A 57,671-nucleotide genomic window follows, 5' to 3' on the forward strand; every position below is an offset into this window, starting at 1 on the left:
TATTATTATACTTAGTGCTTGTTGGGAATCCATATTTTGGGTTAGGAGCTTAGAGATATACCTAACAGAATTGTTGTTTCTTTTTCAAATATAGAAAGAATTCTTTAAAAATCACTTATTTTTTCCCTTTCATTAATGCCTTTCTTTGGGCTTGTTTATCATCCTTGGGCTTTTCAGCAGGCTTATTTTTTGCTTCTTCCTCCTCTTTCTTCAAACGGATTTGCTTGGTATATTGGAAATAAAACAAACAAACCATCGCAAACATTAAAAATGAATAATGATAAAATATTTTATTCCAAAAGGTAGGCTCTAGCCCCGCAGGTAAACCAGCACGTAAATCTAATATCCACATGATGATGAAACCAATGGCTGCGAAAAGGAGAAGTATTTCTTTCTTACTCATGTTAATCTTAAATGTTAATATATCAAAGGCTAACGCTTTTCAATGTTAAATCACCAAGCGTTAACCTTTGTCACTTAAAAACCTTTATCTCTCATTAATTTAAACTCTCGGTATCTTCTGATAATAGCCATTACAAAGCCTATAATCAATACAAAAGTACCTAACCAAAGTAGGTTGATTAATGGTTTTTTGATAGCCTTCAAGATAATGAAATCTCGCTGAGTAGTATTGATGGCAAACCCAAACTGACCAGTTTTAGGGTCGATATTCGTAAATTTAGCTCTTACACCAATCTCGTCGTTTTCTACTGAAGGCATTGCTACTAAACCTTCTTTAATCACAAAAACAGGATTTACTTCATAAGGTCTAAAGTCTTTGCCCATTACTTTAATCGTCGCTTGTACGGCTGCGTCGTTAGCACCTAAAGGTTTGCCTTCATACGTATCAACACGTTTTACTTGGTCTAACACAGCTACATAGTCGTTCAAGAAAAATGTATCCTTTAACGCCACCGTAAAGTTTTCGGTTTTACTCCACTCCTTTTCTTCCAAATTTGGGGCTAATGCCACATAGGTGTAAAGGTCACCGCCAATCGTATGTTTCAAGGCTGGGGAAGGTGCATTACCCATTTTTTTATTAATCTGAAATCTCGGATACAGCGTAGTGATTTTCCCTTCTTTGTCTCTGAAATCAATTTCATAGAATTTATTTTCAGGGAAAACTGGTAAAGTATCGCCCACTGAATAGTATTTCTTTCCTTGCTGAACGATGTCTTCTAAAGCTACCGCATGGAAATCATTCTCGATTAATTCTACTTGTTTAGGATGCAGGTATTCAGGTAATTCCCTTCCTTCTACCCTCACGCCTTTGTAAGTAAGGGTATAATCACTCATTTCAGAAGGTGTATTCAACCAAAGAATTACGTTTTCTTTATTCTCTTTGTCATTATCCTTTGTAAAGGCTTCGTCTTTTTCAGAAATAGCAAAACCGCTATTATTAATAGACACTACTTTTGAATAGCCCGAAGAAAACAAGATTCCTAAAAGCATCATGGCTACTCCAATATGTGTAACTGCTCCGCCTGATAATTTATAATTCCCTTTGAAAATATCTAATAAAATACTTCCATTGGTGATGATAGAGAAAATTCCTCCGAACAATAAGGTAATGTAAGTTGGTGTACTAAAAAAATCTCCGACTTGCGTTTTGGCCGTAAAAAATATTACTACAAATGTTAACACTAAGCTCAACAAAAGGGGTGTAAGTAAATGTTTACTAAGCGTTTCTTTCTTGATTTTTCTCCACCAAAATGCTTGTCCAATCCCTGAGAAAATTGCAATACCTACGCCAAACCATAATTGAAATTTAGAATAGTAGGTTGGTGCATCAGCTGGTGGTGCTAGTTTTGAAACAAACCCTAACCCTTCTACAATTTTATTATATACTGGCAACGACGTAGCGGCAATAATCTGAAAAGCTGACAAGCAAAGCGTAGTAGCACCCATAAAAATCCAAAACTCACGGCTGTAAGTAGTTACTTCTTTATCGTCTGAAGGAATTTCTTTCCAACGGATGATTAGTAACACTACTGCCACGAACAGGAAGAATAACATATAAATCAATAACTGACCAGAAAGTCCTAAATCAGTAAATGAGTGAACGGATGCTTCTCCTAAAATCCCACTTCTGTTCAAGAAGGTTGAATACAAAACCAAGATAAATGTTGCTACGACCAAGATAAAAGAGGTACGAAGGGCAGCTTCATTATTCTTGTAGATAATCATACAGTGAATGGCCGCTATCAATACTAACCAAGGTACAAACGAAGCATTTTCAACAGGATCCCAGTTCCAATATCCACCAAAATTCAAGGTTTCGTAAGCCCAATAGCCCCCCATAATAATACCAACGCCTAATACCAACGCCGATACTAAAGCCCAAGGCAAAGCAGGACGAATCCATTCACTAAACTCTTTTCTCCAAAGCCCCGCAATAGCATAAGCAAAAGGAATTAAGGTAGTAGCAAAACCCAAGAAAAGTGTTGGTGGGTGAATAACCATCCAATAGTTTTGAAGTAATGGATTCAACCCGTTTCCGTCTTCGGGTACAAAATCTGGTTTCATCGTCCAAACTGGTAAGTCTGGCATGGCTTCACGCATTAATAAAAATGGAGACGAGCCAATTTTTAAATCAATTAATGGCAATACTACTCCTAAAATCATTGAAGATAAAAATACCTGAACAGCCCCAAATATGGCCATTACGGGTGCTTCCCAATGTTTATTGGTGTTGATTAGTACAATACCTAATACTGCATGCCAAAATATCCAAAGTAAGAAGCTACCTTCTTGACCTTCCCAAAAACAAGAAACAATATAATAAACGGGTAATGCTTTTGATGAGTGTGACCACGCATAGTGGTATTCAAAATAATGCTTGTAAATAATGGTGTACAAGACTGCGATAATTCCTACAACTGCGGCTCCGTGGATATAAAAAGCGAAACGCGAAAAGCGTTTCCAAGAAGCTTGCTGTAATAAATCAGTCGTTTGTACTGATTTGAAGTAGCCAATTGTTGAAATTAATGATGTCACAAAAGACAAAATAATAAACAAATGACCAATATTTCCGATGGTTGTATGTAACATAAAGGGAATTGGGATTTTGGAGTAGGATTGAATCGACCTAAATACCAACTCCAAAATCGTTGATAAAGTTGCTATCGCAATGTTCTGATAACCTAAAGCTGATGGCTGAAAGCTATTTAATATTCAAGAGAATTATGACTGTTTTTCGGGTTTTGCTTCTTTGAATTCTACTTTACCATCTTGGTATTTTGAAGGACATTTTAGTAGAATCTTCTCGCATTTAAACACATTGCCATCCATATTGCCGATAATCACCATTTGCTCTGCTCTGCCCATATCTTGTGGTTTAGGCGCATTATAGATTACTTTTTGTTCACGACCATTGTTATCAATAAGCATGAACTCTAAATGGTTGGCATCTAATACAGGGTTATAAACCAAATCTTGAATATTACCAGAAGCATCTTTTTTTAATTTCCCAACTACGTGTACTTGGTCATTATCTCCTGCTTTAGCCATATTTTCAGCTACAGAGAAATCAACATAAGTACTTGCCTCCGTACCTGTTGAAACAAGGATGGCAACTGCAATAGCAATTACGATAAGTCCGATGATATGAGTCTTTTTCATATTTGTGATTGAGTGAATTGTGAATGAGTGAGCGGTCCGCCGCCGCGGTTGTGAGTTAGTGAGTGATTAGGCTGACAATTACATTGGCAAGCCAACATCTAACTTTCCAATCGCTCATTCCTAAAAGCTTAAAGCTGAAGGCTCAAAGCTCACAGCTATTTTTTAAGTTGTTTTTCTAACTTAGTAATCTTGCTATCAAGATTTATTAAGTAAACAATAATTCCTGCAAAAATGGTTGCAACAACTGCTACTACCACATAAATTCTACCGTCAGCAAATAATTTATCCGCCATTTCAGGTTCTCCTGCGGCGTTATCCTGAGCAAAAAGGCTTACAGACATCAGTAAGCAAATAATTAACGAAAGTGATTTTTTCATATTTCTAATCTTGATTCAATGCTATCAATTTTCTAATTCTTAATCGTAGGCTAGTAATCCAAAAAGCCAGACAAATCCAACCAATACAGGCAGGATAAAAAACGATTCTCATCGTATGTTCAGTATCCATCGGTTTAAAACCTGGGTTTCCACCATTTCCTGGATGAAGAGAATCTGTCATTCTTGGTAAAATAATCAATAACGGAATCAACAGAGCTACCGCAAAGATGTTATAAATCGCTGAAATCCTTGCCCTTTGCTGTTCATCTGTAAAAGAACCTCTCAGGATAATGTAAGCGAAATAGATTAACAGCCCAATAGCCGCTCCGTTCAGTTTCACATCATTTGTCCACCAAGTACCCCAAGTATATCTTGCCCAAATACTGCCTGTAGCAATGCCAACAATCCCAAACACAATCCCTGTATTGGCATATTCTGATGCCTTATCATCAAAACTCATTAAAGGATTGCGGAGATATTGGATAGAATTCCATACTGAAACACCTAGCATGGCAAACATCGCAAACCACATAGGCACATGAAAATAAAGGTTACGAGCAGTTTCATGAAGAATAGGCTGACTAGGGATACGTCCTAGAAAACCCCAAATTACTACATAGGCCAATAGCACTACGGTCAAAATTTTATACCAGTTTTGTTTCATTATATTATTTGTGATTGAGTGAGTTGTGAGTTAGTGATTTACTATTTCACTCTACATTTTATCACTCTCTCGTTATTTTTTTTGTAATCTAGTGATTGATAATTTCCATAATCTATTTTATCAACCTCAACTTATATCTTTTCCCTTTTACAAATATTTAAGCCAACAAACTCAAATCTAAAGTCTTACCTCTTGTCTCTAAAGGCTCAAAGTCCTAAAGTCTAGAATCTTGCGTCTTGTCTCTTGCCTCTCCTCTAACTCCTCCACAAAAAAGGAAAAAGAATTACACTCAACACTAATACAATAGCATCTATGGCCAACAGCATAAATACTTCGTCTAAGCTGCTTGCTCTATCCAAGCCATCCAAAGCATTTTTAGATATTTTCAATAACATCAATAGCATTGGTAATATTACTGGAAAGCTAAGGATAGCCATCAACGTAGCACTGTTCTCTGCTTTAGATGCAATACCTGCAATCATTGTTAGTGTACTCGAAAACCCTACTGCACCCAATACTATACTTGCTAGGTACAATGGCATATCTCCTACAGGATTACCCATTACTATTGCATAAACCCCAAAGCCCGCCAAAGCTAGCACTAACATCAAAAGCGTATTATAAACAATTTTTGAAAGAATAATGCCTACAGGGCTAGCCAAAGTATAATAATATAAAAGTCTTCCGTATCGCTCTTGGGTAAAACTTTTGGCAATGGCATTCATTGCTGTGAATAATAAAATAATCCAAAACAGTGTATTCCACGTAATTTTATCGATTTGATTAGCTTTCATCCGAAAAGACAAATAACAAACATACACTGTACTAACAATATATAACAGCATGCCATTAAGGGCATATTTTTGTCTTAGTTCAAGCGTAATTTCCTTTTCTATTAAAGCTTTAATCTCTTTGTACATGCTGCGGAATAAGCAATTGTCTATTTTGCGTATTTTTTTGCAAAGTTACGACACAAACAAAACGCTTGGTCATGAAACAAAATAATATTTTGACATTCCAAAATGATTTTAGTCATTAATTGTTTCTAATGAAGGAACTCTTTGTTAATTTGCATTTGTTTTAGAATAAGTCTAAATAAATCATTTCAAGATTACATGAAATTGACTGTTTGATTCTGTTTTTAGAATTGAATTTCTATTCAGTTGAGTACTGATAAATAAAGCCCATGAAAACCATTGCAGATTTACAAATAGGAGAAAGAGGAATTATCGTTAATTTTACAGACGAAGGTTTATCGTTAAAATTACTTGAAATGGGTTGTTTACCCGGTACACAAGTAACTATGACACATATTGCTCCTTTTGGTGACCCTATCGCTGTTAAGGTTTCTGGGTACGTACTTTCGATGAGAGTAGATGAAGCCTCAACGATTGTAGTTGCTTAACAGTAATTGAAATATGATATTTGTGTGTTTTCTTGACGAAAAGGCAATTATCAAAAACTGCAAAATTCAGTTTTATCGTTTCAGTTGCTCAGCTTAAAGCCTCTTTGTATGAAGTACGCTCAAAAAATTGCCGTTAATTTAATTTAAAAAATTGAAAAAATCTCCAAAAATAGCTCTCATCGGTAATCCAAACGCTGGGAAATCATCATTATTTAATTCACTAACTGGTCTTCGTCAGAAAACAGGTAATTTTCCTGGGGTGACGATGGACAAACTAATTGGTAAATGGAAATTAGAAAGTGGGGATGATGCTGAAATTCTAGATTTACCAGGTATCTATAGTATTTATCCCAAATCTGTGGATGAACAAGTAGTTATCAACATTTTGGCTAATCCACAACATCCCGACTATCCAGATTTAGCCATTGTTGTAGCTGATGCATCCAACCTTAAACGCAATTTATTGCTTTTCAGCCAAGTACGTGATTTAGGCATTCCTACTGTACTAGCTTTAAATATGATTGATGTTGCTGAAAATCAGGGAATTGTAATCAATTCAGTAAAATTAGCGCGTGAATTAAACGTTGAGATTGCCGAAGTTAATGCCAAAAAAGGTATCGGATTAAATGGTTTACGTTTGGCAGTGAATAAAACATTGGCATCTGGTTATAATTCTAATGATACGCTACCAATGGCTTATTCAAGCGAATTGGTGGATGAAATCAAACAGAAATATGGAGATACCGACGATTATCATGCCTTACTCTGGCTTTCGGAACATGATAATTTAAGGCAATTCAATACGCAACAAAGAGTAGGCTTTGACGAACTGCAAACAAAGTATGGTTGGAAAACCCAAGAAGCACAATCAAAAGAAACCATGGCAAGGTATGCACAATTGAATGAAATTGTGGATAACTGTTTACATGAAATGCCTATTGAAGAAGACCCTATCAATACTTGGACAGACCGCCTTGATAAAATATTCTTGCATCGTTTCTGGGGTTATTTCATTTTCTTAGCCATTTTGTTTATCGTTTTCCAAGCCATTTTTACTTGGGCAACCTATCCAATGGATTTGATTGATGGTGGCATAGCATCCCTCAACGAGTTCCTTAAAACAGAACTTCCTGATTCTAAACTAACCGATTTGCTCACCGATGGATTGATTTCTGGTATCGGTGGCGTATTGATTTTTATTCCTCAAATTGCCTTTTTGTTCTTCTTTATTTCAATGTTGGAAGAAACAGGCTATATGTCGAGAGTGATGTTTATCATGGATAAACTGATGCGAAGATTCGGTTTGAGTGGAAAATCAGTTGTGCCTTTAATTTCAGGGGTTGCTTGTGCCGTACCAGCTATCATGAGTACGCGTAGTATTAGCTCTTGGAAAGACCGATTGATTACCATCATGGTAACGCCATTGATGTCTTGTTCGGCACGTCTACCTATTTATACAGTATTGATTGCCCTTGTGGTGCCAGAAACGAGTTCTTTGTTCGGTATTTTCAATTTACAAGGAGTAGCCTTGTTTGCTTTATATTTATTAGGCTTCTTTGTAGCATTGGTTTCAGCTTGGATTATGAAGTTACTTTTGAAAGTAAAAGAAAGAAGTTACTTCATTATGGAATTGCCTTCTTATAAAGGCCCTAGGTTTTCACATGTTGCCATAACGATTTGGAATTCTACAAAAGCTTTCGTTTTTCAAGCTGGTAAGATTATCGTGGCAATCTCAATCGTCCTTTGGGTATTAGCCAGTTACGGCCCAGGAGATGCGATTGAACGAGCTGAAATTAAAATAAAAGCAGAAAACCCAACATTGACGGGTATCGAGTTGGAGAATAAAATAGCTTCACAGAAATTAGAAAATTCTTATGCTGGTGTTTTTGGTAAAGTAATTGAACCTGTGATTAAGCCATTGGGATATGATTGGAAAATCGGAATTGCCTTAATCACCTCTTTTGCAGCACGTGAAGTATTTGTCGGTACGATGTCGACTATTTATAGTTTAGGGGGTGAAGTAGACGATGAAAACTCTACAGTAATGAACAGAATGCGTGCGGAAATCAACCCAGAAACGGGTAAACCTATGTATGATACTGCTTTGGGCTTTTCGCTATTAATTTTTTATGCCTTTGCCATGCAGTGTATGAGTACATTAGCAATTACTTACCGCGAAACTAAATCATGGAAATATCCAGCTATCCAATTATTTTATATGACTGGCCTAGCTTATGTTTCAGCATTTATTGTTTATCAGGTTTTGAAATAATAATGTTAATCGTTAAAAATATTGATAGAAGGCAAGCTTAGGTTTGCCTTTTTTTGTTTTCAATGAAGTAAGTTTTACTGAAAACTTTAATTTATTCTTTGAATGAAACACAACAATATATTAGATAGATTAAATAAGGTAAAAAATGCATAATAATAAATCACTCAATCACAATTTGCCCTCTCTTCACCACCTCAAATTATCAATAATATCACTCGCAATCATAGCCATTTGTCCAAGACTATTCGCTGCTAAATCTCCTGCTTCACCATGTTTAAAAACGCCTAGCATAGCCGCTTCTTTGGCTGAATATCCTTGTGCCAATAAAGCCACAATAATACCCGTCAACACATCCCCGCTTCCTGCAGTTGCCATACCTGCATTACCTGTTGAATTAAAATAAACATCTCCTTCGGGAGTAGCAATAGCTGTTTGATAACCCTTTAACACTACAAATATTTGATGCTTTTTAGCGAATTGTTGTAGTAAACTCAGTTTGTCATAATCATCTTTCCATGTCAATCCCAATAATTTTTGAAACTCTTTAGGATGAGGTGTCAAGATAGTATTGGGAGGCAATTGTTTTAGTAAACTTCTACCTTCTTCAGTTCCTAGTAAATTCAAGGCATCAGCATCAATAACCATTGGTTTATTAGTAGCCGTTATTACACTTTCCAACATTTTACAAACATCTGGGTGGGTACTGATACCAGGACCAACAGCAATAGCTTGATAATGTTCGAAATCTTTTTCGGTAAACTGTGTAGAAATAAAATCTAAATTATCTGTGGTAGTTAGCGTCATGGCTTCTGGCACGGAAACTTGCATCATTTCATAAGCCATATTCGGCACATGGCAAGTAAGTTTACCAACACCTGACCTCAAACAAGCCTTAGCAGATAAAATGGCAGCCCCCATCATTCCTTTTGAGCCCGAAATTATCAGGCTATGCCCATAAGTACCTTTGTGAGAGAATTTTTGACGGAGCTTAGGGAAGATTTGTGCTGTATAAAAATAATAAGAAGGGAGTTCATTAATCATTTCCTCCTGCAAGCCAATATCTAGTACCTCCCATTCACCTACAAAATCATAATTCTGAGGCAACATCAATGCCAATTTAGGTAACTGAAAAGTAACGGTAAAATCGGGCTTAAAAATAACATCTCCTTTATCATTTGCGTTATCCATAAACAACCCCGAAGCAATATCTACGGCAATTTTTATCGCTGCTGTTTCATTCAAGGTATTGATTAGTTCTTTCAAGATTCCTTCTACACACCGATTGATTCCCGCCCCTAATAAGGCATCAATGATAATATTATTTTCTTGAATATCCGAAAATAGCGTAAAGTCGTTAACAGTCTTGATAAAATTAACTTTAGCAAAACTTTGAAGGCGTTTCAGGTTTATATCAAAATCGCCACTTGTTTTGTCGGTATATTGCACGACAAAAACCTTTACACAAAAGCCCTGTTGTTTTAACAAGCGAGCAATAGCTAACCCATCTCCCCCATTATTGCCTAAGCCGCAGAATATGTTGATACACAATTTTGTATTAGAATAGTATTTTTGACCGAACCAATTGACAAAAGTAGCGCACGCCCTCTCCATTAAATCAATAGAAGAAATTCCTTCTTTTTGTATCGTAAAAGCATCCAAAGCTCTTATCTGACTAGCATTAAGGATTTTAAGCGTTTCCATTGATTTATTATCTATCATTTACTTTTTATTAATCATTGTTTCTGTTACTTCATTTAACACCCTGATTTTTTCTTGAAAATCCCCTTTGATTGATTTTCTGATTTCTCGCAAATTATCCAGCAATTGTTGAATATCGTCTGGAATAATATCATCTAAAAACTCTCGCATCCTTTTTGCCATCGTGGGCGATTTTCCATTGGTCGAAATACCTATTTTTAAATCTCCTTTCTGTACAATTGACCCCAAATAAAAATCACAAAGGGCTGGTGTATCTGCTACATTGCATAAGATGTGTCTTTCAGCAGTACTGCGTTTGATGTTTGCATGCAATTCGGGATTATCCGTTGCCAAAATCACCAAATCTCTATTATCTAAATCATTATACTCAAAATTCCGTTCCTCTATAATTACTTGTGGAAAACTCTGCGCATATTCTCTCAATTCGGGTCTTATTATCGTTCCCACCACAGTTACTTTAGCTTCAGGACTATTATTGAGCATCGCCGAAAGTTTTTCTAAACCCACATTTCCTCCGCCCACAAGCAAAACATTCAATTCTTCTAACTTAAGGAAAACGGGAAACAATCGGTTTTTTATGGAAGTATTTTGCATCATCTTTTTGTTCGAATAATTGAATGAGAATGTGTATAATATAAAGGTTAATATCCAACAATGGCTATTAATAGCAATTTGAAAGGCGAAGATACAAACAAAAAACCTTGCTCGGAATCCGAGCAAGGTTTCAGTAATCAAGCATTTATATAAAAATCGTTATGAAAGATTTTTCTTCTTTAGATTGGCAACAAAGTTCTAATCACTTTTTTGTCAATTTTCCCGACTGATGTTTTCGGGATAGCCTTGGCGAAATCAACCGATGTTGGGATTGTCCAAGCAGTGATTGTTTTATCATCCACATACTTTTGCAAAAAATTCTTCAAATCTTCTTTGCTCAGACTTTGGTCTTGTTTCAATACAATCATCGCATGTGGGCGTTCGCCCCATTTTGTATCTGGAATCCCCACTACTGCCACTTCTTGAACAGCTTCATGTTTGCCAATCAGGCTTTCCAAGGCAATAGAGCTTACCCATTCCCCTCCAGACTTTATCACATCTTTTATTCTATCTGTTATTTTTAAGGAATGATGCTGGTTCATTGTAGCCACGTCGCCAGTATGCAACCATCCTCCTTCCCACAAATCCTCAGACTTTTCGGGTTCATTAAAATAACCTTGTGTCAACCACGGTGTTCTTGCTGTCACTTCACCTATTGTCTCTCCATCTTTATTAGCAATACTTCCATCTTCTGTTAACAACTGTAAATCAACTAAAATAGCAGGCGTTCCAGAACGCGTACGGGCTTTTACTTGAAAATCTATATCTGGATTCTTTGCATCTTCAGGATTCAAGTACACTGTTGATAAAATCGGGCAGGTCTCAGACATCCCATATCCTGTAATCACATCTATTCCTCTTTGTAAAGCTGCTTTAGCCAAAGCCTCTGGTAAAGCAGAACCACCAATGACTACTTTCCATTGAGATAAATCAATTTGTTGCGTAGCTGCATGTGAAACAAACATCTGTAAAATAGTAGGCACGCAATGTGAAAAGGTAACTTTTTCTTTTACAAAACATTTCAATACCATTTCAGGCTCAAACTTGCCAACATACACTTGCTTAGTATTACACATCGTAGCCACATAAGGAAAGCCCCATGCGTGTACATGAAACATGGGCGTAAGTGGCATATATACATCGGTATTATTAAAACGACAAGCACCAGCAATCGCACTGAATGTTACGCTGATGGATAAAGTATGCAAGACTAACTGACGATGAGTAAAATATACCCCTTTAGGATTGCCTGTTGTGCCAGTAGTATAAAAAGTAGTGGCTACGGCATCTTCGTCAAAGTCCTCGAAGTCATATTCATCAGCAGCATTTTCTAATAGAGCCTCATATTCGCCTATTATTGGTAACGAAGTGTTGTTAATATATTCCCCATTATCAGTACAAACAATAATACTTTTAACAGTAGTTATTTCATCAAATAAAGATGCCAGAAGTGGCAAAAAATCAACATGACAAATAATTACTTCATCTTGGGCATGATTAATAGTATATAATATCTGAGCAGGTGAAAGTCGCCAATTGATGGTATGTAATACATTTCCCGTCATGGGAATGCCAAAGAAACACTCCAAGTATCTATGAGAATCATAATCCATCACGGCAACAGTTTTGCCACCATCCAGCCCCATGTTTTTGAAAACATTTGCTTGTTTTCGAACTCTGCGATTCAGTTCGAAATAATTATATCGTAAAGAGTCCTTATAAACAATTTCGTTATGAGGTTCCAAAATTGTAGAATAAGCAAGAATACTTTTAATCAATAAAGGATATTTAAAAGCGTGACTGGCTGAGGGTAACTTGCGAATATTCATTTAAAATCGTCGAGTTATCACAAATTTTTTATAAAAAATATAAAATTATTAATAATTATACAAAGGTATATGTTTTGTGAAATTAATGTAATTAAATACAAATTTTTATTTATAAAATCAACTTAATACTATATTACTACACGATTTATGAGGGTTTTAAATTGTATCAATACCCTGAAATTTTGAAACAAATAGATTTAATAATGACTAAATCCAATACAGTAAAGCGCTTAAATTATCTAAATCAAAAAGTTTAATGTTTTTTTTATGGTTTTAAGCGAGTCCTGTCTTATTTTTACTCCATACTTTACAAGGCATAGCATTTATTTAGAATAAAATAAGTAAATTGCTACGAGCATTAAAGCGGAATTTCTAGTGCTTTCTAAAATCTCAACCTAAAAATTTTACCAAAAAAAATATTTTAATTATGAACAACTTTACTCAAAGAACACTCTTAGTCATTTCCTTTCTGATAGCGTCTTTTGGTGTTGTCTTAGCGAATGGTTCTACTTCAATTTCAGAAGAGAATAAGAACACCACAAACACATCCATTCCAGACGCTCCAACTGTTCAATATGTAGGAATAGATAGATGTGGCTATCAATCCATTGGTGATCCTCGAAGCGTTGTAGTATTAAGATCTTCTGGTTGTAATACTGGAACAATCACTTGGTACGATTCTAATGGACGTGATTTAGGGTTGAATACTCCTACTACTGAGTTAAAATTCTTAGAAATCACTGCAAATACTACCGTTTATGCTACTTGTACTATCGTAGGAAATGGTGTTAGCTTACATTCAAATCATTTGGATGTAAAATATTTATCAGCACCACAACTTCCACATATTACTCAGGATAAAATTATTGCCTGTGATGGCGATGCAGTTACTTTAAAGTCTAATATAACTAATCCTAATTATGAATATAGATGGCAGCGAATGATTAGTGCTTTCCCATCTCCAAATCATATTGACCCTTCTACTGAAGGCTTCGGTACTCCTGTATTGAAAACTAAAGTTTCTGGTTATTATTATCTTTCAGTTGTTTCACCTGAATGTCCTCAAGCTCCGGCTTATGCAGATGGTCAGGTTTTTGTAGAATTTTATTCATTGCCTAAGCCTAAAATTACTGCTTCAGCTCCTGTTTTTTGTGAAGACTTCGGTACTAGCCTCAAAGTAGATAGTATTCAGTTTATAAAAAGCTATCAATGGTATGTAAATGGTGTAAAACAAGATAATTTAGGTACTGTAAGCCATATAGATAAATTCACACAAACTGGCAATATTCAAGTAGTTTCTGTAGAATCTAGAATAGGGTGTCTTTCACCTATTTCTGACCCTGTTGCTGTAAAAGCGATACCTATTCCTAGCAAGCCTGTTATTACAGCTAGTGCATTGGAGTTTTGCGAAGATAAAAGCGTATCATTAAAAGCAGACAGTAGTGCTTTAACATCAAAATATCTATGGTATATTAATGGTGTAAAACAAGACAGTTTAGGTACAACAAGTTTGGTGAAGTCTTTCAACAAAACAGCTACCATTCAGGTAATAGCTACAGAAAAGCAAATAGGATGTTATTCGCCTATATCTGAACCCGTAAAACTAACATCGCTGGTATTACCAACTAAGCCAGTTATTACGTCATCAAAATTAAATGCTACCATTTGTGCTGGCGATACAATATCCCTTACTTCAACAGCGGGCTTTAGCTATAATTGGAACACAGGTGCAACTACCAGAACTATCGCTAATATTAAATTAGCAGGAAAATATGCTTTGCAAATAATTGATGCCAAAGGTTGTGTGTCTAAATCATCAGATACTACAACGATTAAAGTAAATGCGCTTCCCGCGAAACCTGTCGTTACAGCAAGTGGGCCAATCGCATTTTGTGATGGTGGCTCAGTTACTTTAACATCAACGCCAAATGTTAAATATATTTGGAGTAACAACGAAACTACTCGCTCAATTACGTTAAGTACTTCTAGAGACTTGACAGTAGCCGTTATCGATGCAAATAATTGTACTTCGCCTTCGTCTGACTTAGTAAAAGTGACTGTTTATGCATTACCTGCTAAACCAACGATTACTTCAAGTGGAAATTTATCTTTCTGTGCTGACCAAAGCGTAATTATTACTTCTTCGGATTTAATCAATGGCGAAAAAACAAAGTATATATGGAGTAGTAAAGATTCAACAAAGTCTATTACAGTAAAAACTACGGGTACTTTCTCTGTAAAAGTAATTGACCCACGTGGCTGTATTTCTCCTTCGTCTGACTTAGTATCAACAGTTGCTTTACCTGTACCAGATGCACCAACGATTGCTGCTGATGGCGCAACAATATTCTGTTCAAGAAGTAATGATGATTATAGCAAAATCAATAGTGTAAACTTAGTAGCAACAAGTACTTTTGAAGTAACATGGAGCACAGGCTTTGTAGGAAAAACCCTTAATTTAACGTCTATTAATAGCCAAGGTACTTTTGTAGATATTTCCAGGGAATATACTGCATTTGCGAAGAATACTACCACGGGTTGTATTTCACCAAAATCAGCACCAATTAACATCATTGTTAGAAACAACCCTGATGCATCAGCAGCATCTATTGAAAAAGATGGTACTTATACTTTAAAAGCGGTTAATTTCCCTGCTGGAAACGAATATGAATGGAAGTATGGTTCGGAAGTATTAGCATTCAAAGAAGGAATCATTAAAGCCAATAGATTTGGAGACTATACAGCGAGAATTAAAACATTGTTTGCTATTCCTTCAGCACCAGGTGGTCAGTTAGCATGTTTTTCAAATTTCACTAAAGCATTTTCTTTCAAAGAAGACCCAAGTTTCGCAGGATTATCTATCTATCCTAACCCAAGCAACGGTTTGTTAACCATTGAAACGTTAGCTGATTATGACAATCCAGAGATTTTGATTTACGACCTTTTAGGAAGACAGATTTATGCTGGCACTTTACCAACTATCAAAGGAAAAGTAATCATTGATTTAAGAAATAACAATGAAGGCGAATATATGCTTCGTTTCAAAGCAGCAAATTTTGATTTAACAAAACGTATTATTGTTAATAGATAATTTTAAAAATCATTTTAAAGCCTTCTCAACAAAATTGAGAAGGCTTTTTTATTGGGCTTTTTTGTACATTCGTAATTCAAATCATTTAACATTAAATATTTTCATCAATGACGACCCTTAAATATTTTACCTCCTTATTCCTAATGCTAGTTTCCATTCATGCCCATGCTCAATGGCTTAAACAAAACATAGCGACCGATGCAAGCTTTAGGGCTGTGCATGCTGTATCCGATAAAATCGTTTGGATGGGTGGCTCAAAAGGGACTTTTATTAAAACGATTGATGGAGGAAAAACTTGGGAAGTAAAACAAGTACCTGAAGCCGAAAAATTGGATTTTAGAGACATCCATGCTTTCGATGCAAACAAGGCTATCTTGATGAGTGCAGGCGAAGCCGAAAAAGGAAATGCTAAAATATACCGCACTGAAGATGGTGGTAAAAACTGGAATATCGTTTACCAAACTAATGAAAAAGGCGTTTTCTTTGACGGTATCGATTTTTGGGATAAACAAAATGGTATCGCTTTTAGTGACCCTATTAAGGGACATTTCTTTATTATTAAAACGAAAGATGGTGGCAAGACTTGGACGCCGATTAATCCAGAGAATATTCCTACTAACCAAGAAGGCGAAGCAGCTTTTGCTGCAAGTGGAACAAGTTTGATTGTTTCAGGAAAAAGTAATGTATATATATGTACTGGTGGAGCCAAAAACTCAAGAATTTTCAGAAGTACAAATCAAGGTAATAATTGGGAAGTAATCAACACGACGATGTCAGCAAGCCAAGCCAGCGGATTGTTTGGCATGAGGTTCTGGGATACTAATCATGGCATTGCTGTGGGCGGTGATTATTTAGAAGCTAACAAAGCCATTCCGAATGTTTTACTGACAAGCGATGGTGGTAAAACTTGGGTTGATGCTCCACAAACAAACCCTGCGGGTTTGAAAGAAGGAGTAGCCGTTTATAAGAAAAAAATCCTGATAGCCGTTGGGCCATCAGGAACTAGTTATTCTAAAGATTTTGGAAAGTCGTGGAAAGCGATTGATACCTCTGCTTTTCATGCCATTAGTATTATGGGAAATGGCATTTGGGCAGTTGGAGGAAGAGGCAACATTGCCAAATTGGATACATCTCTTTTTGAAAAAGAATAAAGCAATTATTTCCCTTTCCAAGAAATCATTAATACGCCAGATAGCACCACGAAAGTTCCTGCTAATTGCCAAACAGTGATATTTTCATCTAAAAAGATATTCGCCATAATAATGGTGGCTACTGGCCCGATACTTCCAATAATAGACGCATTGCCTGAGCCAATGCGTCTTATTCCTTCCGAAATCATAAACGAAGGAATAACCGTAGAAAATACAGCCATCGCAAGGCTCAACCAATAAGCTCCTGCTTCATAAGAGAGTAATCCCTTTTCTCCCGCAATAAAGTAATGCACGATGACCATCCCTGTAGAAATAAGCATGGCATAGCAAGTAAATCGTAGAGCACCAACCTTTTGAATCATTTCGCCACTGCCTATTAAATATAACGCATAAGTAAAGGCACTTAAGAAAATCAGGATTGAGCCAATTACTAAGTCTTTTTGCAAACCTAATTGCAAGTCAGGGACAAAAGCAATCGCTACACCCAGATAGGTAATTATTAAAGCTAAGTACTGAATTTTATAAATAGGCTTCTTTAAAAAAATGGCCGATATGATTACTACAATAGTAGGATATATAAAGAGGATGAGGCGTTCTACACTGGCAGTGATATAATTTAAGCCCCAGAAATCAAACAATGAAGCCAAATAATACCCGACTAACCCGATAGCAAACATCCAAAACCATTGTCGCGTAGTAAGCTTTACTTGGTCTTGTTGTTTTTGTTGTTGAAAGAATAGAATTATCAGATAAAATGGTGCTGAGAACAACATTCGTAGGGCTAACAGAGAAACCGTATCTACGTGATAATGTAGATAATTATATTTTACTAGAACAGCTTTTCCTGCAAATAAAATTGCGCCTGTCAATACTAACATTACTCCAACAAAATACTGAAACTTACTTTTTTTCGTCATGGTTATTCTAAGTTAAGGTAAAAACAAAAAGACCCTTCACATTGCTGAGAAAGGTCTTTTTAATAAATTCATATCAAATAGTTACTTATCTCATGCCTTGGGGGCTGATAGCGAGAAGTAACCAAGATGCTGAAATCATTTTCATGATGTATATTATTATTTTTTTCTAAAAAATATCTGAATCGGTACACCTGTAAAATCAAAGTGCTCACGCATTTGATTTTCTAAATAACGTTCGTAAGACTCACGAATATACTGAGGTAAATTACAGAACATCACAAACGATGGTGCTTTAGTTGGTAATTGAGTCATGTATTTGATTTTGATATACTTTCCTTTCCAAGCTGGAGGAGGATAGTTTTCAATCACTTTCAACATCACATCATTTAATTTAGAAGTAGGAATTTTTCTGGTTTTATTTTCATATACCTCCAATACTTTTTCTACTGCTTGGAAAATACGCTGCTTATCTTTTACAGAAGTAAAGATAATTGGCATATAATTGATTGGTGCCATTCTTTGACGAACCGCATCTTCAATGCGTTTTGCAGTCATTGAATCTTTCTCAACCAAATCCCACTTATTAATCATCAACACGATACCTTTTTTAGCTTTATCAGCCATTGATACGATGTTCATATCTTGTGCTTGCAAACCCGTCTGAACGTCAATCGTTGTAGCATCAACAATAATCACTGCTACATCACATTCTTCCATCGCTTTGATTGAACGTAATATCGAATAATATTCAATGTTATCATCAATCCTAGCTTTTCTACGAATACCAGCGGTATCAGTAATGATAAAATCTTTCCCAAATAAGGTATAGTGATTATCAATAGCATCACGCGTTGTACCCGCTATATCTGTTACGATACTTCTTTCTTTTCCTAATAGCGCATTCAAGAAAGATGATTTACCTACGTTTGGCTTACCTAAAATAGCAATTTTCGGAATACCAGCATTTGGGTTTTCAATTCCTTCCTCAGGGAAATGGCTCACTACAGCATCTAATAAATCTCCTGTTCCTGAACCGCTTTCTGCTGCAATAGGATAAGGCTCTCCCATTCCTAATTCATAAAACTCAACAGCTTCCATACCTTTTTCATAAGTATCAGCTTTATTGGCTACAATATAAACAGGTTTTTTTGAACGACGAAGCACTTTAGCAAAGTCTTTATCTAAATCGGTTACTCCTGTAGAACAATCTACTACAAACAAGCAAATGTCTGCTTCTTCGATTGCCATTTCTACTTGTTCACGGATGGCACCTTCAAAGGTATCATCTGAACCATGTACATATCCACCAGTATCAATAATGGTGAAAAATTTACCAATCCACTCACCATATCCATAGTGACGGTCACGTGTAACGCCTGAAACGTTATCCATAATGGCCTTTTTCTGTTCAATAAGGCGATTAAAAAGGGTAGATTTACCCACGTTTGGGCGACCTACAATTGCAACAATGTTTGACATTTTTTAATTTTTTGAGCTGTTCCCTGCGTACCTTTTATGATTAATTTCCTGAATATCAGTCGCTCAATCTTGGCTTAACAAGCACCTCAACGTTAAAGATTACAATATACTGTTAAAAATTAGGGTAGAATGGCTGTCGGCTATCAGCAGTGAGCTTTCAGCTTTGAGCTAATTATATTTTAAAAATCATTTAAGTATTAATTTTCAAATTAGCACACTTTCAAATTTTCAAATTCATTAGTCTTGACTATAACCAAATGATTTTACTTTTTGTGCTTTTGAACGCCAATCTGGTTCTACTTTGATAAATTGCTCTAAGAACACTTTTTTACCAAAGAATTTCTCCATCGCTTCACGCGCCTGAGTACCTACTTTTTTGATAGATTCTCCTTTGTGTCCAATCAAAATGGCTCTTTGCGTTACTCTTTCCACATAAATTTCTGCTGAGATTCTGATAAGATTGTCTTCTTCTTTGAAAGAGACTATTACTACTTCACAAGAATAAGGAATCTCTTTTTTATAATTCAAGAAGATTTTCTCTCTTAAAATCTCTGAGGCAAAAAAACGTTCGGGCTTATCAGTTAATTCCTCTTTATCAAAATATGGAGGGTGTAATGGCAATTGTTCAACGATAGAATCAAAAATCTGACCAATATTTTCTTCTTTCAAGGCAGAAATCGGAATAATAGCTTGTGTGGGGAAACGTTCGCGCCAATGGGCTATCTTTTCTTCCACCTGTTCTGGAGTTGCTAAATCAATTTTATTAATTAGCAACAAAACTGGCACATGGTCAATCCTAGCTAATTTATTAATAACATCGTCTTCATCATACTTCTCAAAAATATCTGTAACAAACAAAATAACATCGGCATCTTCTAAAGAACTATGCACGAAAGTCATCATTGATTTATGTAACTCGTATTTTGGAAGAATAATTCCAGGCGTATCAGAGTAAACCAATTGAAAATCAGTTCCTTTATGCGTACCATTCAAGATACCCATGATACGATGGCGAGTAGTTTGTGCCTTTGAAGTAATAATTGAAAGGCGTTCACCCACCAAGACGTTCATCAAAGTAGATTTTCCGACGTTTGGTTTTCCGACAATACTGACAAAGCCTGCTTTATGATTGAGTTGTTCCATGCGATTAGAAGTTGATGTCTGCTATTCGTTGTTGATTTACTAAATTATTATTCAATAAATACCATGCTTCACGATAATCTGCAGATTTAGGTTTTCTTTGCCTTCTTTCTGATTCAACTAAATGAATTTCAGAGCTATAACTAATAAAAATTCCAACAGGAATAATGTAAAAAATATGTATTTCTTCAAGATAAACAATGGCAAAGTCAAAGTCGGTTTCACAATACCTCTCCCTTAACATTATTCTTCTATTTGTTTTTGTTCTGCGATTATCAACAACATAATTTTGTCGTTTTTCATCAAACCAAGCACTTTTCACTTGTATTTTAATAAACCTGTCTCCAATATCAAAAACCAAATCGTACGGCATTCTATCACCAATGGGTCTCAAAACATTCCAGCCCTTCTTTAAAGCTTCTAGAACAACCGCTTGTTCTGCTATATCTCCTTTGTGTTTGGTGTTTATCATTTCTCTAATCTAAAATAAAAACAAAAAAGCCAATTACTTGAATATCAAATAATTGGCTTTATTCTGTGTAGCAGGAACAGGACTCGAACCTGTGACCTTTGGGTTATGCTTACCACTATAGCTTTCGCTACCCTACTGGTTTGTGGTCTGGACTGTCTCTTTACCTTCGACCTAATCGTTAAGGTATCTGCCATTCAGTCTCTACACCTTCCTTATTTCTAAGGCTTGGCTCGGGATTGCCATACTTAAAGGGTTCCCCGAATTTGACAAACTTTCACGTAAAAATTTCTTTCTACGCAGCCCTCTTGCAAATTGATTGTAAAACTTTGATAAAGTAATTTTCAAAATTCTCAATTAACAATAACTTGAGCCCAACGAGCTACCTACTGCTCCATCCTGCGGTGTTGTTTCCATTTGATTGGACTGCAAAGGTACGAAACTTATTTTATTCTGCAAGCATTCACTAAAATAAAAATCTAAAATATTTTTCATTTAATTTTAAAAATATTCCAATGCAATGATAATCAACAACTTATAACGTTAAAATATTTTCAAATAAATTCATTTTCAATGCCCTTCAAGACCTGCCATCAAGTCTTTTGCCTTTTTGACATTGTTATTTATCTTATCAGATTCGACTAAACCATCACGCAATCTTACAATTCTGTGTGCATATTGAGCAATATCGTCTTCGTGCGTTACCATTACAATGGTATTTCCTTTAGAATAAAGCTGATCGAACAAATCCATGATTTCGTAAGAAGTCTTAGAATCTAAGTTTCCTGTTGGTTCATCGGCTAATAGAATCGAAGGGTCATTCACTAATGCTCTGGCAATGGCTACACGTTGGCGTTGTCCACCCGAAAGTTCATTAGGTTTGTGTCCAGCACGGTTTTCTAGTCCCACACCCTTTAGGGCTAACATTGCTTTCTCAATACGGTCGGCTTTATTATAACCAGCATAAATCAATGGTAGCGCTACGTTCTCTAAAGAAGATTGGCGAGGCAATAAGTTGAACGTTTGAAAAACAAACCCAATTTCCTTGTTACGAACAGTGGCCAATTCATTTTCAGTCATTTCACTTACATCTTGATTATTTAGTATGTACCTGCCAGTAGAAGGGGTATCCAAACAACCAATTATGTTCATCAATGTAGATTTTCCTGAACCCGAAGGGCCCATAAAGGCTACATATTCGCCTTTACTCACTGAAATACTTACATCTTTCAAGGCTTGAATTACTTCTGCACCCATTACATAACGTCTGGAGATATGGCTAGTTTCAATAATTTTCATTTTTCCTGAGTGGTAAAGATTTGTATTTAATAGGCTGATGAAAGAAAACGCAATTTATTTTTCTTTTTTTGACCCACTAATAGTTTACATTAAACAAACTTAAAAAATTACTGAAAACCAGCACTTACCTTTTCTATGGATTGTATTTTAGCTTGGTAGGTCGGCAGAAAACGCTGATAGTCGGTTGGAGATAATTTTTGTAGTATCTTCAATCCATCTGTCGCATACTCTTTCATTCCAATTTTTAAGGCTTGTAGAATATATAATTGATATAAAACAGGTGAGTCTTTCCGCCAAGTTATCGCATTCAATACCGCCTGATAAGCCTTTTCGCCTTGTTTTTGTTGATTAAAAATTTGTACGGCTTTTTGTACTACTAATTCATTAAGAGGGTGCTGTTTCAACCCATCAGTAGTCAGATTTTTCAATGTTAAAATATCTACTTTTTCTACTGATTCTTTTTTCAGCAAAGTATTTAATAATAATTGATAATACTTCCCTTTTTTATCGGTAGAGTCGGCAGCGGCTAATGAATACAGGCTTTGGAAAGTCGATATTTTATCTCCTTTATAATATTCTTGAACAATGTTTGCAAAGTGTAAATCCTCTGCATGTGCTTCATTATCTTCTAATTCAGATAATCTTAACAAAGGAAACTTCTCTCCTTGTGATTTCTGAAAAAGTGTTTGGTTATATATCCAAGCGAAGTCTGATATATTGCTCAATACAGAATCTGGCGACAATATTACCTTCCAATCATCCTTTGAAGCATCTTCCACATTAGCAATGTTCTTAAGCGCAGAAACATTAGCCTGATAGGAAGCATATTGAATATTCTCTGGCTTGGCTAGTAACTCCTTTATCGTTTGTTTCTTGCCATTCATTGCCCAAAACGCTAAAAGATTACTTGACGGAACTGCTGGTTTTTGGGCATTCTTAATCGCCATGTCGTAATACAGCACTGTAGAATCTATTAAATTAGATTTGTTGTATAAATATGCTAGATTATTCTGTAATTCACCAGAATTAGGGAATTTTTGTAATCCCTCTTTTAGGGTAAAGATGGCATCAAAAAAATGTTCTTCTTCATAGAAAGAACGGCTCAAGCCTTCATAAGCAAAGGCTGAGGGATTCTTCGCTAAAGCTTTTCTAAAATAAAGGGCTGCTCTTTCATTATCATTTTGCCATAGTGCCAAAGACGCCAAGGCATAATTGGTTTTATGGTTTCGGTATTCATAGAGTAGTGCTGACTGGTATTCAGATTCTGCTATTCTAAATTGCTTATCAAAAGCATAATAATCACCCAAGGCATTATAATAAGCGGCATTGGCTTGTTGGAATGGAAAGAAATTTTTCAAGACTAACAGTGCCGCAATCACGATGACAGATAATACTCTAGCCGTCCAAATGGGTAAGTTCAAAGGCTTAAAAACCACTTTATGTACTTCAAAACCTTGTTTAAGAAGAGGCAAGAAGTTTACTAAAACGTACACAAAAAACAAGATACCCATTGCCAAATGTGTATAGGTAATAGCATCTTCTAATACTTCAATCATTGGGTCGTTGCCAGTCGCAAAGGCTTGTCCGTTAGTGGCAAAAGTAATGATGGCTAAACCAAGGTAAATAAATGCTCCTGACGATTCAAAATCGATGATTTCTTTGTTGCCAGCTAATCTTTTTTTGAAACCCCAAATGCCCAATGTTGTGGATACAACAAGTAGTATAAAGGGGCTGATGTAAATCATTTCCCAATCAATTGTTTTATTGTTATGCAAAAAAACTAACAATACATTGATAAGGTAAATGGCGGAAATCAAGATAAAGTTCTTTAAAGCCTGCGGGCTTTTCGCAGAAGTTGTAAGCACTAAGAACCCTTGGATGATTTCGTAAGAAATCATGAAAATAAAAGCAACACACAATATCATCGCTCCTGCTGTGCGGTAACTGGCTAACAATAAAAAAGGGCTATTTACCTTAGCTGTATAAGTAATGAATAAGGTTACTAATACGGTTATCAATAAGAAGCTTATAAACCTTATAAGAATATTAATAGCTGGGCGAAAAGCATGAAAGTAATAACTAAGCCCTGCATAGAGTATAATCAAACTTATCGTAAAATATCGGTTAGTTACATTGTATAGTAACTCAAAATTGAAGGTAACCAACAACAAAATAACAAGCCCCATCGCCATTAAATACCAGAACCGTGCAAGCGCTGAAAGTGCCGACAGTATTAGGATAACACCCAAGGCAAAAAGTCCTATAAAAATATAATTGCCCAAAAGATTAATCTCCATTGTCGATGCCAAAAACTGCTCAGTAACGATAAAGGTTTTGGTAGGAAACGAAAGCGTTTCCTTGCCTATATTAAATTGGTCTAGAATAAAAGGCACTTCTCCTAGTTCACTAAGTATGTTCCAATGGATGACATTTTCCAAGCCTTTAAAATAAAAGAAAATGAAGGCAATTAGGCTGAACAACAAAATACTTAATGAAAAAAAATAAAGTATGCGAGAAGGTTTCTGCCAGTTTCTCCAAAATTGTATTGAATGCATATTGATATGATAATTAAAGCTTTGTTAAGGCAAGGCGATTAAGTTGTTTTAAAAAATATCATGTCATTCATTCTCTAGCGAGGGACTTAAGTCCCTCGCTAGAGAATGAATGAACTTAGCAGTAATGTTTTTGCTAATACTACTAATGCACAAAATTGGTAATTATTATGCTTTGTTGAAAGTCTGACAAATTATTTACGGTTTAAAGTATTTTTTTATCCAAACTTCCTTAAGTCTATAAAGAAATAACATTGTAGTAAACTGACAAAATTGCTGAATTTGCAAAAAGAGTTGAAATGGATACTTTTAAGAAGATATTGATCAAAAAGTGATTCTGTCCTAAAAACCATGAAAAAATCATAATTTTTGAGGCCCACTCTTAAACCAATCCAACAAAACGATACTTTTTAAGCAAAAAATATGGTAAAAATCCAAAAACAGAATTGTTAATCTGAATTTTACCAAGTAGTTTTGCAGTCTGAAATACTACGTTAAGTACATAAAAAACGTAATCACTTGACAATCAGATAACAAAATCACAATACAAATGGCAAATGCAGTCAATACAGGGAAAGTTACGCAAGTAATCGGACCAGTTGTGGACGTGAGCTTCGAGGGTGCTAACTCTCATCTCCCCACAATTTTGAATGCCTTGGAGGTTACAAAAGCCAACGGCACCAAAGTTATTCTCGAAGTACAACAACATTTAGGTGAAGACCGAGTTCGTACCATTGCAATGGAAGGAACAGAAGGACTTCAAAGAGGTCAAGACGTTTATGACTTAGGTCAACCAATGTCTATGCCAACTGGTGAAAGCATCAAAGGACGTCTTTTCAATGTAGTTGGAGAGGCAATTGACGGTATTCCTCAGCCTAAATCTAACAAATCAATGCCAATCCACCGTCTTGCTCCAAAGTATGACGAATTGGCAACTTCAACTGAGGTGCTTTTCACAGGTATCAAAGTAATCGACTTGCTTGCTCCTTATGTAAAAGGTGGTAAAATTGGTTTATTTGGTGGTGCTGGTGTGGGTAAGACTGTATTAATTATGGAACTTATCAACAACATCGCTAAAGCATACGAAGGTCTTTCGGTATTTGCTGGTGTTGGAGAGCGTACTCGTGAGGGTAACGACTTATTGCGTGAAATGATTGAATCAAACGTAATCCGTTACGGTGAAGATTTCAAACACGCCATGGAAAAAGGAGAGTGGGATTTATCTAAAGTAGATGAAGAAGCTCTTTTAGGTTCTCAAGCTACATTGGTGTTCGGTCAAATGAACGAACCTCCTGGAGCTCGTGCTAGAGTTGCTCTTTCAGGTTTGACAGTTGCTGAATATTTCCGTGATGCTGAAGGTGAAGACCAAGGACGTGATATCCTTTTCTTTATCGATAACATCTTCCGTTTTACACAAGCAGGTTCAGAGGTATCGGCTCTTTTAGGTCGTATGCCTTCGGCGGTAGGTTACCAACCAACGCTTGCTACTGAAATGGGTGCGATGCAAGAACGTATTACTTCAACAAAAAGAGGTTCGATTACTTCAGTACAGGCCGTTTATGTACCTGCCGATGACTTAACTGACCCTGCTCCTGCTACTACGTTTACTCACTTAGATGCTACTACAGTATTATCTCGTAAGATTGCTGAATTAGGTATCTATCCAGCTGTGGATCCATTAGATTCTTCATCACGTATTTTATCTCCAAGTATTTTAGGTGATGTTCACTATAACACTGCTCAACGTGTTAAAGAGATTCTTCAACGTTATAAAGAATTACAAGATATTATCGCCATCCTTGGTTTGGACGAATTATCTGAAGATGATAAATTGGTAGTATCTCGTGCTAGACGTGTACAACGTTTCTTGTCACAACCATTCTTTGTGGCTGAACAATTTACAGGTTTAAAAGGAGTATTGGTTGATATTAACGACACTATCAAAGGATTCAACGCAATCATTGATGGAGAGTATGACCATCTTCCTGAAGCTGCTTTCAACTTAGTAGGTAGTATCGAAGATGCTATTGCTAAAGGAGAAAGATTAGTAGCTGAAGCATCGAAATAATTTGAAAATTTGAAAGTGTGTTAATCTGAAAACGATTGGCACACTTTTGATTTGAATTCTTTTCAAACTTTCAGATTTTCAAATTTTCAAATTCTTATAGAAATGAATTTACAAATTATTACTCCCGACAAGAAAGTGTTCTCTGGTGAAGTAGACATCGTTACGCTACCAGGTACAGATGGTTCTTTTCAAATTTTGAAAGACCACGCTCCTATCGTTTCGACGTTAGGAAAAGGAACATTAGCGGCTGACAAACAAGAGTTCATCATTGATGGTGGTGTTGTTGAAGTATTGAACAACAATATCTTAGTTTTGGCTGAAGCTGTATTGTAATAAAATATCGTTATTGAAAACCTGTTTTCAATAAACAAGCTATTAAAAGCACAGACTCTTTGGGGTTTGTGCTTTTTTTGTGATAATCAAGTAAAGTATATTTTGTAAAAATGCTGAAACTCTATTCGTAATTATATTTAGTTAGAACTATTAGTAATTTCTTCAAGCAATTAAAGAGGAGTATTTCATAAAATGCATATATATCCTTAATTTAACTAAAATTCTAACATTAAACTCTAATTGCAAATGCCCTCCCCTGAGATTACCAGAACTACTATTATGCAAGCTTCTCTTTTCTGTAAAATAATCCAAGCTAAAAAAGGAGAAGAACAGATATGGAAAAATTGGTTTTCCTCTAATGGAGAAATAAAATTAAACAATATTGTTATAAACCAAGCCATTAAACTAGATACTGAATACGAGTATACTTATCCAATAATATTAACGAATTGTTCTATAACAAGTTTAACATTAAACAGAGGCAGTTTCAATAGTTATGTAAAGTTCGATACCTCCCAAATAAGTCATATCAGAATAAATTCTGATACAATTTTCTATAACCAATTATTCATAACAAATTGTGAAATCGGCAATTTGTTTCTTGATGGTTCTTACAAGGATGAAGTGTACATATTTTCTAATAGATTCAAAAATATTTTTGAGACACGAGACCCTACTTTTTGGGATAAAATAATATTTAACAATAACACTTTTGAAAATTCCATAAGATTTTGGGGAGGTGTTTTTAAAAGAGAGCTTTTTCTTTATGATTCAATGTTTAAAGGAGATGTTTCATTTCAAAACACTTACTTTGAGAAAGGTTTAAAAATTGGGGAAAATAATATTTTCGAATCTGAACTTAATTTTCAATCTGGAAGATACGAATCGTTATTAATATTTGGTGGACAGTTTAAAGAGGTTGATATTAATGGAGGTGTTTTTGGACGACTTAGTTTTTCAGATAATATTAAAATAAGTGATAAATTAAGAATATCCTTTTATTTTGACTTAAACATAAGTGAATTACAAATAGACTTCACAAAAATCACTTGCAAAAATTTTTTAATTGAAAATAAGAATGGACAAGTTTCAAAACTTGAATTAATAGGGATAATTTCGAAAGATACTTATTGTGAGTTTGTTAGTATTAACACTCCTACAAATATTAATATTGACAATCTAACCAATTTCGGGAATATCTATTTTAAAGATGTCACTTATTCTACACCCAAACTTAACAATGAAAAGCTGGGATTTTTTATTATAAAGAATTCAGATTTAGGGAAAACGACTTTCATAGGTTCAGATTTTTCCAGATTATATCTAGATTTTAAAAGCTCAAAAATCACAGAATCATTTCTATCTGATACTGTAATGCCTTCTGAAATTAAGTCACAAGATGGTACAAGTAGTTCAGAACAACAACGTCTTGGTTATGGACAACTGAAAAAAATCTATGAAAATAGAGGGGATGCCATTAGTGCTTTAGAGTATTATGCCAAAGAAATGAATGCATTAGGAAAAAGTAATAAGATTAGTAATTGGGAAAAAATAAATATATGCTTAGGAGAAATATCAACCAATCATGGAACAAATTGGGCTAGAGGATTATTTTCAACAATGGTATGCACACTTTTATGTTTTTCACTCATAAGTTTTAGTAGTGGTATTTCCTTTTCATTCACAAAGGTTGGATGGATATTCTTTTGTAATAACTCTATACCCGCTTTCTTAGAATTTTTCAATCCTCTACATAAATCAAAAGAAATTATTTCAATTTTGAAAAATACAAAACCCGAACTAATCAAGCTTACATGGGCAATTAGTATTGTTGATTTTCTCTCTAAAATTTTCATCACTTACTTTGAATATCAATTAATTCAAGCTTTTAGGAAGCATGGTAAAAAATAGTTTTACTAACTAATTCTATTCACCTTTTCTCTGAAAGTCCGCTGTTTGAGCGAAGCTAGTTTCGGAATTTCTTGATTTTCTTTTGTTACTTTTCTTGTATCAAGACAAGAAAAGCAAGAAGTGTACAATAAAATCTCAGAAAAACCTTTCATTCAAGCTTTTAAAAAGAATTCTCATTAAAAAGCGTTTGTCCAAAAATCTTTTATTCCCTATCTTTGTACCAGAAATGAAACAAATGATGATACAAGCAGTTTTTACAAGTAACTTTTGGGAAATGTCCAAAGATTTACCTTCAAAAAAAGGCTGTTTTATCGTTTCTAAAAATATTTTTATTAGGAGGTCAAATTAATTGACCTCCTTTTTTATAGTACAACCTTTACAGTAACCAAGAAACAATCAAATGAAAGTAACACAAAGCCAAGCAGCTATTTTGTTGTTGGAAGACGGTACAGTTTTTAGAGGGAACGCCCTTGGGAAAATCGGGACGAGTGGCGGAGAAATTTGCTTCAATACAGGTATGACTGGCTATCAGGAAATTTATACTGACCCTTCATATTTCGGACAAGTAATTGTAAATACGACTTCTCATATCGGTAATTATGGAGTTGTTAACGATTTAGAAGAAGAGTCAGGCTCGATAAAAATTTCAGGAATGGTTTGTAATGAATTTTCACCGATTCATTCACGTAAAACATCTGATGGCTCTTTGCAAAATTACTTTGAAAAGGCAGGAATCGTAGGAATCTCAGGAGTTGATACGCGTCAAATTGTACGTCACATTCGTGAAGTAGGGGTGATGAACTGTATTATTTCTTCTGAAATCTTAGATGTGGAAGAATTAAAAAAGGAGTTGGCTAAAGTGCCTCAAATGGAAGGACTTGAACTTTCATCACAAGTTTGTACCCAAGAATCTTATTTCTTAGGCAACCCTGATGCTGAACATAAAGTGGCTGTATTAGACTTAGGCGTGAAGAAAAGTATTTTAAGTAACCTTACTGATAGAGATTGTTATTTGAAAGTATTCCCTGCTAAAACGCCATATTCAGAAATGCAAGCGTGGAATCCTGATGGATATTTTATCTCGAATGGCCCTGGCGACCCTGCGGTAATGCCTTACGCTATTGAAACAGTAAAAGAAATTGTTGATAATGACAGCCCTACTTTTGGTATCTGTTTAGGACACCAAATTTTGGCACAAGCGTCTGGTCTTTCAACATATAAAATGAAAAACGGACACCGTGGTTTAAATCACCCTGTGAAAAACTTGGTAACTGGTCTATCAGAAATTACTTCACAAAACCATGGTTTTGCCGTAAAAATGGGAGAATTGGAAGCAAACGAAAATGTAGAACTTACTCATATTAACTTGAACGACAAAACGGTGGAAGGTTTAAGAAGAGTAGACAAACCTGCTTTCTCAGTTCAGCATCACCCTGAAGCATCACCAGGCCCACACGATTCTCGTTATTTGTTTGATAATTTTGTGGAGATGCTTTAATTTTAGACTTTAGGACTTTAGACTAAAGGACTTGAAGATTTTTGCCTTGACTTGAGGACTTGAAGATAAAAGGTTTTAGGCTTTCTATCTTCAAGTCTTTTATTATTAAATAATCTTAAAAGTCACAAAATCCTATAGTCTTCAAGTCCTAAATCCTCAAGTCCCAAAAAAAATGCAAAGAGTAAGAATTACTGACGACGGTTTTACTACTTTATTCAGTACAACGTTTAACCAATATTATCATTCTGTTCGGGGTGCTTTAGACGAAACCCAAAGGGTGTATATTGAATTGGGATTGTTGGCTAAAATGCAAGAAACAAAGGAGATTAGCGTGTTAGAAATAGGTTTTGGCACTGGCTTGAATGCCTTGGTAACGGCCTTAGAAGCACAAAAGAATAATCTCCAAGTACATTATACTACCCTTGAGCCTTTTCCTATTTCAGAAGAAGATGTATCATCATTAAATTATCAGACTGGTACAGAAACAGATTTACTTCAAAAACTCCATCGTGTAAATTGGAACGAAAATATTGAAATATCGCCTAATTTTTCATTTCGAAAAGTAAACTGTACACTTCAAGATTTTATGACGGCTCAACTATTTGATGTAGTTTATTATGATGCCTTTGCTCCTTCTTCACAACCAGAACTCTGGACGGCAGAAACATTTACGCATGTAGCATCTTTCTTAAAAAGAGGGGGATTCCTAACTACTTATTGCTCAAAAACTGTTGTAAGAAGAGCCATGGAACAAGCAGGATTTAAAGTAGAAAAGCATGTAGGTATATGGGGAAAAAGAGAAGTAGTAAGAGCCATTAAGCTCTAAAAAGTTCAAATCCTTCCTATTAGGCGGTGACTTAAGTCCTATTGATTACCCACATCTTTTAAAAAAGTTGAAATGAAGATGTAATTATTGATAAAATTGGCTCAAATAGGCTTAAATCGCCTTTCAAACCGAGCTTTGGTCGCCTCATGTCACAGCCTGAATACGTGAAGTTCTTATCCCTAGCGAGGGACTTAAGTCCCTCGCTAGGGATAAGAGATTGATTGTTAGTTATTTATATACTTGTGGGTAATCATTAGGACTTAAGCCACCACCTAATAGGAAGGATTTGAGAATTATATTACTAAAAAGCTATTTTGATATTTTATGCGGGTGTTACCTCGCATGGATACCCAAATAAACAATTTCCTTTTACCAATTTAGAAACTACGGGTGGTACTAATTCCTCCCATCCCGGCTCGCCAGACTGTATCAATCTCAATACAGCATCGGTATTAATTTTCAGTAAGTCTTTATCGTATTTTTTAATATCCGCAAACTTATCGTTGTCTTGCAAATATTGGAACAATCCTTTAAGGTGCGAAGGAGGAGTAAATTCCTTAGTAGTTACTATTTCTCCGTCAGCATTCAACATAGGGTGCAAATACAATTTAATTTTAGGAGCAAACAATGTTGAGAATGCTGCAAGAATTCCTCCTGTAATATTAGTATAGTGCTTTTCTTCAAAGATATAATCAAGATTAGGCATCCCCAGAATCAAGCCCATTCTAAGTTTGGTAAAACCACCTAGGTATTGCACTAAACGATAATATTCATGGAAGTTTGAAATTAACACGGTATGACCAAGTGAACATAAGATATCTACACGGTCTAAGAAATCCCTTTCGTTGATTTGCTCTCCGCCAGCTTGTAAATTCTTTAAAGTAAGCTCGGCTAATAAAACCACTTTATCATCATCCACATCAGGCTCAGCTTCAAACTGCTTTAAGCCCGTTTTGATCATATCTAACGAAACATTAGTCACTGGTCTGAAACGACCACGTACTGCTACAATATGTTTTTTATAGAACGCCTCAGAAGGTTGCATCACATTACCATCTGGACCAAAAAGTGCTGCATTGGTAAATCCATTTTTTACAAGGTGAAGTGACATTAAACGGTCATCTACCTCTTTAAAATCTGGCCCACGGAAACGAATCATATCAATCTCAATTCTGTCGGATGATAAATCATCCATCAAAGATTGAAGTAAAATTTCGGGTTGAGCATTATAATAAAAGCAACCATACATCAGGTTTACACCGATAACCCCCAAAGCTTGTTGCTGAAGTACGTTATCGTTGTCTTTCATTCTTACGTGAATAACAACATCGTTGGGTGCACCGTTTGGTTCAAGTTGGAAACGTAGTCCAATCCAACCATGAGGATCATTAGTTTTTTGATAGTTTAACGCAGCTACAGTATCAGCAAAAGCAAAAAATGTACGTTCTGAGGCCATTTCCGTCAAGCGTACATTCAATAACTTATACTCACGCGTAAGCATTTTCATTAAGCGGGCTTCTACTACATATCGCCCTGACTCTTCTTCGCCATAAATCGCATCCGAAAAAGCCATGTCGTATGCTGAGATGGTTTTTGCAATTGTACCTGATGCTCCTCCAGACTTAAAAAAATTAGCCGCAACGTCTTGCCCCGCCCCGATTTCAGCAAAAGAGCCATAAATCCTGCGGTCGAGATTGATGCGAAGAGCCTTCTGTTTTGTGCCTAAATTTCTATCGTAATTTACCATGAAATTATTCTCCTTTTTTAATTGTACATTATCACTAAAACCATTTCCTAATTTACAATTCTAAGGTCAAAGCTTGACAAAAATCTACCAAAAATATAACTCTTTACTAAAAAAGTAATACAAAAACATAATTAGCCATAAATATGTATCCTTTTTAAAACGTTGAGCGTCATCTTCTGATATAGCTAAGAGCTGTCTCTTTATTTTAAACATCTAATAGCTTAGTAGAATTCATTTTTCAGTGAGGTTTTACAACTTTGATGGCTTATGATATAAGGTTAATCCTGCGATGGGACTTTCCATAATTATTCCTATACTAAAGCCTTTTTCGATAGCCACTCTTCTAAGAATATCTGAATAATAAAAAGCGACAGAACCCGTAAAATGAACTTTGTGTTGCTGATAGTCAGGATACTTTAATAAGTATTTTTCAAAAAATAGGCTAAAGGCATCTGTTACTAATTTAAACGTAAATTGATTATTCCTATTATCAAAAATAAATTTGGAAAATGAAGCAAAGTATCTGTTCGGAAAAGGTTTCTGATAAGCATTTTCTAACACCTCCAGACGGTCTTTTGCACCAAAACGCTTTTCAAATTTATCACGAATATCTTGTGGCATTTCTTTGTGTAAATAACTTAGCACTAATTGTTTGCCGAGATAACCTCCACTTCCTTCATCACCTAACCAAAAACCTAAGGGCGGTACCTGAAAAGTAATATCGCTTCCATCATAAAAACAAGAATTGGAACCCGTTCCTAAAATACAGGCAATACCAGCAGTGTGTCCACACAAAGCACGTGCTGCCGCCAACATATCACTATGAACCTCAATAGATGTTACCTCCGTAAAAATTGCCCTAAAAGCCAAACGAATAATGTCCGCTTTTTCAGCGTTGGTCACGCCTGTACCATAATAAAAAATCTCAGAAACTACCTGATTGTTAAGAGAAGGCAATAAATTTTTCTGTAATTCTTCAATAATAGCATCAGTCGTTTGATAATATGGATTCAGCCCAATCGTTTTGACTTGCGATACGCTTCCATTCGGAGCAATCATTCGCCAATCTGTTTTACTTGAACCACTTTCTGCAATTAAAATCATTGTTTCTATTTAAAATGTATTATTATAAAAATGAAATGCAACCTTTTTTTAAGTGTAGTAGTCATATAAAAGTAGCTAAATCAATTCACCCACAATAGTAAATTTTTCAAAAACTTTATCAGTATGAGGTGCGTCTTTTAGTTCATCTGTTAAGTCTTGCCCAGCCCAATGTTCGTAATGTTTGCCATTACGCCAAAGTCTTGAATGAGTAACATCATAAATATGACCTTTGTAGGCTACCCAGATTTCATCACGGTCTTGACCATTTCTTAACGATAGTTGAGATTTGGAGTATTTTTTTAGCATAATTATTTTTTATATATTGTATCAAATTTGCTGAAATCAATTTATTTTATCATTTTTATCTCTCAAAAATTAAAAATCTAACATGGTAATGAAAAAATTAATTCTATCCCTTTCTATTCTATTTGCCTTTATCTTAGTATTAAGTAGCTGTGGTGGTAAAAATGCAGTTGAGCCTTCTGTGAAAGAAAAGCTAACAAAAACATTCACAGTAAGCATTGCTAAGGAAGCAGGTGTCGAAGTTTATAACAAAACAAAAGCAACAAACATCGAGGCTGGATATAGTTATTATAAATTAAGCTTGACTTCATCAGGTGCGGCTACATTAACTGCTAAAGATAACTCTACTTTCACAGGAAGCTGGACTTTAACAAATACAGATAAAACGTTAAGTCTTACAGGCTTGAAAAACGCAGCAGGAAACAACCCTACAGGCACAACAGGTACGATAGAATTTACTATTGTTAGTATTGATGGTACTGGTGCTGCTGTTACGTTGGAATCTTTACAGGCTGATATAAAAGCTGGTAATAAAATTGTTAATTTACAATTAGTAAATCCTTAAACCAAACATAAATTATTGCACCGAAGCCATCCGTAACTGGGTGGCTTTTTTCTTTTCCCTAAAATATCAATCCTTCGGTTGTCTCAATCACAAAATCCAACGTAACTTTGTAGGATGGAAACAAGAACAGAATTAAGTACAATCGGAGAATTTGGCTTGATAAAGTTAATCGATTCAAAATTTCAAAACATCAATCCCGAAACCATCAAAGGCATTGGCGATGATGCTGCTATTATTGATACCGCTGGGAAAGAATTAGTAGTTTCTACTGATCTTTTGATGGAAGGCGTACATTTCGATTTAGCTTATACTCCCCTTAAACATTTAGGCTATAAGGCTGTTGCAGTGAACGTTTCTGACATTGCGGCAATGAATGCTATTCCAAAACAAATTACCGTCAGTCTAGGGTTGAGCAATCGTTTTTCAGTAGAAGCCATTGAAGAATTGTATGAAGGAATCAAGATAGCTTGTGATGAATATAAAGTAGATTTAGTAGGGGGTGATACTTCGGCGTCGCGTGCTGGTTTAGTGATTTCGATTACGGCGTTGGGTACTGCTGAAAAGAAGAACATCGTTTTAAGAAATACTGCGAAGACAAATGATATCATCTGCGTTTCAGGTGATTTGGGTGCTGCCTTGATTGGTTTACAAGCCCTTGAAAGAGAAAAACAGGTATTCTTGGCGAATCCTGATATGCAACCTCAGTTAGATAAAGACAAAGATTATGTAATAGAGCGTCAATTGAAACCGAATGCCCGAATGGATGTAATTTATGAATTACGTGATTTAGGCGTTGTTCCAACATCAATGATTGATGTTTCAGACGGATTGGCTTCTGAGTTATTACATCTTTGTAAAAACTCGGGCACGGGTGCGGTGATTTTTGAAGATAAAATTCCAATCGACGACCAAACATATTTGGTGGCTACTGAATTGAATTTTAGTCCGATGACGGCCGCCTTGAATGGTGGCGAAGATTATGAATTGTTATTTACGGTAAAACAAGAAGACTTTGAAACCATCAAAAACATGTCTGATATTAGCTTTTTAGGCTATATGACAAACGATGTGGATGGCGTAAAACTAATGATGAAATCTGGTACATTGATTAATGTTACGTCCCCAGGTTTTGAACATTTTTAATCAACTTTAATGATGATTATTCAGAGGCTTCGCTAAAACGAAGCCTCTTTTTATTTTATCTGGCTTAGTTATTTATAATAAAGCCCTACGCAAATATCATCGTTAGCACACCTATCAACATAATCATTTTACAGGCATTACTCAAAAAAGCAAAGTCGTCTGGTTTATCAGCATACACTAATTTATAGGTCAAAAAACCTACTGGGAACATCAGTACTAGGAAAATATAAGCTACCCGCTGATTAGGCAACTGTGCGGCTAGTACAAACAGGATTGAGATAAATATTGCTATAAATCCAAAAACTAGTCTTTTTGTACGAGCAATTCCCCAAATAATGGGGAGAGTTTTGCACCCATGTAGTTCGTCACCTTTTACATCTTCCATGTCTTTAATTATTTCTCTAATTAAAGTAATAAAAAACGAAAAGGTGGCATATACCCACACTTGACGCTGATGTCCGGGATAATAAACAGCCAACACTAATAAAGAAAAACCCGTGAGGATGGCTACCATTAAATTCCCCCAAAAGGGTAATCTTTTTAATTGATTAGAATAGAGCCATAAACAAAAAACGGCAAATAGGTTTACCAAGGCTATTTTTTTATCAACCAACAAGCCCAACGCTATACCAGCACCATTAAAAAATTGGTGTATCAATAATGCCCATCTTCTTTTGATATATCGCCCAATCACTACCCTATCTGGTTTATTAACAAGGTCTATCTTAATATCGTAATAATCGTTAATAATATAACCTGAGGCCGCAATTAGCACTGTGGCCAGCGATATGAGGAATAAGTTTTTTTCAACTAGAATTTCAACTAAGTGACCAAAGGAAAGAGGTTTATCACGAATTAGAAAATACCTTGTGAAGTATTGGGTAAATACGATAATTGCTAAATTCTGCCAACGGATTAGTCGACTAAAGCCCATAATTACTTGTAGATATGTTATTTTACGAGGGGTTCTCAACATTTTGTTAAAGGCTAACTTTCATGAATTAAACAGCAACAGTGGGATAAACGATTTACTCTAACAACCAAATTTATTCCATTTTCGTCCCTTAAAAAACTTTTTAGTGACTTAAAGAGATTTTTTTTTGTTTTTGTGTGTTAGTCTTTTGATAAGTCTATTCGCTAAGACTTAACTTTACATATCCACAACGTGCGGCGAACCGCTTCAATATTAGATTAATGAAAATCGGAATTGTTTGTTATCCTACTTACGGAGGTAGTGGTGTAGTAGCCACAGAATTAGGTAAGGCACTTGCTAAGGCAGGTCATGAAGTACATTTTATCACCTATTCACAACCTTCAAGGTTAGACTTTTTTAACGAAAATATCTACTATCACGAAGTGAGTGTATCAAGCTATCCACTTTTCCAATACCTTCCTTACGAATCGGCATTGGCAAGTAAGATTGTTGATGTTGTTATCAACGAAAGGCTCGATTTATTACACGTTCATTATGCGATTCCGCATGCTTCGGCGGCTTATTTGGCTAAACAAATTCTAAAATCAAAGGGTATTCATATCCCTTTTATCACCACTTTGCATGGAACAGACATTACTTTAGTAGGTAAAGACCCTTCTTTTGAGCCTGTCGTTACTTTTTCTATCAACGAGTCTGACGGCGTTACGGCAGTTTCTGAAAGTTTGAAAAACGATACTTATGACGAATTTGAAATTGTCAGCAAAATAGAGGTAATTCCTAATTTTATCGATTTAGAACGTTTTAAAAAGCTTCGTAAAGATCACTTCAAAATAGCGATTTGTCCGAATGGGGAAAAACTGCTGATGCATACCTCAAATTTTAGGAAAGTAAAGAGAATTGAGGACGTGGTACATGTTTTTCATAAAGTAAATCAGAAGATTCCCTCTAAATTACTCTTAGTTGGCGATGGCCCAGAACGTACTTCTATTGAAATGCTTTGCAGAGAATTGGGCGTACAACAAGACGTAAGGTTTTTAGGGAAATTAGATGTAATAGAGGAGGTACTTTCATTGGCAGATTTATTCTTACTGACTTCTGAAAAAGAAAGTTTTGGTTTGGCAGCCCTAGAAGCAATGGCCTGTGAGGTTCCAATCATTTCATCAGATGCTGGTGGATTGCCAGAAGTAAACATCAATGGGGTAACAGGTTATGTTTCCAAAATTGGAGATACTGACGATATGGCAAAAAATGCCATTTCAATTCTTGAAGATGACGCAGTATTAGCCAGATTCAAACATAATGCCCATGAAAGAGCTAAAGAATTTGATATTGCCAATATTTTACCCCTATATGAACGTTACTATGAAGAAGTAACAGCTAAAAGTTGGAAATTTCCACCCCAACCCTGTGCTGTGGATACCTTAAATTAACAACAGTATGCCCCTGAACATTCAAGAAAGTAATCGTAAAAGAGTAGTAATTATTGGAGCAGGTTTTGGAGGACTAAAACTAGCCCAGGAATTAGCAGGTAGTGATGATTTTGAAGTCGTTCTGATTGACAAAAACAATTATCATCAATTTCAACCGCTGTTTTATCAAGTAGCGACTGCTGGGCTTGAACCATCAGCCATTTCATTTCCGCTTCGGTTAGCTTTTCATCATTACAACAATGTATTTGTAAGGGTAGCTACTGTAACAAAGATTATTCCTGAGCAAAATATTATTGAAACTAATATTGGAGAGCTTACTTTCGACTATTTAGTATTGGCTATTGGAGCTGACACCAATTTTTTTGGCAATAAAAATATTGAAGATAATGCTCTGCCCATGAAATCGGTAGGCGAAGCACTCGGGCTTAGGAATAGACTATTAGAAAACTTTGAAAAAGCCTTATTAGCTGATCAAGAAGAAGATAAAATCGGCTTGATGAATGTAGTAGTAGTGGGTGGCGGGCCTACTGGTGTGGAAGTATCAGGAACGCTGGCTGAAATGAAAAAAATGGTTTTGCCAAATGACTATCCAGAGCTAGATTTTGATTTGATGCAAGTGCATATTATAGAGTCGGGCACTGAATTGTTAGGGCCGATGTCGGTGAACGCACAAATTAAATCAAAAGATTATCTGGAACAATTAGGCGTGATTGTTCACCTCAATACCCGAGTGACCGATTTTGATGGTAAGCACGTTTATTTTAACAATGGTACCACTATCCGAACCAACAATTTAGTATGGGCAGCGGGGGTAAAAGCGAATGTGATACAGGGTATCAAGCCAGAAGTGATGGTTCGTGGTGGAAGGTTGAAAGTAAATAGACAAAATCTGGTAGATGGCTATGAAAACATTTTTGCGATTGGTGATGTAGCCTATATGACTGAAGATAAATTTCCGAATGGTCACCCACAAGTAGCTCAACCAGCGATACAGCAAGGTGACCTATTGGCTACCAATCTAAAAAATATGCTAAAAGGCAACGCCCTAGAAGATTTTAAATACAAAGATTTAGGGTCAATGGCTACTATCGGTAGAAACAAGGCCGTCGTAGATTTACCATTTTGGCGTTTTCAAGGTTTTTTTGCTTGGCTTACATGGATGTTTGTGCACTTAATTGCTATTGTAGGCGTAAAAAACAAAGTACTGATATTTATTAACTGGTTATGGAATTATGTTACATACGACCAGTCGTTAAGATTAATTATTAAAGCTAAATCTCCTAAAAACAATCAAACATAGCGTATTGACTATTAATCATATAGGTAGATTATCATCATATTACATGACAAACGGTATTTTATTGTAAATAAAAGTTCAGTATCTTTGTCGTTATAATTCAACAAAATGATAGGTATTAAGCTCTTTATATTAAATTAATACAATTTATACGCTAACTCTCCTACTTATCGAAAATAGTATCATGGAAGCGAAAAACACAAAAATAAGACCTAAAAATAGTGGATCGAAGCAATTATTTGAGAATCCAATCTTAGAGAAATTATCCCACACGCATATTGCCATTCCTGTATCGTTATTTTTTGTTGCAGGTTTTGTATTGGGGTTTTATGCCTTTACACATACAGCTTTAGAAAATTGGCTTATTGGTACTTTATTCATAGCTGGTGCTATCACATTTACATTTATTGAATATTGGGTTCATAGAAGTGTATACCACATTGAGCCTACCACTGAAGCAAGAGCTAAATTTCAATACATTGCTCATGGGGTACACCATGAATACCCAAAAGATAAAACACGTTTGGCAATGCCTCCTATCGTAGCGGTGATTGTAGCGGTGTCATTATTTTCTTTCTTTTTCGTTTTTATGGGCGAAGCAGCCTATGCTTTTTTCCCAGGGTTTATTTGGGGATATGCAGCGTACTTGTTAGTACATTATTCTGTTCATGCGTATGCACCACCTAAAAACTTTATGAAGCAATTATGGATTAACCATGCTGTACATCACTATAAAGACGGCAATGCTGTTTTTGGTGTTTCTTCTCCGCTTTGGGATTATGTTTTTGGAACGATGGCAACGATGGATAAATCAAAAGTCTCTGAAAATCTATAAAAATATTTAATTAGTGATGGCTCCGCAAGAATTTAAGTGTCTTGCGGAGTTTTTTATTTTATCTTTGATAAAGTATTTACCTACAATATCCATGAAAATATTATTAATAGAAGATGAACCCAAAACACTCCAATCGCTTCGACAGGGATTAGAGGAAAATGGTTTTGAAGTAGATATAGCTTATGACGGACTCATCGGCAAACACCTTGCACGCAAAAATCAATATCAAATCATCGTTACTGACATCATTATGCCAGGTATTAACGGGCTTGAATTGTGCAAACAACTTCGTGAAGAAGGAGTAGTCACTCCTATTCTAATGCTTACGGCAATGGGTAGTATTCAAGAAAAATTGATGGGTTTTGATGCTGGTGCTGACGATTATTTAGTAAAGCCCTTTGATTTTCTGGAACTCATGGCACGTATTAAGGTATTGAGCAAACGTACTCATGTTGCGCCATTACTTAGTAATACCAATATTTTGAGCTATAATAATTTAGAAATGAATCTGGATGCCCATTTAGTAACTAGGGCTGGTAATAAAATTGATTTAACCGCTCGTGAGTTTGCTTTGTTAGAATATCTTTTAAGAAATCAGGGGAAGGTAATTTCAAAAGCAGATATTGCCGAAAAAGTATGGGATAGTCGTTTTGAAATGGGCACAAACGTTATCGAAGTATTTATGACGATGCTTCGCAAGAAAATTGATAAAAACTATGATACCAAACTTATCCATACCCAATATGGAGTTGGTTATGTATTAAAAGTTGAAGAGTAATTTTAAAACGTTATCATAAATTATGCAAATTAGAGCAAAGCTTACCCTACAATTTACACTTTTGGTGTCTGTAATTGTTTTGGTGATTTTTATTGTGATTTATGGTTTACGTCATAATTACGTAAAGGAAGAATTTTATAATCGTCTTACCCAAAAAGCTTCTACTTCTGCCAAATTGTTAGTGACGTTTAATGAAGTGAATTCAAAGTTGCTCAAGAAAATCAATCAGAATAACAGAGATGTGCTATATCGTGAAAACCTCATTATTTACGATTATGAAAACCTAAAAGTATATTCTACCAATGATACCAGTGGGTTCAAGATTTCTTCTGAGATGCTTAATCAGGTAAGAAAAGAACGCATTTCAAGATTTACACAAGGAGATTTTAAGATTGTAGGTATTCTTTACAGAGACCGCTTCAATAGGGTCGTTACCATTGCAGGTGCCGTAGATTCATCAGGAGAGCGCGATTTAAAGAACTTACAAAACACCATGTTTGGCTTATTTTTTATTGTAATTGCCGTTGTGGCAGTAACGGGTTGGTATTTCTCCGTTCGTGCCTTATCGCCTATTTCTGAGGTAATTAAACAAGTAAAGACTATTTATCCTCAAAACGTCAATCAACGCCTGACGATTCAAAACCCCAAAGATGAAATCGGGCAGTTAACAGCTACCTTTAATGAGCTCCTAGAAAGAATTGGAGAGGTATTTCGTTTACAAAACTTATTTGTTTCGAATGTATCTCATGAAATGAAAAATCCTTTGATGAAAATAGGGTCTCAAATAGATGTTACGTTACTGAAAAGCAGAAGTGAAGAGCAATATTTAACAACGCTACTGTCTGTCAGACAAGATATTCGGGAGTTGGGACAATTATCAAATACTTTATTAGAGCTAGCCAAAGTAAGTGATTTGAATCATAGTCTGATGTATGATGAAGTACGTCTCGACGAAATCATCTGGGAAGCAGGAGATTTACTATTACAAGCTGAAAAAGACTATCAAGTACAGGTAAACTTCACCAGTGAATTAGAAGAAGATACGCAACTCGTTATCCAAGGAAATGCACAATTACTCAAAACAGCTTTTGTAAATTTATTGGAAAATGGCTGTAAGTTCTCTGACAACCATTCCGTAAAAGTATGTATTCGCTTTTTGGAAAACCAAATTGAAGTACAGTTTGAAAACACAGGCGCTATGCCTCAGAAAGAAATCGCTTTAGTATTTGAACCTTTCTATAGAAGCCAAAATACTGCCAATATCAAAGGTTATGGCGTTGGGTTGTCATTAGTCAATCGGATTGTAAAACTTCACGGCGGTAGCATCAATGCTCATACTAACGGGAATACTACTTTTTTTACGCTCCTCCTCCCGTATTCTGTTGGTCATAAATAAGGTTTTACTTCTCCTATGTCAGCACAGAGATTACATAACGCTGTAATACTTTTATGAAAAATTGGGTGTATAAAATCGGGTGCAATTTCTTCGAGCGGTACTAACACAAAATTTCTATCGTGCATTAACGGATGGGGAATTACAAGGGTTGGCTCGTTAACAATTTGTTCTCCGAAAAAAATAATATCAATGTCAATTAACCTTGCACCCCATTTTTCTAGTCGTACTCTTCCTAACGTTTCTTCAATCTGTTGTGTTTGTATCAACAATTCATTAGGATTCAGACTTGTAGTTACCGCAATGGCAATATTCAAATAATTAGGCTGATTATCTACGCCCCACGGTGCGGTTTCATAAAACGTTGAACGTTTGAGCACATGCCCTACCCTATTTCCAATTAATTCAATAGCATTTTCAAGAATTTCTTCTCTGTTTCCCAAATTTGAGCCTAAAAGTAGGTAAGTAGTTTGGAGATTCAGGTTTTGCATTGTATTTTTAGTTAAACTTCTTAATTAAGCTCCATAGCACTTAATCTATATCATTACAATCCTTTCAGGATATTCCTGCAAAGATTTATAAATAATCCTTAATTCACCAATAATCCTTTAAATACCTACAATGAAGAACGTCACAAAAGGCTCCATACTTATCTCAGAACCCTTTCTCAAGGATCCTAACTTCAATCGAAGTGTTGTACTTATTTGTGAACACGAAACTAACCAAGGTTCTTTTGGATTGATTCTGAATCAAGCTTCTAACCTTAATCTTGATGATGTATTAGAAGAAAATATTTATCCAGATATACCCCTTTATGTAGGGGGACCAGTTCAGCATAATACTTTGCATTATGTACACCGCCGTCCTGATATCATCGAAGGAGGCATTACTTTGATGGATGGTGTTACATGGGGGGGAAACTTCCAACAAGTAAAGAGTTTGCTTAATAATGGTGTTTTATCTCCTAGCGATATCCGCTGTTTTATTGGCTATTCGGGTTGGGAAGAAGACCAACTAGACAATGAACTCAAGAAAGACTCATGGATTGTATCAACCACTACCGCAGAAGTAATTTTTGATACGCCAATAGAAAATTTTTGGAGAACCATTCTCAAAGAGATGGGGGGTTCTTTTAAAGTATTAGCTAATTATCCTAGCGACCCTAGTTTGAACTGATATGTCTGAAAACATAAATATTCCTCAGGTTACCATTATTAATACGCGTCCCTCTGACCACCTTTTATTACTATTAGGCGGTTTAGGAACTTTCCTTTATGTGATTTTTTTCTTGATTAGAACGGAATATCTTTCAAGCTTTCTGTGTTTATTTACTAGCATCCTTTTGATTTATAAGTATTTAGAAAACATTAAATCAAAAGCGAAAATTATTATTAGTCAAGATGGCATTCAAGTAGTTGGTCAACCTTTTGTTTCTTGGGCATTTGTGCATGGTTTACAGATTCGTCCAGAAGTAAAAGATAATAATTATTCAGAAACGTTAGTTTTTACTAATAATGGACGGATTCAAGAGATTCCCATCAATACATTAGCCATTACTGCTTGGCAATTAGAAGAATTATTGAATACCTATCAAGAACGTTTTAGAGAGAGTATTGTAGAGGATGAAGACTTCTAAAGCCTGTTTTGTATGGTGTAAAGCTTTTCTACAGAGCCTATTTTCAAGCTTTTCTTGTATCTTTGTATTCTTTAAATCCCAAAAACGAATCAGAGAAGTATATCGGGAATGATATTTTCCGAAAATAAATCAGAAATCATACATTGAAAAAGCTATTACTTCCTAAAGTACTGAAATCTTTCCAAACGGAAATACCTTTACCTTCTTCAAAATCAGAATCTAATCGTGCCTTGATTATCAATGCCTTGGCACAAGGAAAAGACAATTTATCAAATCTTGCGGAAGCCCGCGACACTCAAACGATGATGCGTTTGTTGGCTTCTGACGATGCTATTGCAGATGTGATTGATGCTGGTACTACTATGCGTTTTTTAACGGCATATTTCGCAGTAACAGGTCAACACAAAACGATGACAGGTACGCCAAGAATGTGCGAACGTCCGATTGGTATTTTAGTAGATGCCCTTCGTTCTTTGGGTGCTGATATTGAATATTTAAACAAAGAAGGTTATCCTCCTTTACAATTAAATGGATTTAGTTTCTCTGGAAACAATCATTTATCTATCAGAGGGGATGTTTCTTCACAATATATTTCTGCTATTTTAATGATTGCCCCATTGTTGCCAGAAGGATTAATTCTGACGATTACGGGAGAGTTAGGGTCTAAACCTTATATCGAAATGACAATTCAGCAAATGAAAAGTTTCGGGATTACGGTAAGTCCAGATTGGGAAAATTTGACTATTACAGTACCTGCTCAAAAATATGAAGTAATTCCTTATGCGATTGAATCTGACTGGTCAGGCGCAAGTTATTGGTTTTCAATCGTAGCACTTTCTGAATTTGAAGATGCTGAATTAGAGTTATTAGGATTAAAAGAAAATTCATTACAAGGCGATTCGGTCATTACAGCTATTATGAGTCACCTAGGAGTGAAATCTGAATATACAGGTCGTGGTTTTAAATTAACTAAAATTCCTGCTGAAAGTGCTTTAACTTGGGACTTTACCAATTGTCCAGACCTTGCTCAAACGGTTTGTGTAGTAGCAGCAGCTAAAAATATTCCGCTTACTTTAACAGGCGTAGAATCGCTAAAAGTAAAAGAAACTGATAGAATTTATGCCTTACAAACAGAATTGGCTAAAATTGGAGCAAGTTTAGTAGAAACTGAAAAAAATCATAAATACTTATTGACTTCGAGTAATCAAAGCATTCCAGCGGGCGTATCATTCCACACTTATGATGACCACCGTATGGCAATGGCTTTTGCTCCTTTAGCTTTAATTGCAGAGGTAGAGATTGAAGAACCAGACGTAGTAGTAAAATCATACCCTTCTTTCTGGAAACACTTAGCAGCTATTGTTGACATTGAGGTGTAAGTAAATAAATAAATATTAATTATAGAAAGAAGTGAGGTTATCCCTCACTTCTTTTGTTTTATATAATGTACGAGACTACATAATAAATGAGTTATTCCAAATTTATCAATCATAAAAAAGCGGTCTAAAAAATAATTTAGACCGCTTTTTTATGATTGATAAACAACGAATTCCTACTGTTTGAGCGAAGCGAGTTTAGGAATTCTTGATTTTTTTGTTACTTTTTGCCTTGATGCAAAAAGTAAGGACGAGTATAAATCCAAAAGTTTACGAAATCTTTTTAAACTCCCTATTTTATGAGAAAATTAGGGGTAGCGAATGTTTCAAAATAAAATACCTTATTGCAACTGCAACGATTTGCTAGTTGATTGTGCGTATTCAAAAGCACCAAACATAATGGCAGAAAAGATTAGGTTACTCATCAATGTATTTTTCAAGAATGGCAAAGCCATTGTATAGCATGATACCAATCCATCAAAAGTTTGAGGATAGATTTTTCCTTCTGTCCAAACAAAGAAGTTTGATACAATAAAAAACACTAGCGTGCCCAATAAGTTAGCACCAAGTAAGTTTGTTAAATTTACTTTTTTCAAAGTAACAATTCCTACTAACACCACTAAAGCAAAACTGATAAATACCGAGGCATCGAATCCGAATGAAAATGTAGGATACCACTGTTTGTAAAAAACGTTATTCAACACCAAGTTTGATAACCACAAAGCAAGAATAGGTACTACAAAAGCCCAATATTTTTTAGTAAAATATGCTCCACCAAATAGTGCAATAGTGCCTACTGGTGAAAAGTTTGATAAAGATGGTACGCTAACCGCTAAAAAACGAAAAGCAGTAGCTACTAAAATAATAGCAACCAAAATACCAAAACGAAGATTTATTGAATTTTTCATAAATTTTTCTCCAAAATTTCCCCTCTAATTTATTTAGAGTACACAAATTTACTAAGGTTTACAGATTTCAACGTAATTTTGTGAAAAATTAAAAAAAGGTAAGGATACTACGACAAAACAAACAAGCTTTTTTTTCAAGTTTTACGACTAATTGCTAGTATCTTTTCCCTACAGCCATCCAATGTTTTCTAAAAATTTCAAATTAGGTTTATTAGGAGGCGGTCAGTTAGGACGAATGTTACTTCAGGCCGCTATCGATTTAGATATTCATGTAAAAGCACTTGACCCTGACCCTGATGCTCCTTGTGCTAAAATTGCACCAGAGTTTGTTGTGGGGTCGTTTCTTGATTATGACACTGTTTACCAGTTTGGACAAGACTGTGAAGTAATTACGATTGAAATCGAGAATGTTAATTTAGAGGCTTTAAAAAAACTTCGTTCAGAGGGGAAAAAAGTATTCCCTCAACCTGAAGTATTAGAAATCATTCAAGATAAACGCATTCAGAAACAATTTTATTTAGATAATAATCTGCCTACTTCTGATTTTATCCTGACAGATTCTGTAGAAGAAATAAGCAAAAATCTTGATTTCTTACCTGCTTTCAATAAATTAGGCAAAGGAGGTTATGACGGAAGAGGCGTACAAAAACTAAGTTCTGAGATTGATTTACCTTTGGCCTTTACAGAACCAAGTTTACTAGAAAAAGCCATCGACTTTGATAAAGAGATAGCCGTAATCGTAGCTAGAAACGAACATGGCGAAATTAAGACTTTCCCAACCGTAGAATGTGTGTTTCATCCTGTGCATAATCTGGTTGAATACCTTTTCGCACCAGCCGCTGTGAATGAAAGTATTCATGAGGAAGCAAAACAAATTGCGATAGAGACTGCCGAAAAATTAGGGATTGTTGGCTTATTAGCAGTTGAAATGTTTTTGACAAAAGATGGTCAGATTCTTATTAACGAAGTAGCGCCACGTACACATAATAGCGGACATCATACTATCAGAGCCAACCATACTTCTCAGTTTGAACAACATCTTAGGGCTGTTTTAGGCCTGCCATTAGGCGATACTACTGCGCATTCAAAAGCAGCGATGGTGAACTTATTGGGTGAAGATAATTACACTGGCGAAGTAAAATATGTTGGCATGGATGAGGCTTTAGCAATAGCAGGTGTCTATCCATTTTTGTATGGCAAAAAAATCACAAAGCCATTTCGTAAAATGGGACATGTAACGGTAGTAGACGAAGACTTGACTTCTTTAAAAGAAAAAGTGAAAGCTGTAAAAGAAACACTCAAAGTGATTGCTTAATATTGGCAATAGTAGAGCAACATGATAGGTAGTATTTGTACAAGACGAATATATTTGCTGGAATACTTCACCTCTTGTATCGTCTAATCATGATTCGAAGGAAAATTCCTTCGAATTTTTTGTTTTTGTAATATTTAAACTTCTAAAATTTTCTGCTAATTTGCTGTAAAGTTGTGTATTGAATTGTTTGTGTGAGAGCTATAATTGAGTGCTCTTTAGAATATTGCACACTTTTTCTTATTACTTATCCAAATACCCTGCTAATTAATATCTTAAAACTTTATCTGAAAAATCTGGTTTATTCAGCAGAGTTGATTTGCAATGAATATACAAACCGCTTATTATCTATAGTTAACTCATCATAGTGATAATACTTTCCAAAGACATATTTTATAACAATGGAATTAACTGACAACAAAGACCTTTTTCAAACTATTTTTGATTCTGCTCCCAATGGGATTGCCCTGATGCAATGTCTGTATAATGAAAAAGGTAGGGTTGAAGATTTTACAATATTACTTTTTAATGCATATACGCTTAACTGGATTGGCGATATTGATTATAAAGATAAGCGGTTTGGCGATGTTTTTCCTATGGTAAAACAAACCGACATTCTTGAAAAGTTTATTGAGGTTGCAGAAACGGGTATTACTGCTAGGTTTGAACGTTATTATACAGGAGAAGGAATGAAGCACTGGTTTCATTTTACAGCCGTAAAACAAAGAGAACTACTAGTAGTAACAACAGAAGATATCACAGAGCGGAAACATTCAGAGATAACTCTCAATAATGCTTTAGAGATTACCGAAAAGCAAAAACGACTGTACGACTCCATTACGGATAACACACCTGACCTAGTGTATGTTTTTGACCTTGATTACAGATTTAGTTATGCTAATAAGGCACTTCTTACGATGTGGGGTAAAAGTGCAGAAGATGCCATAGGTCGTGGGCTTCGCGAAAATGGCTACGAAGAATGGCATGCACAGATGCATGAGCGAGAAATTGACGAGATAATTTCCACAAAAAAATCAATCCGTGGAACTGTTTCCTTTCCGCATGCTGAACTTGGAAGTCGAATTTATGACTATATTCTCGTGCCAGTCTTAAATCAAGATGGTCAGGTAGAAGCTATTGCAGGTACGACCCGTGACATCACTGAGATAAAGCGTATTGAGGAAAGACTTCAGCAAAGTGAAAATCGTATCCGTAGCATGATTGATCAGACACCTGCTCCCACATTAGTGCTTATGGGTGATGATTTGGTTATTGAGCAAATCAATAAATCTATGCTTGAAATGATTGGTTTTGGAGAAGAAGTGATTGGCACTCCCTTACTTTCCAATATGCCTGAACTAGCCGATCAATATATTTGGAAACAGGTTATAAAGGTTTATAGGGAAGGTACGCCTTTTGACCAATTCGAAGTACTGGTGCCTCATAAACGCACTGGAGTATTAAAAGATTATTATTATAATATTGCCTATCGCCCATTAAAGGAAGAAGACAAGATTATTGGGATGATTCAGGTAGCTATAGACGTAACTGAACAGGTAACAGCGCGAAAAAAACTGGAAGAAAGTGAAGAAGACCTTCGTAATATGGTCTTAAATTCTCCTGTCGGGATTTGCTTGATGGATGCCAATACTTTGGTCAGTGAGATTGTGAATGATAAATTTGTCGAAATAGCTGGTAAACCATACGAATCTATTATTAATAAAAAATATTGGGATACTTTCGCTGAAGTGGCTTCCACTTACGAAGCTCCTCTACAGGAAGTCGTTGATACTGGAAAACCTTTCTATGCAAATGAAGCCGAACTCATGCTTATAAGACATGGAAAAGAGGAGATAATTTACGTTACATTTATTTATGAGGCGATGAAAGATTCGACTGGTGCGGTAAAGAAAATTGTGGTATGGGTATTAGACAATACGCTACAGGTACAAGCCAGACGAAAAGTAGAGGAAAGTGAAATTCGTTATAAAATATTGTCTGGAACATTAGAACAGCAAGTTACCAAACGTACTCTCGAATTACAGCGCTCTAACGAAGACCTACAACAGTTTGCCCATGTTGCTTCACACGACCTTAAAGAACCGATAAGAAAAATAAAAACCTTCACAGGCAGGTTGGAAGACCACCTTCGCCAAAATTTAGATGATACAGGAATGCGATTTATGCAAAGAATCCATGTTGCTACTGATCGTATGTTCGCAATGATTGATGGCGTATTAGCCTACTCAACTATCAATGCGATAGAACAAAAGGCGGAATCTGTTAATCTGAATGAAGTGATTCGAAATATTGAGACCGATTTGGAAGTTGCCTTACAAAAGACAAGTGGAACAATTGAGTATCAAAACCTTCCTACAGTAGAAGGTGCTATGGTACTGCTTTACCAACTTTTTTATAACCTTATCAACAACTCAATCAAGTTTGCGAAAACTGGTATACCTCCACATATATCAATATCTTCAGCAATGGATAATCAAGACTTTTGTCGTATTACGGTGACAGATAATGGCATTGGTTTTAAACCTGAGTACGCAGTGCAAATATTTGAAACGTTTACCCGCCTAAATTCAAAAGATGATTATGAAGGTACAGGTTTAGGATTATCGCTTTGTAAGAAAATTGTAGAGCGTCATGGTGGCGATATTATTGCAATTGGCAGTTTAGACAAAGGAGCTACATTTGTTATAACACTTCCATTAAAACAAAAAGAAATAGGTATTTAGACATGGAACAAAAGATAATTTTTTTAGCTGATGATGATAGGGATGATGCGGAAATGTTTTGCGAGGCACTGGAAGACATAGACAATAATATTATATGTCATTGTGCAATTAATGGTGAAGAGTTTTTCAGGAAACTAGGAATGCTTAGTGAGAAACCTCAACTTATATTTTTGGATTTAAACATGCCAATTATGGATGGTTGGGAATGTCTTAAAAAATTGAAACACGACAAGAACTATAAAAATATACCCGTAATCATTATCTCTACATCATCGCATAAAGAAGACATGGTCAACGCCGTTAAACTCGGAGCAATATGCTATTTCGTAAAACCCAATAGTTATAACGAATTAATAGAGGTTTTACAGGCTATCACAAAAAACGTTGGTGAAGGTTTGACTGATGTAGTTAAAAATTTACAATACGGTGGCTCTACATATATCTATTCTGTAATATAGATAGAGCTCATAATTATGGTTAAATACAATTAAGCTATTCTATCTGTAAATTATGAAAGTTGTGATAGTATGCTACCCAGCCCTAAACTTACCATTTAATAAATTATTTTCCTTTTTTCATTTATTAATGATATTTTTAAGGCTCACATCTTAAATTTTATACACATGAAAAAAACTTTAGGTCTACTACTGTTATGTATCTCTTTTTTTTATTCAGTATCTGCACAGAAAGACAAAAAAACCAGTGATGAGGAATCAAAAGCCTTGGCAGTGCAAGAAGCCTACATTGATTCCGTTGAGCATGCCATGAATTATCAACATGGTACAATCTTGCTAAAAAATGGTATTGCAAAAATTACCATTCCTACTGGCTTTAAATTCCTGAATGCCGAACAAGCTAATTTTGTTGTAACTGACCTCTGGGGGAATCCTCCACAAGAATTATTGGGCATGATTTTGCCAGAAGGTGGAAAAGTGACTGATGGGTCAAGCTATTCTTTTATTATCCAGTGGGACGAAATGGGTTTTGTAAAAGATGATGACGCAGACGACATAAACTATGACGACCTGCTAGCTGACATGCAAGAAGATATAACTGCTGGCAATGAAGAACGAGTAAAAGAGGGTTATGGAAGTGTTAAGTTAGTGGGTTGGGCAGCAAAACCATTTTATGACAAAGAGCATAAGGTATTGCATTGGGCCAAAGAAATTAAATTTGATGATAGCGCCGAAAATACACTTAATTACAACATTAGGATTTTGGGTAGAAAAGGCGTGTTGATATTAAATGCTGTAGGTGGAATGTCTCAATTAGCCATGGTAAATAATGACATCAGCAAGGTTTTGAACATTGTAGAATTTACAGATGGCAATAAATACAAAGATTTCGACCCAGGTTTAGATGTTGTGGCAGCCGTAGGTATCGGAGGTTTAGTAGCAGGGAAAGTATTGGCTAAATTAGGTTTCTTAGGACTATTAGGTAAGTTTTTCCTTCCATTACTCAAGTTAGGAAAACTGGGTATTGTGGCAATTGGTGCAGGTTTAACAGCCGTCTGGCGTTTTATAACAGGTAAACGAAAAGAAGATGAGCCTGTAGCTAGTATTGACGAAGAATCGACAGAAAATACCTCTACTGAATCTTCTGAAAATGCTTAATCTTTAAGTCTTTATATTATTTTAAAAGCCTCTGCGTTATAGGAAGTAGAGGCTTTTTCGATTTTTCGACCTAAATTTGTATTCTTTATAACGCAATTTAATTTGTTATTGTACAATGGTAGGAATCATCATGGGTAGTATTTCAGACATTAAAGTAATGCAAGAAGCTGCCGACGTTTGTAAACAATTTGGAGTAGAGTATGAAATAGACATCGTTTCGGCTCATAGAACACCTTTAAAAATGGTTGAGTATGCACAGACTGCTCGTGAAAGAGGCGTTAAAGTAATCATTGCTGGAGCAGGCGGTGCGGCACATTTACCGGGCATGGTAGCTTCTGTAACAACGCTTCCTGTCATTGGTGTACCTGTAAAATCTTCCAATTCAATCGACGGTTGGGATTCTGTACTCTCTATTTTACAAATGCCCTCAGGTGTTCCTGTGGCTACTGTCGCTTTGAATGGTGCTAAAAATGCAGGAATTCTTGCTATACAAATGTTGGGTATTGAAAATCAGGAAATAGCTACTAAATTGCAAAATTATAAAAGCGAACTAAGCGAAAAAGTTGCAGAAATGGTTAATGAATTGAAGGGAAATAACTAGTTGTTTTAAATTAATTGATTATTTTAACAGTCGAAAACTCTTTAATTTTTTAAATAAACCTCACCAATCCTTACGAAATATGGAAGATTATCGTAATCCTCGCCCAGTTGAAGAAAACTCAAACATTCCAATGATAACCCTTTTGGTTTTAGTGGCATTGGTAATTGCTTTGTTGTATGTTGGTTGGCAGTCGATGAGTGATGAAACTACAAAAACTGAAGTTGTTTTAAGTACTGCTCCACAGTCGGATGCGATGAAAGGTCAAGACGATGCTGATCTTGTAACCGCTCCGTCAGAAATGCCTGAGGAGGATGTCGAAAATGAAGGCAAAAAGTCTTCAGAAAAAGCTGAAATAAAGAAGAAAGAAAAAGAAGATAAGAAAATAGCTGAGAAGGAAAAAGAAGAGCCTAAAAAGAAAGAGGAAACAGCTAAACCCGAAAAGAAGACAACTGAAGTTGCCGTAAAAGGAACATCGTTTACCCATACAGTACAATCGGGCGAAACTTTTTATGGCATTGCCAATCGTTATCATCTTAGCAAGTCTGCTTTGCAAACGCTTAATCCTGATATTTCACCTGAGGGTATTAAAGTGGGAATTACTAAGCTGAATGTAAAAGTAAAAGCAATTCATACAGTAGGCCCCGGAGACATTCTGAGGGTAGTAGCCGAAAAATATGGCGTTAGCAAACAATTGATTATGACTGCTAACAAAAAAACAAAAGATATTACGGAACGAGGAGAGAAGTTAATTATCCCATTACCATAAGAAACATTGTTCATCTCGAATTTTTGTTTAGAATTATAAGATTTATATGCTTGGAGTATATTATCGTCTTGTCCTTACTTTTCTTGTCTTGATACAAGAAAAGTAACCGCGCGGCGGACCGCAAAAGAAAATCAAGAATTCCTAATCGCAACGGCGACCCGTCTCGCTTCGCTCAAACAGTAGGAATTCGGGGAACATCAATCATAAAAAAGCGGTCAAAATTAGTTTTTTGACCGCTTTTTTATGATTAGCTGATATTTTCCAAGCTTATACTAAGCTTAGACCAGTCATGATTGCTGGTTTTTCGACACCCATTAAATCTAAAATAGTTGGAGCAATATCCCCTAATTTACCGTTTTTGATTGCTTTTTTATCTTTGTCAATCAAAATACAAGGTACAAGGTTTAAGCTATGCTGTGTGTTTGGCGAACCGTCATCATTAATCATGTAATCAGCATTTCCGTGGTCAGCTAACACAATGACAGAATAACCATGTTCAACACCTGCTGTTACTACTGCTTCTAACGATTGGTCTACTGCTTCGCAAGCATCAACTACTGCTTGGAAATCACCAGTATGACCCACCATATCAGGGTTAGCAAAGTTTAAACATACAAAATCAGCTTTTTCTGCTGTCAAAGCAGGAACTAAACTATCACGTACTTCATATACAGACATTTCTGGCTGTAAATCGTAAGTAGCCACTTTCGGAGAATTACACAAAATACGGCTTTCACCTTCAAACTCTTCATTACGTCCACCCGAGAAGAAGAAAGTAACGTGTGGGTATTTTTCAGTTTCAGCAATTCTGATTTGCTTTTTACCAGCTTCTGATAGTATTTCACCCAATGTAGCAGGTAAGTTACTATCATCAAAAATAACGTTGATACCCGTGAAAGACTTATTATAATTGGTTAAAGTATAATACTGAATATCCAATTTTTTCATGCCATTCTCAGGAAAATCTTGTTGCGTCAAAGCTTTTGTAATTTCCTGTGGGCGGTCTGTACGGTAGTTAAAACACAATACAACATCTCCCTCTTGAATAGTAGCAACAGGCACTCCGTTTTCAGTCACTAAAAGTGGGTCGATAAACTCGTCTGTTACACCAGCTTCATAAGATGCTGCAATTGACGCTAACACATCTTCTGTTGCTGTTCCAATCCCTTTTACCATCACGTCGTAAGCTTTCTGAATACGCTCCCAACGATTATCTCTATCCATGGCATAGTAACGACCCGTTACACTGGCAATTTTACCTACTGAGGTTGCTAGGAATGATGATAAATCTGCGATATATCCTTTACCAGATTTTGGGTCAGTATCACGTCCATCTGTAAAAGCATGGATATATACTTTTTCTAAACCATTATCTTTTAAAACATTGCACAATGCTTTTACGTGATTGATATGTGCGTGTACGCCACCATCAGACACTAAGCCCATCAAATGAAAAGGTTTGTTATTATCTTTTGCATATTTGATAGCCTTTACCAAAACTGGCTCATGACGAAGAGTATCTTGTTCAATCGCATCATTCAAACGTACCAAACTTTGTTTTACAGTACGACCAGCACCTAAGTTCATATGGCCAACCTCTGAGTTACCAAATTGTCCTTCTGGTAAACCAACTTCAGGACCGAAGGTAACTAAAGTACTGTTTGGATTATTCGCCAAAATAGAATCATAAAATGGCGTTTTTGCTGCAATGATTGCCGAACGGTCTTCATAACCCTTCTGAGCTATTCCCCAACCGTCAAGGATGATTAAAATTACTTTTTTGTCCACGTATGTATTGCTTGATTTGTTTTATTAACGTTAGAAATTAGCTGTAAGCTTTGAGCTTTTATTTTTTTGTAACTTCTGTAAGTAAGAGATTTCTGAGCATTAACATATTTATTAATATTTTTTATTCACAACTCATCACTCACAATTCATAACTCTTCCCTAATGTACTTTGCCAAAGGTCTTCTCTCCTGCTTCAATTCCTACTGTTAAATGGTTTTCTTTAGGCGGAATTGGGCAAGAATATCCATCACTAAAAGCGCAATAAGGGTTATATGCTTTATTAAAGTCTAAAATTACGCTATCATTTTGAATATCGGTAGTTTCAAGGGCTAAATAACGCCCACCTCCATAAGTATCTTTCCCATTAGTAGCATCTTTAAAGGGAATAAACAAGTAATTTTTATACTGAGGTACTCGCATTAGGCTTAGGCTTCTATATACGTTTAGCTCAATATTTTTACCTTTTAATTGAAAGCTCAATACACCATATTTGAAATATTCTTGCTTCTGACCAGAGGATGTTGACATATTAAAAGGCTTAACATCTTCTGATTTTTTAAAGGTGCAATTCACACGATAGTTGACATCAGGTTCATAAAACCTTAGATAAGATAAATCTGTTTCTTTCAAAGGGCTACTCTTAGTAGCCAAGAACTCCTTCTTATAATTTTCTCTATGATTAGCGATGCTATCTTGGTACGATTGAGCCAAGAGTTGGTTCGATATAAACAATAGGCATATTAATAAGAACCTCTCCATTTACAAATCATGTTTAATAATTAAGAAATCTAAAAATGTTTCAGCACAACGATTGACAATCTGATAGACTTCCTCAAAATTAGTTGAATTTCCATAATAGGGGTCTGGCACTTCTAATACTTTGTCTGGTGTCGTATTCGTATTATCAAACTTTCTATATAAAAAGCAATTCTCAGCAGGCTGTTTTATGCCGATAGATCTTGCACTAATTGTCTGGATATTTTCCATATTGTAATTATCCATCGCTACAATATAATCAAACACCGAAAAATCTTCGCCCGATAGTTTCCTGCAATGGTGCGTAAGCTTTAGGTCATGCGACTCTGCATTTTTCCTAGTTCTAGGGTCAGGCAAGTCACCAATATGATAGGCATGCGTTGCCGCCGAATCACACAGAATGACACGCTGTAAACCACGAGCCTTTACGGCTCTTCTAAAAGTTTCCTCCGCTATTGGCGAACGGCAGATATTACCAGTACAAACAAATAAAATTTTTAACATCATTTTTTAACGCTAACAATTCTGGGCTACATTCAAGCTAAGAATTGTGTAAAATAAAGCTGGAATGCAAATTTCACAAAAAAACCTGTAAAACAGGAGGGTTATTACAGGCTCAATTCATTTTTAATTATTTTTATTTTTCAATCGGCTGATTATCTTCATCAACTATTACAAAAATCTCTTCGTTGGGCTTTTTCATCAGGTATTTCTCGCGTGCAAATTTTTCTATCAAACTCGAATTGCCCATTACTTCTATTTTTTCTTTCTCTACCTCCTTCAATTTTTGAGCATAATAAGCAGTTTCATCTTCTAATCGCCCTAACTCTCGGTACATTTTAAACTGACTAAAAACATTATTATCATCAAAAAAAATCATCCACACTACCAATACAGATAGCGTAAGGGTATAAAATCGATATTTTACTAAGAGTAATCTTCTCATGGTAAATCAAGAATAATTTAATTTTCAAAAAAAGTTTACCATATTTCTTATCTTGACGAACAATGGCAAAACCTAAAATTATTAATTTAAATATAGATTACTATTTAATATATTAAGGCTGATGTTTAATTAATCTCAAGCCAAAATTAATTAAATGATCAAAATCATTATCAGTTGTATGTAATTCTAAATCAAAATAAGTAGCCATTGTTGCAATCCATAAATCATTTTTTCCCATATTTCGAGAAGAGACTCCAAGAGGTAATGGATATCCTTTTAATTTACCCTGACTATAAGCATCTACTTGAGCATATATTTCTGTCAGCTCTTCAGTTATTTCAACTAATGGAAACAAGCTAAAAAGACTATTCATAAATAATACTTTCTGTATTCCCCAATCTGATTTAATTGCAAAAGATTTTAATTCTCCAACAACAGGAATAGGGATAATTAATTTTGGAGGAAGATTTTCAGCTTTACG

52 protein-coding genes and 1 tRNA gene (2 of these 53 only partly in view) are annotated in these 57,671 nt (G+C 35.5%); 25 read left to right on the top strand and 28 right to left on the bottom strand.

What is annotated here, in order from left to right; genetic code table 11:
- From AC07N0_RS01740 to AC07N0_RS01770, 7 genes are all read right to left on the bottom strand, one after another.
- Positions 1–33, bottom strand: the beginning of a protein-coding gene (locus AC07N0_RS01740) for a hemolysin family protein (protein ID WP_494587892.1). 1,269 nt of this gene lie to the left of the window's left edge; 33 of the gene's 1,302 nt are visible here — the first part of the coding sequence; it begins with the start codon at positions 31–33; the stop codon falls past the left edge of the window.
- A gap of 82 nt (positions 34–115) precedes the next feature.
- Positions 116–403: a hypothetical protein gene (locus AC07N0_RS01745; RefSeq protein WP_494587893.1), complete on the bottom strand. Its 288-nt coding sequence runs from the start codon at positions 401–403 to the stop codon at positions 116–118.
- 74 nt (positions 404–477) lie between these two features.
- On the bottom strand, positions 478–3,051 hold the full coding sequence (gene ccsA, locus AC07N0_RS01750; protein WP_494587894.1) for a cytochrome c biogenesis protein CcsA: 2,574 nt from the start codon (positions 3,049–3,051) through the stop codon (positions 478–480).
- Between the two features lie 132 nt (positions 3,052–3,183).
- Positions 3,184–3,621 carry a cytochrome c maturation protein CcmE domain-containing protein gene (locus AC07N0_RS01755; RefSeq protein WP_309913574.1) on the bottom strand — a complete coding sequence of 146 codons (438 nt, stop codon included), beginning with the start codon at positions 3,619–3,621 and terminating at the stop codon, positions 3,184–3,186.
- A 155-nt stretch (positions 3,622–3,776) separates the two neighbouring features.
- Positions 3,777–3,998, bottom strand: a complete 222-nt coding sequence (locus AC07N0_RS01760; RefSeq protein WP_492800543.1) for a CcmD family protein — start codon at positions 3,996–3,998, stop codon at positions 3,777–3,779.
- A 4-nt stretch (positions 3,999–4,002) separates the two neighbouring features.
- Positions 4,003–4,662, bottom strand: a complete 660-nt coding sequence (gene ccsA / locus AC07N0_RS01765; RefSeq protein WP_494587895.1) for a cytochrome c biogenesis protein CcsA — start codon at positions 4,660–4,662, stop codon at positions 4,003–4,005.
- Between the two features lie 254 nt (positions 4,663–4,916).
- Positions 4,917–5,582 carry a heme exporter protein CcmB gene (locus tag AC07N0_RS01770; RefSeq protein ID WP_494587896.1) on the bottom strand — a complete coding sequence of 222 codons (666 nt, stop codon included), beginning with the start codon at positions 5,580–5,582 and terminating at the stop codon, positions 4,917–4,919.
- A gap of 266 nt (positions 5,583–5,848) precedes the next feature.
- Between AC07N0_RS01770 and AC07N0_RS01775 the strand changes: the two genes are divergently transcribed.
- Both AC07N0_RS01775 and feoB read left to right on the top strand, forming a co-directional pair.
- On the top strand, positions 5,849–6,067 hold the full coding sequence (locus tag AC07N0_RS01775) for a FeoA family protein (protein WP_309913561.1): 219 nt from the start codon (positions 5,849–5,851) through the stop codon (positions 6,065–6,067).
- Positions 6,068–6,218: 151 nt separating this feature from the next.
- Positions 6,219–8,339 (top strand): ferrous iron transport protein B, encoded by a 2,121-nt coding sequence (feoB, locus tag AC07N0_RS01780; protein WP_494587897.1) that lies wholly within the window; start codon positions 6,219–6,221, stop codon positions 8,337–8,339.
- Between the two features lie 186 nt (positions 8,340–8,525).
- On the opposite strand, the gene AC07N0_RS01785 is transcribed toward feoB, so the two are convergent.
- From AC07N0_RS01785 to AC07N0_RS01795, 3 genes are all read right to left on the bottom strand, one after another.
- Complete coding sequence (locus AC07N0_RS01785) at positions 8,526–10,040, bottom strand: NAD(P)H-hydrate dehydratase (protein ID WP_494587898.1); 1,515 nt, start codon at positions 10,038–10,040, stop codon at positions 8,526–8,528.
- An 18-nt stretch (positions 10,041–10,058) separates the two neighbouring features.
- Positions 10,059–10,652: a precorrin-2 dehydrogenase/sirohydrochlorin ferrochelatase family protein gene (locus tag AC07N0_RS01790; RefSeq protein ID WP_494588397.1), complete on the bottom strand. Its 594-nt coding sequence runs from the start codon at positions 10,650–10,652 to the stop codon at positions 10,059–10,061.
- Between the two features lie 179 nt (positions 10,653–10,831).
- Positions 10,832–12,481: a fatty acid--CoA ligase gene (locus AC07N0_RS01795; protein ID WP_494587899.1), complete on the bottom strand. Its 1,650-nt coding sequence runs from the start codon at positions 12,479–12,481 to the stop codon at positions 10,832–10,834.
- Positions 12,482–12,908: 427 nt separating this feature from the next.
- On the opposite strand from AC07N0_RS01795, the gene AC07N0_RS01800 reads away from it, so the two are divergent.
- Together AC07N0_RS01800 and AC07N0_RS01805 are read left to right on the top strand one after the other, a co-directional pair.
- Positions 12,909–15,572: a T9SS type A sorting domain-containing protein gene (locus AC07N0_RS01800; RefSeq protein WP_494587900.1), complete on the top strand. Its 2,664-nt coding sequence runs from the start codon at positions 12,909–12,911 to the stop codon at positions 15,570–15,572.
- A 107-nt stretch (positions 15,573–15,679) separates the two neighbouring features.
- Positions 15,680–16,723 (top strand): WD40/YVTN/BNR-like repeat-containing protein, encoded by a 1,044-nt coding sequence (locus AC07N0_RS01805; RefSeq protein WP_494587901.1) that lies wholly within the window; start codon positions 15,680–15,682, stop codon positions 16,721–16,723.
- Between the two features lie 5 nt (positions 16,724–16,728).
- Here AC07N0_RS01805 and AC07N0_RS01810 read toward each other — a convergent pair whose 3' ends face one another.
- The 7 genes from AC07N0_RS01810 to AC07N0_RS01840 all read right to left on the bottom strand — a co-directional run bounded on the left by AC07N0_RS01810 (position 16,729) and on the right by AC07N0_RS01840 (position 24,465).
- Positions 16,729–17,640, bottom strand: a complete 912-nt coding sequence (locus AC07N0_RS01810; protein ID WP_494587902.1) for a DMT family transporter — start codon at positions 17,638–17,640, stop codon at positions 16,729–16,731.
- 156 nt (positions 17,641–17,796) lie between these two features.
- The gene (gene der, locus AC07N0_RS01815; RefSeq protein WP_492800552.1) at positions 17,797–19,119 is read right to left on the bottom strand and encodes a ribosome biogenesis GTPase Der; all 1,323 of its coding nucleotides are present in this window, start codon (positions 19,117–19,119) and stop codon (positions 17,797–17,799) included.
- Positions 19,120–19,356: 237 nt separating this feature from the next.
- A complete protein-coding gene (era, locus tag AC07N0_RS01820; protein ID WP_492800553.1) occupies positions 19,357–20,262 on the bottom strand; it encodes a GTPase Era in 906 nt (301 codons plus the stop codon).
- A 4-nt stretch (positions 20,263–20,266) separates the two neighbouring features.
- Positions 20,267–20,731, bottom strand: a complete 465-nt coding sequence (locus AC07N0_RS01825) for a group I intron-associated PD-(D/E)XK endonuclease (protein ID WP_494587903.1) — start codon at positions 20,729–20,731, stop codon at positions 20,267–20,269.
- A 68-nt stretch (positions 20,732–20,799) separates the two neighbouring features.
- A tRNA-OTHER gene (locus tag AC07N0_RS01830) sits at positions 20,800–20,868 on the bottom strand.
- Between the two features lie 430 nt (positions 20,869–21,298).
- Positions 21,299–22,027: an ABC transporter ATP-binding protein gene (locus tag AC07N0_RS01835; RefSeq protein WP_492800555.1), complete on the bottom strand. Its 729-nt coding sequence runs from the start codon at positions 22,025–22,027 to the stop codon at positions 21,299–21,301.
- A 107-nt stretch (positions 22,028–22,134) separates the two neighbouring features.
- Positions 22,135–24,465 (bottom strand): tetratricopeptide repeat protein, encoded by a 2,331-nt coding sequence (locus AC07N0_RS01840; RefSeq protein ID WP_494587904.1) that lies wholly within the window; start codon positions 24,463–24,465, stop codon positions 22,135–22,137.
- Between the two features lie 664 nt (positions 24,466–25,129).
- On the opposite strand from AC07N0_RS01840, the gene atpD reads away from it, so the two are divergent.
- The 5 genes from atpD to mnmC2 all read left to right on the top strand — a co-directional run bounded on the left by atpD (position 25,130) and on the right by mnmC2 (position 31,215).
- Positions 25,130–26,647 (top strand): F0F1 ATP synthase subunit beta, encoded by a 1,518-nt coding sequence (gene atpD, locus AC07N0_RS01845; RefSeq protein ID WP_492800557.1) that lies wholly within the window; start codon positions 25,130–25,132, stop codon positions 26,645–26,647.
- A 102-nt stretch (positions 26,648–26,749) separates the two neighbouring features.
- Complete coding sequence (gene atpC, locus AC07N0_RS01850) at positions 26,750–26,980, top strand: ATP synthase F1 subunit epsilon (protein WP_492800558.1); 231 nt, start codon at positions 26,750–26,752, stop codon at positions 26,978–26,980.
- 246 nt (positions 26,981–27,226) lie between these two features.
- On the top strand, positions 27,227–28,891 hold the full coding sequence (locus AC07N0_RS01855; RefSeq protein ID WP_494587905.1) for a hypothetical protein: 1,665 nt from the start codon (positions 27,227–27,229) through the stop codon (positions 28,889–28,891).
- Positions 28,892–29,291: 400 nt separating this feature from the next.
- The gene (carA, locus tag AC07N0_RS01860; RefSeq protein ID WP_492800559.1) at positions 29,292–30,389 is read left to right on the top strand and encodes a glutamine-hydrolyzing carbamoyl-phosphate synthase small subunit; all 1,098 of its coding nucleotides are present in this window, start codon (positions 29,292–29,294) and stop codon (positions 30,387–30,389) included.
- A gap of 172 nt (positions 30,390–30,561) precedes the next feature.
- A complete protein-coding gene (mnmC2, locus tag AC07N0_RS01865) occupies positions 30,562–31,215 on the top strand; it encodes a tRNA (5-methylaminomethyl-2-thiouridine)(34)-methyltransferase MnmC2 (protein WP_494587906.1) in 654 nt (217 codons plus the stop codon).
- 322 nt (positions 31,216–31,537) lie between these two features.
- Here mnmC2 and AC07N0_RS01870 read toward each other — a convergent pair whose 3' ends face one another.
- From AC07N0_RS01870 to AC07N0_RS01880, 3 genes are all read right to left on the bottom strand, one after another.
- Positions 31,538–32,962 (bottom strand): TonB-dependent receptor, encoded by a 1,425-nt coding sequence (locus tag AC07N0_RS01870; RefSeq protein WP_492800561.1) that lies wholly within the window; start codon positions 32,960–32,962, stop codon positions 31,538–31,540.
- 249 nt (positions 32,963–33,211) lie between these two features.
- Entirely contained in the window at positions 33,212–34,066 is an 855-nt protein-coding gene (locus tag AC07N0_RS01875) for an N-acetylglucosamine kinase (protein ID WP_494587907.1), read from the bottom strand.
- A gap of 75 nt (positions 34,067–34,141) precedes the next feature.
- On the bottom strand, positions 34,142–34,372 hold the full coding sequence (locus AC07N0_RS01880) for a cytochrome b5 domain-containing protein (protein WP_494587908.1): 231 nt from the start codon (positions 34,370–34,372) through the stop codon (positions 34,142–34,144).
- Between the two features lie 88 nt (positions 34,373–34,460).
- Between AC07N0_RS01880 and AC07N0_RS01885 the strand changes: the two genes are divergently transcribed.
- Together AC07N0_RS01885 and thiL are read left to right on the top strand one after the other, a co-directional pair.
- Complete coding sequence (locus AC07N0_RS01885; RefSeq protein ID WP_494587909.1) at positions 34,461–34,934, top strand: hypothetical protein; 474 nt, start codon at positions 34,461–34,463, stop codon at positions 34,932–34,934.
- A gap of 114 nt (positions 34,935–35,048) precedes the next feature.
- The gene (gene thiL, locus AC07N0_RS01890; RefSeq protein ID WP_492800565.1) at positions 35,049–36,077 is read left to right on the top strand and encodes a thiamine-phosphate kinase; all 1,029 of its coding nucleotides are present in this window, start codon (positions 35,049–35,051) and stop codon (positions 36,075–36,077) included.
- 85 nt (positions 36,078–36,162) lie between these two features.
- On the opposite strand, the gene AC07N0_RS01895 is transcribed toward thiL, so the two are convergent.
- Positions 36,163–37,053 (bottom strand): geranylgeranylglycerol-phosphate geranylgeranyltransferase, encoded by an 891-nt coding sequence (locus AC07N0_RS01895; protein ID WP_494587910.1) that lies wholly within the window; start codon positions 37,051–37,053, stop codon positions 36,163–36,165.
- Between the two features lie 218 nt (positions 37,054–37,271).
- Here AC07N0_RS01895 and bshA point away from each other — a divergent pair, with 218 nt between their 5' ends.
- The 5 genes from bshA (at position 37,272) to AC07N0_RS01920 (ending at position 42,747) form a co-directional block, all read left to right on the top strand.
- On the top strand, positions 37,272–38,441 hold the full coding sequence (gene bshA, locus AC07N0_RS01900) for an N-acetyl-alpha-D-glucosaminyl L-malate synthase BshA (RefSeq protein ID WP_492800567.1): 1,170 nt from the start codon (positions 37,272–37,274) through the stop codon (positions 38,439–38,441).
- 7 nt (positions 38,442–38,448) lie between these two features.
- Entirely contained in the window at positions 38,449–39,741 is a 1,293-nt protein-coding gene (locus AC07N0_RS01905; RefSeq protein ID WP_492800568.1) for an NAD(P)/FAD-dependent oxidoreductase, read from the top strand.
- A 181-nt stretch (positions 39,742–39,922) separates the two neighbouring features.
- Positions 39,923–40,573, top strand: coding sequence for a sterol desaturase family protein (locus tag AC07N0_RS01910; RefSeq protein WP_494587911.1), 651 nt, complete (start codon positions 39,923–39,925; stop codon positions 40,571–40,573).
- Positions 40,574–40,664: 91 nt separating this feature from the next.
- A complete protein-coding gene (locus tag AC07N0_RS01915; protein WP_492800570.1) occupies positions 40,665–41,351 on the top strand; it encodes a response regulator transcription factor in 687 nt (228 codons plus the stop codon).
- 22 nt (positions 41,352–41,373) lie between these two features.
- Complete coding sequence (locus AC07N0_RS01920) at positions 41,374–42,747, top strand: HAMP domain-containing sensor histidine kinase (RefSeq protein ID WP_492800571.1); 1,374 nt, start codon at positions 41,374–41,376, stop codon at positions 42,745–42,747.
- Here AC07N0_RS01920 and folK read toward each other — a convergent pair.
- A complete protein-coding gene (gene folK / locus AC07N0_RS01925; protein WP_494587912.1) occupies positions 42,738–43,235 on the bottom strand; it encodes a 2-amino-4-hydroxy-6-hydroxymethyldihydropteridine diphosphokinase in 498 nt (165 codons plus the stop codon). The two genes, AC07N0_RS01920 and folK, sit on opposite strands and share 10 nt — an antisense overlap.
- A gap of 130 nt (positions 43,236–43,365) precedes the next feature.
- Between folK and AC07N0_RS01930 the strand changes: the two genes are divergently transcribed.
- The 3 genes from AC07N0_RS01930 to AC07N0_RS01940 all read left to right on the top strand — a co-directional run bounded on the left by AC07N0_RS01930 (position 43,366) and on the right by AC07N0_RS01940 (position 45,759).
- Positions 43,366–43,920: a YqgE/AlgH family protein gene (locus tag AC07N0_RS01930; RefSeq protein ID WP_309913475.1), complete on the top strand. Its 555-nt coding sequence runs from the start codon at positions 43,366–43,368 to the stop codon at positions 43,918–43,920.
- Between the two features lies 1 nt (position 43,921).
- On the top strand, positions 43,922–44,380 hold the full coding sequence (locus AC07N0_RS01935) for a hypothetical protein (RefSeq protein ID WP_494587913.1): 459 nt from the start codon (positions 43,922–43,924) through the stop codon (positions 44,378–44,380).
- Between the two features lie 143 nt (positions 44,381–44,523).
- The gene (locus AC07N0_RS01940; protein ID WP_494587914.1) at positions 44,524–45,759 is read left to right on the top strand and encodes a 3-phosphoshikimate 1-carboxyvinyltransferase; all 1,236 of its coding nucleotides are present in this window, start codon (positions 44,524–44,526) and stop codon (positions 45,757–45,759) included.
- Positions 45,760–46,097: 338 nt separating this feature from the next.
- Here AC07N0_RS01940 and AC07N0_RS01945 read toward each other — a convergent pair whose 3' ends face one another.
- On the bottom strand, positions 46,098–46,664 hold the full coding sequence (locus tag AC07N0_RS01945) for a DUF6580 family putative transport protein (protein WP_494587915.1): 567 nt from the start codon (positions 46,662–46,664) through the stop codon (positions 46,098–46,100).
- Between the two features lie 181 nt (positions 46,665–46,845).
- Here AC07N0_RS01945 and AC07N0_RS01950 point away from each other — a divergent pair, with 181 nt between their 5' ends.
- The 6 genes from AC07N0_RS01950 (at position 46,846) to AC07N0_RS01975 (ending at position 53,700) form a co-directional block, all read left to right on the top strand.
- Positions 46,846–47,979, top strand: coding sequence for a 5-(carboxyamino)imidazole ribonucleotide synthase (locus AC07N0_RS01950; RefSeq protein WP_494587916.1), 1,134 nt, complete (start codon positions 46,846–46,848; stop codon positions 47,977–47,979).
- A 398-nt stretch (positions 47,980–48,377) separates the two neighbouring features.
- Positions 48,378–50,720, top strand: coding sequence for a PAS domain-containing sensor histidine kinase (locus AC07N0_RS01955; RefSeq protein ID WP_494587917.1), 2,343 nt, complete (start codon positions 48,378–48,380; stop codon positions 50,718–50,720).
- A 2-nt stretch (positions 50,721–50,722) separates the two neighbouring features.
- A complete protein-coding gene (locus AC07N0_RS01960) occupies positions 50,723–51,178 on the top strand; it encodes a response regulator (protein WP_494587918.1) in 456 nt (151 codons plus the stop codon).
- A gap of 165 nt (positions 51,179–51,343) precedes the next feature.
- A complete protein-coding gene (locus AC07N0_RS01965; RefSeq protein ID WP_494587919.1) occupies positions 51,344–52,333 on the top strand; it encodes a DUF2167 domain-containing protein in 990 nt (329 codons plus the stop codon).
- A 115-nt stretch (positions 52,334–52,448) separates the two neighbouring features.
- The gene (gene purE, locus AC07N0_RS01970; protein WP_492800580.1) at positions 52,449–52,934 is read left to right on the top strand and encodes a 5-(carboxyamino)imidazole ribonucleotide mutase; all 486 of its coding nucleotides are present in this window, start codon (positions 52,449–52,451) and stop codon (positions 52,932–52,934) included.
- Positions 52,935–53,013: 79 nt separating this feature from the next.
- Entirely contained in the window at positions 53,014–53,700 is a 687-nt protein-coding gene (locus tag AC07N0_RS01975) for a LysM peptidoglycan-binding domain-containing protein (protein WP_494587921.1), read from the top strand.
- Positions 53,701–53,967: 267 nt separating this feature from the next.
- Here AC07N0_RS01975 and gpmI read toward each other — a convergent pair whose 3' ends face one another.
- The 5 genes from gpmI to AC07N0_RS02000 all read right to left on the bottom strand — a co-directional run.
- Positions 53,968–55,488, bottom strand: coding sequence for a 2,3-bisphosphoglycerate-independent phosphoglycerate mutase (gene gpmI / locus AC07N0_RS01980; RefSeq protein ID WP_492800582.1), 1,521 nt, complete (start codon positions 55,486–55,488; stop codon positions 53,968–53,970).
- 159 nt (positions 55,489–55,647) lie between these two features.
- A complete protein-coding gene (locus tag AC07N0_RS01985) occupies positions 55,648–56,247 on the bottom strand; it encodes a DUF1684 domain-containing protein (protein ID WP_494587922.1) in 600 nt (199 codons plus the stop codon).
- Positions 56,248–56,751: a low molecular weight protein-tyrosine-phosphatase gene (locus tag AC07N0_RS01990; RefSeq protein WP_494587923.1), complete on the bottom strand. Its 504-nt coding sequence runs from the start codon at positions 56,749–56,751 to the stop codon at positions 56,248–56,250.
- A gap of 130 nt (positions 56,752–56,881) precedes the next feature.
- Entirely contained in the window at positions 56,882–57,190 is a 309-nt protein-coding gene (locus AC07N0_RS01995; protein WP_309913427.1) for an FtsB family cell division protein, read from the bottom strand.
- Positions 57,191–57,302: 112 nt separating this feature from the next.
- Positions 57,303–57,671, bottom strand: the 3' portion of a protein-coding gene (locus tag AC07N0_RS02000) for a PIN domain-containing protein (protein ID WP_492800585.1). 36 nt of this gene lie beyond the right edge of the window; the window shows 369 of its 405 coding nt (coding positions 37–405); its start codon lies off the right edge, out of view; it ends in the stop codon at positions 57,303–57,305.

It is taken from the genome of Arcicella sp. GW821-FHT09D11 (assembly GCF_059416265.1).

Bases quoted from the DNA above. Each gene is read 5' to 3' on its own strand.
- AC07N0_RS01915 (WP_492800570.1), top strand. From the start codon at position 40,665: ATGAAAATATTATTAATAGAAGATGAACCCAAAACACTCCAATCGCTT.
- AC07N0_RS01745 (WP_494587893.1), bottom strand. From the start codon at position 403: ATGAGTAAGAAAGAAATACTTCTCCTTTTCGCAGCCATTGGTTTCATC.
- AC07N0_RS01835 (WP_492800555.1), bottom strand. From the start codon at position 22,027: ATGAAAATTATTGAAACTAGCCATATCTCCAGACGTTATGTAATGGGT.
- AC07N0_RS01795 (WP_494587899.1), bottom strand. From the start codon at position 12,481: ATGAATATTCGCAAGTTACCCTCAGCCAGTCACGCTTTTAAATATCCT.
- AC07N0_RS01770 (WP_494587896.1), bottom strand. From the start codon at position 5,582: ATGTACAAAGAGATTAAAGCTTTAATAGAAAAGGAAATTACGCTTGAA.
- AC07N0_RS01885 (WP_494587909.1), top strand. From the start codon at position 34,461: ATGAAAAAATTAATTCTATCCCTTTCTATTCTATTTGCCTTTATCTTA.
- AC07N0_RS01920 (WP_492800571.1), top strand. From the start codon at position 41,374: ATGCAAATTAGAGCAAAGCTTACCCTACAATTTACACTTTTGGTGTCT.
- folK (WP_494587912.1), bottom strand. From the start codon at position 43,235: ATGCAAAACCTGAATCTCCAAACTACTTACCTACTTTTAGGCTCAAAT.
- AC07N0_RS01935 (WP_494587913.1), top strand. From the start codon at position 43,922: ATGTCTGAAAACATAAATATTCCTCAGGTTACCATTATTAATACGCGT.
- AC07N0_RS01905 (WP_492800568.1), top strand. From the start codon at position 38,449: ATGCCCCTGAACATTCAAGAAAGTAATCGTAAAAGAGTAGTAATTATT.
- AC07N0_RS01995 (WP_309913427.1), bottom strand. From the start codon at position 57,190: ATGAGAAGATTACTCTTAGTAAAATATCGATTTTATACCCTTACGCTA.
- AC07N0_RS01990 (WP_494587923.1), bottom strand. From the start codon at position 56,751: ATGATGTTAAAAATTTTATTTGTTTGTACTGGTAATATCTGCCGTTCG.
- thiL (WP_492800565.1), top strand. From the start codon at position 35,049: ATGGAAACAAGAACAGAATTAAGTACAATCGGAGAATTTGGCTTGATA.
- AC07N0_RS01855 (WP_494587905.1), top strand. From the start codon at position 27,227: ATGCCCTCCCCTGAGATTACCAGAACTACTATTATGCAAGCTTCTCTT.
- atpC (WP_492800558.1), top strand. From the start codon at position 26,750: ATGAATTTACAAATTATTACTCCCGACAAGAAAGTGTTCTCTGGTGAA.
- bshA (WP_492800567.1), top strand. From the start codon at position 37,272: ATGAAAATCGGAATTGTTTGTTATCCTACTTACGGAGGTAGTGGTGTA.
- AC07N0_RS01760 (WP_492800543.1), bottom strand. From the start codon at position 3,998: ATGAAAAAATCACTTTCGTTAATTATTTGCTTACTGATGTCTGTAAGC.
- AC07N0_RS01955 (WP_494587917.1), top strand. From the start codon at position 48,378: ATGGAATTAACTGACAACAAAGACCTTTTTCAAACTATTTTTGATTCT.
- carA (WP_492800559.1), top strand. From the start codon at position 29,292: ATGAAAGTAACACAAAGCCAAGCAGCTATTTTGTTGTTGGAAGACGGT.
- ccsA (WP_494587894.1), bottom strand. From the start codon at position 3,051: ATGTTACATACAACCATCGGAAATATTGGTCATTTGTTTATTATTTTG.
- AC07N0_RS01755 (WP_309913574.1), bottom strand. From the start codon at position 3,621: ATGAAAAAGACTCATATCATCGGACTTATCGTAATTGCTATTGCAGTT.
- AC07N0_RS01945 (WP_494587915.1), bottom strand. From the start codon at position 46,664: ATGAAAAATTCAATAAATCTTCGTTTTGGTATTTTGGTTGCTATTATT.
- era (WP_492800553.1), bottom strand. From the start codon at position 20,262: ATGGAACAACTCAATCATAAAGCAGGCTTTGTCAGTATTGTCGGAAAA.
- atpD (WP_492800557.1), top strand. From the start codon at position 25,130: ATGGCAAATGCAGTCAATACAGGGAAAGTTACGCAAGTAATCGGACCA.
- AC07N0_RS01985 (WP_494587922.1), bottom strand. From the start codon at position 56,247: ATGGAGAGGTTCTTATTAATATGCCTATTGTTTATATCGAACCAACTC.
- AC07N0_RS01800 (WP_494587900.1), top strand. From the start codon at position 12,909: ATGAACAACTTTACTCAAAGAACACTCTTAGTCATTTCCTTTCTGATA.
- AC07N0_RS01785 (WP_494587898.1), bottom strand. From the start codon at position 10,040: ATGGAAACGCTTAAAATCCTTAATGCTAGTCAGATAAGAGCTTTGGAT.
- AC07N0_RS01895 (WP_494587910.1), bottom strand. From the start codon at position 37,053: ATGTTGAGAACCCCTCGTAAAATAACATATCTACAAGTAATTATGGGC.
- der (WP_492800552.1), bottom strand. From the start codon at position 19,119: ATGTCAAACATTGTTGCAATTGTAGGTCGCCCAAACGTGGGTAAATCT.
- ccsA (WP_494587895.1), bottom strand. From the start codon at position 4,662: ATGAAACAAAACTGGTATAAAATTTTGACCGTAGTGCTATTGGCCTAT.
- mnmC2 (WP_494587906.1), top strand. From the start codon at position 30,562: ATGCAAAGAGTAAGAATTACTGACGACGGTTTTACTACTTTATTCAGT.
- AC07N0_RS01950 (WP_494587916.1), top strand. From the start codon at position 46,846: ATGTTTTCTAAAAATTTCAAATTAGGTTTATTAGGAGGCGGTCAGTTA.
- purE (WP_492800580.1), top strand. From the start codon at position 52,449: ATGGTAGGAATCATCATGGGTAGTATTTCAGACATTAAAGTAATGCAA.
- AC07N0_RS01960 (WP_494587918.1), top strand. From the start codon at position 50,723: ATGGAACAAAAGATAATTTTTTTAGCTGATGATGATAGGGATGATGCG.
- AC07N0_RS01810 (WP_494587902.1), bottom strand. From the start codon at position 17,640: ATGACGAAAAAAAGTAAGTTTCAGTATTTTGTTGGAGTAATGTTAGTA.
- AC07N0_RS01825 (WP_494587903.1), bottom strand. From the start codon at position 20,731: ATGATAAACACCAAACACAAAGGAGATATAGCAGAACAAGCGGTTGTT.
- AC07N0_RS01870 (WP_492800561.1), bottom strand. From the start codon at position 32,962: ATGGTAAATTACGATAGAAATTTAGGCACAAAACAGAAGGCTCTTCGC.
- AC07N0_RS01975 (WP_494587921.1), top strand. From the start codon at position 53,014: ATGGAAGATTATCGTAATCCTCGCCCAGTTGAAGAAAACTCAAACATT.
- AC07N0_RS01875 (WP_494587907.1), bottom strand. From the start codon at position 34,066: ATGATTTTAATTGCAGAAAGTGGTTCAAGTAAAACAGATTGGCGAATG.
- AC07N0_RS01805 (WP_494587901.1), top strand. From the start codon at position 15,680: ATGACGACCCTTAAATATTTTACCTCCTTATTCCTAATGCTAGTTTCC.
- AC07N0_RS01910 (WP_494587911.1), top strand. From the start codon at position 39,923: ATGGAAGCGAAAAACACAAAAATAAGACCTAAAAATAGTGGATCGAAG.
- AC07N0_RS01775 (WP_309913561.1), top strand. From the start codon at position 5,849: ATGAAAACCATTGCAGATTTACAAATAGGAGAAAGAGGAATTATCGTT.
- AC07N0_RS01930 (WP_309913475.1), top strand. From the start codon at position 43,366: ATGAAGAACGTCACAAAAGGCTCCATACTTATCTCAGAACCCTTTCTC.
- AC07N0_RS01790 (WP_494588397.1), bottom strand. From the start codon at position 10,652: ATGCAAAATACTTCCATAAAAAACCGATTGTTTCCCGTTTTCCTTAAG.
- AC07N0_RS01965 (WP_494587919.1), top strand. From the start codon at position 51,344: ATGAAAAAAACTTTAGGTCTACTACTGTTATGTATCTCTTTTTTTTAT.
- AC07N0_RS01880 (WP_494587908.1), bottom strand. From the start codon at position 34,372: ATGCTAAAAAAATACTCCAAATCTCAACTATCGTTAAGAAATGGTCAA.